Origin of the sequence: Mucilaginibacter galii (genome assembly GCF_014635825.1) — a bacterium.
Classification (GTDB): Bacteria; Bacteroidota; Bacteroidia; order Sphingobacteriales; family Sphingobacteriaceae; genus Mucilaginibacter; species Mucilaginibacter galii.
Genome location: NZ_BMDO01000003.1, coordinates 1 through 57,671, shown reverse-complemented (window position 1 = coordinate 57,671; position 57,671 = coordinate 1). Strand labels below are relative to the sequence as shown.

General features: G+C 42.5%; 42 protein-coding genes. 12 read left to right on the top strand and 30 right to left on the bottom strand.

All coding sequences use genetic code 11. From position 1 onward, the window contains the following. The first annotated feature begins 674 nt into the window (after window positions 1-674). A complete protein-coding gene (locus IEV61_RS07105; protein WP_188415173.1) occupies window positions 675-974 on the top strand; it encodes a hypothetical protein in 300 nt (99 codons plus the stop codon). Between the two features lie 171 nt (window positions 975-1,145). On the opposite strand, the gene IEV61_RS07100 is transcribed toward IEV61_RS07105, so the two are convergent. From IEV61_RS07100 to glmM, 3 genes are read right to left on the bottom strand one after another with little or no spacing between them, the layout of a single operon-like run. Continuing rightward, window positions 1,146-2,279 (bottom strand): cysteine desulfurase family protein, encoded by a 1,134-nt coding sequence (locus tag IEV61_RS07100; protein ID WP_188415171.1) that lies wholly within the window; start codon window positions 2,277-2,279, stop codon window positions 1,146-1,148. Between the two features lie 29 nt (window positions 2,280-2,308). Continuing rightward, complete coding sequence (locus tag IEV61_RS07095; RefSeq protein WP_188415169.1) at window positions 2,309-2,695, bottom strand: four helix bundle protein; 387 nt, start codon at window positions 2,693-2,695, stop codon at window positions 2,309-2,311. Between the two features lie 41 nt (window positions 2,696-2,736). Further along, complete coding sequence (gene glmM / locus IEV61_RS07090) at window positions 2,737-4,128, bottom strand: phosphoglucosamine mutase (protein ID WP_188415167.1); 1,392 nt, start codon at window positions 4,126-4,128, stop codon at window positions 2,737-2,739. Window positions 4,129-4,289: 161 nt separating this feature from the next. Here glmM and IEV61_RS07085 point away from each other — a divergent pair, with 161 nt between their 5' ends. After that, window positions 4,290-4,853 carry a phosphatase PAP2 family protein gene (locus IEV61_RS07085; RefSeq protein ID WP_188415165.1) on the top strand — a complete coding sequence of 188 codons (564 nt, stop codon included), beginning with the start codon at window positions 4,290-4,292 and terminating at the stop codon, window positions 4,851-4,853. Beyond that, the gene (locus IEV61_RS07080) at window positions 4,853-5,566 is read left to right on the top strand and encodes a ZIP family metal transporter (protein ID WP_188415163.1); all 714 of its coding nucleotides are present in this window, start codon (window positions 4,853-4,855) and stop codon (window positions 5,564-5,566) included. Before IEV61_RS07085 ends, IEV61_RS07080 begins: the two co-directional genes overlap by 1 nt. Before the next feature lie 73 nt (window positions 5,567-5,639). Here the strand turns inward: IEV61_RS07080 and dctA are convergent, their stop codons facing one another. Next, window positions 5,640-6,884 carry a C4-dicarboxylate transporter DctA gene (gene dctA / locus IEV61_RS07075; RefSeq protein ID WP_188415161.1) on the bottom strand — a complete coding sequence of 415 codons (1,245 nt, stop codon included), beginning with the start codon at window positions 6,882-6,884 and terminating at the stop codon, window positions 5,640-5,642. 465 nt (window positions 6,885-7,349) lie between these two features. Between dctA and IEV61_RS07070 the strand changes: the two genes are divergently transcribed. The 3 genes from IEV61_RS07070 (at window position 7,350) to IEV61_RS07060 (ending at window position 13,928) form a co-directional block, all read left to right on the top strand. Beyond that, entirely contained in the window at window positions 7,350-7,781 is a 432-nt protein-coding gene (locus tag IEV61_RS07070) for a hypothetical protein (RefSeq protein WP_188415159.1), read from the top strand. Window positions 7,782-7,831: 50 nt separating this feature from the next. Next, complete coding sequence (locus IEV61_RS07065) at window positions 7,832-10,921, top strand: leucine--tRNA ligase (protein WP_188415158.1); 3,090 nt, start codon at window positions 7,832-7,834, stop codon at window positions 10,919-10,921. A gap of 460 nt (window positions 10,922-11,381) precedes the next feature. After that, on the top strand, window positions 11,382-13,928 hold the full coding sequence (locus IEV61_RS07060) for a TonB-dependent receptor (protein ID WP_188415155.1): 2,547 nt from the start codon (window positions 11,382-11,384) through the stop codon (window positions 13,926-13,928). Between the two features lie 170 nt (window positions 13,929-14,098). On the opposite strand, the gene IEV61_RS07055 is transcribed toward IEV61_RS07060, so the two are convergent. Continuing rightward, window positions 14,099-15,916, bottom strand: coding sequence for a MutS-related protein (locus tag IEV61_RS07055; protein WP_188415153.1), 1,818 nt, complete (start codon window positions 15,914-15,916; stop codon window positions 14,099-14,101). Window positions 15,917-15,987: 71 nt separating this feature from the next. On the opposite strand from IEV61_RS07055, the gene rlmH reads away from it, so the two are divergent. Together rlmH and IEV61_RS07045 are read left to right on the top strand one after the other, a co-directional pair. Then, window positions 15,988-16,461 (top strand): 23S rRNA (pseudouridine(1915)-N(3))-methyltransferase RlmH, encoded by a 474-nt coding sequence (gene rlmH / locus IEV61_RS07050; protein WP_188415151.1) that lies wholly within the window; start codon window positions 15,988-15,990, stop codon window positions 16,459-16,461. Between the two features lie 174 nt (window positions 16,462-16,635). After that, window positions 16,636-17,547 carry a cation diffusion facilitator family transporter gene (locus IEV61_RS07045; RefSeq protein ID WP_188415149.1) on the top strand — a complete coding sequence of 304 codons (912 nt, stop codon included), beginning with the start codon at window positions 16,636-16,638 and terminating at the stop codon, window positions 17,545-17,547. A 120-nt stretch (window positions 17,548-17,667) separates the two neighbouring features. On the opposite strand, the gene IEV61_RS07040 is transcribed toward IEV61_RS07045, so the two are convergent. Both IEV61_RS07040 and IEV61_RS07035 read right to left on the bottom strand, forming a co-directional pair. Next, window positions 17,668-18,102 carry a DUF5606 family protein gene (locus tag IEV61_RS07040; RefSeq protein ID WP_188415147.1) on the bottom strand — a complete coding sequence of 145 codons (435 nt, stop codon included), beginning with the start codon at window positions 18,100-18,102 and terminating at the stop codon, window positions 17,668-17,670. A gap of 82 nt (window positions 18,103-18,184) precedes the next feature. After that, window positions 18,185-18,622, bottom strand: a complete 438-nt coding sequence (locus IEV61_RS07035; protein WP_188415145.1) for a peptidylprolyl isomerase — start codon at window positions 18,620-18,622, stop codon at window positions 18,185-18,187. Between the two features lie 160 nt (window positions 18,623-18,782). On the opposite strand from IEV61_RS07035, the gene IEV61_RS07030 reads away from it, so the two are divergent. Further along, window positions 18,783-20,039: an asparagine synthetase B gene (locus IEV61_RS07030; RefSeq protein WP_188415143.1), complete on the top strand. Its 1,257-nt coding sequence runs from the start codon at window positions 18,783-18,785 to the stop codon at window positions 20,037-20,039. A gap of 137 nt (window positions 20,040-20,176) precedes the next feature. On the opposite strand, the gene IEV61_RS07025 is transcribed toward IEV61_RS07030, so the two are convergent. The 19 genes from IEV61_RS07025 to IEV61_RS06935 form a co-directional block, all read right to left on the bottom strand. Next, entirely contained in the window at window positions 20,177-22,084 is a 1,908-nt protein-coding gene (locus IEV61_RS07025) for a DUF294 nucleotidyltransferase-like domain-containing protein (RefSeq protein ID WP_188415141.1), read from the bottom strand. Beyond that, on the bottom strand, window positions 22,081-22,785 hold the full coding sequence (locus IEV61_RS07020) for a 3'-5' exonuclease (RefSeq protein WP_188415134.1): 705 nt from the start codon (window positions 22,783-22,785) through the stop codon (window positions 22,081-22,083). The genes IEV61_RS07025 and IEV61_RS07020 overlap by 4 nt, the downstream gene beginning before the upstream one ends. A gap of 152 nt (window positions 22,786-22,937) precedes the next feature. After that, window positions 22,938-23,648, bottom strand: a complete 711-nt coding sequence (locus IEV61_RS07015) for a hypothetical protein (protein ID WP_188415132.1) — start codon at window positions 23,646-23,648, stop codon at window positions 22,938-22,940. Beyond that, window positions 23,620-24,306: a hypothetical protein gene (locus IEV61_RS07010; RefSeq protein WP_188415131.1), complete on the bottom strand. Its 687-nt coding sequence runs from the start codon at window positions 24,304-24,306 to the stop codon at window positions 23,620-23,622. The genes IEV61_RS07015 and IEV61_RS07010 overlap by 29 nt, the downstream gene beginning before the upstream one ends. A 31-nt stretch (window positions 24,307-24,337) precedes the next feature. Beyond that, window positions 24,338-24,475: a hypothetical protein gene (locus IEV61_RS07005; protein ID WP_188415129.1), complete on the bottom strand. Its 138-nt coding sequence runs from the start codon at window positions 24,473-24,475 to the stop codon at window positions 24,338-24,340. Then, on the bottom strand, window positions 24,472-25,140 hold the full coding sequence (locus IEV61_RS07000; protein ID WP_188415127.1) for a hypothetical protein: 669 nt from the start codon (window positions 25,138-25,140) through the stop codon (window positions 24,472-24,474). The genes IEV61_RS07005 and IEV61_RS07000 overlap by 4 nt, the downstream gene beginning before the upstream one ends. Further along, on the bottom strand, window positions 25,137-25,475 hold the full coding sequence (locus tag IEV61_RS06995) for a PadR family transcriptional regulator (RefSeq protein WP_188415125.1): 339 nt from the start codon (window positions 25,473-25,475) through the stop codon (window positions 25,137-25,139). The genes IEV61_RS07000 and IEV61_RS06995 overlap by 4 nt, the downstream gene beginning before the upstream one ends. A gap of 129 nt (window positions 25,476-25,604) precedes the next feature. After that, window positions 25,605-25,934: an L-rhamnose mutarotase gene (locus tag IEV61_RS06990; RefSeq protein ID WP_188415123.1), complete on the bottom strand. Its 330-nt coding sequence runs from the start codon at window positions 25,932-25,934 to the stop codon at window positions 25,605-25,607. A 74-nt stretch (window positions 25,935-26,008) separates the two neighbouring features. Then, a complete protein-coding gene (gene nagB / locus IEV61_RS06985; protein WP_188415121.1) occupies window positions 26,009-27,928 on the bottom strand; it encodes a glucosamine-6-phosphate deaminase in 1,920 nt (639 codons plus the stop codon). A 79-nt stretch (window positions 27,929-28,007) separates the two neighbouring features. Continuing rightward, entirely contained in the window at window positions 28,008-28,982 is a 975-nt protein-coding gene (locus tag IEV61_RS06980; protein WP_188415119.1) for a purple acid phosphatase family protein, read from the bottom strand. A 2-nt stretch (window positions 28,983-28,984) separates the two neighbouring features. Then, entirely contained in the window at window positions 28,985-29,548 is a 564-nt protein-coding gene (locus tag IEV61_RS06975) for a hypothetical protein (protein WP_188415117.1), read from the bottom strand. Window positions 29,549-29,553: 5 nt separating this feature from the next. Continuing rightward, complete coding sequence (locus IEV61_RS06970) at window positions 29,554-31,848, bottom strand: GH92 family glycosyl hydrolase (protein WP_188415115.1); 2,295 nt, start codon at window positions 31,846-31,848, stop codon at window positions 29,554-29,556. A 6-nt stretch (window positions 31,849-31,854) separates the two neighbouring features. Then, window positions 31,855-33,009, bottom strand: coding sequence for an acyltransferase family protein (locus tag IEV61_RS06965; protein ID WP_188415113.1), 1,155 nt, complete (start codon window positions 33,007-33,009; stop codon window positions 31,855-31,857). Next, window positions 33,006-35,204 carry an alpha-N-acetylglucosaminidase gene (locus tag IEV61_RS06960; RefSeq protein ID WP_188415111.1) on the bottom strand — a complete coding sequence of 733 codons (2,199 nt, stop codon included), beginning with the start codon at window positions 35,202-35,204 and terminating at the stop codon, window positions 33,006-33,008. Before IEV61_RS06960 ends, IEV61_RS06965 begins: the two co-directional genes overlap by 4 nt. 33 nt (window positions 35,205-35,237) lie before the next feature. Continuing rightward, entirely contained in the window at window positions 35,238-36,809 is a 1,572-nt protein-coding gene (locus IEV61_RS06955) for a glycoside hydrolase family 28 protein (RefSeq protein WP_188415109.1), read from the bottom strand. 31 nt (window positions 36,810-36,840) lie between these two features. After that, entirely contained in the window at window positions 36,841-38,472 is a 1,632-nt protein-coding gene (locus IEV61_RS06950) for a sodium:solute symporter family transporter (RefSeq protein WP_188415107.1), read from the bottom strand. A gap of 153 nt (window positions 38,473-38,625) precedes the next feature. Then, a complete protein-coding gene (locus IEV61_RS06945; protein WP_188415105.1) occupies window positions 38,626-40,302 on the bottom strand; it encodes a RagB/SusD family nutrient uptake outer membrane protein in 1,677 nt (558 codons plus the stop codon). An 11-nt stretch (window positions 40,303-40,313) separates the two neighbouring features. Continuing rightward, window positions 40,314-43,349, bottom strand: coding sequence for a SusC/RagA family TonB-linked outer membrane protein (locus IEV61_RS06940; RefSeq protein WP_188415103.1), 3,036 nt, complete (start codon window positions 43,347-43,349; stop codon window positions 40,314-40,316). A gap of 39 nt (window positions 43,350-43,388) precedes the next feature. Further along, window positions 43,389-44,267: an inositol oxygenase family protein gene (locus tag IEV61_RS06935; RefSeq protein ID WP_188415101.1), complete on the bottom strand. Its 879-nt coding sequence runs from the start codon at window positions 44,265-44,267 to the stop codon at window positions 43,389-43,391. Between the two features lie 188 nt (window positions 44,268-44,455). Between IEV61_RS06935 and IEV61_RS06930 the strand changes: the two genes are divergently transcribed. Together IEV61_RS06930 and IEV61_RS06925 are read left to right on the top strand one after the other, a co-directional pair. Next, window positions 44,456-45,460 (top strand): LacI family DNA-binding transcriptional regulator, encoded by a 1,005-nt coding sequence (locus IEV61_RS06930; RefSeq protein ID WP_188415099.1) that lies wholly within the window; start codon window positions 44,456-44,458, stop codon window positions 45,458-45,460. Between the two features lie 300 nt (window positions 45,461-45,760). After that, window positions 45,761-47,806, top strand: a complete 2,046-nt coding sequence (locus IEV61_RS06925; RefSeq protein ID WP_188415097.1) for a sensor histidine kinase — start codon at window positions 45,761-45,763, stop codon at window positions 47,804-47,806. A gap of 50 nt (window positions 47,807-47,856) precedes the next feature. Here IEV61_RS06925 and IEV61_RS06920 read toward each other — a convergent pair whose 3' ends face one another. Beyond that, window positions 47,857-48,504: an AraC family transcriptional regulator gene (locus tag IEV61_RS06920; RefSeq protein WP_188415095.1), complete on the bottom strand. Its 648-nt coding sequence runs from the start codon at window positions 48,502-48,504 to the stop codon at window positions 47,857-47,859. 1,396 nt (window positions 48,505-49,900) lie between these two features. Here IEV61_RS06920 and IEV61_RS06910 point away from each other — a divergent pair. Continuing rightward, the gene (locus tag IEV61_RS06910) at window positions 49,901-53,350 is read left to right on the top strand and encodes a PAS domain-containing hybrid sensor histidine kinase/response regulator (protein ID WP_229747062.1); all 3,450 of its coding nucleotides are present in this window, start codon (window positions 49,901-49,903) and stop codon (window positions 53,348-53,350) included. A 419-nt stretch (window positions 53,351-53,769) separates the two neighbouring features. Here IEV61_RS06910 and IEV61_RS06905 read toward each other — a convergent pair whose 3' ends face one another. From IEV61_RS06905 to IEV61_RS06895, 3 genes are all read right to left on the bottom strand, one after another. Beyond that, window positions 53,770-56,268, bottom strand: a complete 2,499-nt coding sequence (locus IEV61_RS06905; RefSeq protein ID WP_188415089.1) for a PAS domain S-box protein — start codon at window positions 56,266-56,268, stop codon at window positions 53,770-53,772. A gap of 333 nt (window positions 56,269-56,601) precedes the next feature. Continuing rightward, complete coding sequence (locus tag IEV61_RS06900) at window positions 56,602-56,847, bottom strand: hypothetical protein (protein ID WP_188415087.1); 246 nt, start codon at window positions 56,845-56,847, stop codon at window positions 56,602-56,604. Window positions 56,848-56,987: 140 nt separating this feature from the next. Next, on the bottom strand, window positions 56,988-57,464 hold the full coding sequence (locus IEV61_RS06895; RefSeq protein ID WP_188415085.1) for a HEPN domain-containing protein: 477 nt from the start codon (window positions 57,462-57,464) through the stop codon (window positions 56,988-56,990). Window positions 57,465-57,671 lie beyond the last annotated feature (207 nt).

Sequence of the window (57,671 nt, the reverse complement as noted above, 5' to 3'; positions counted from 1 at the left end):
TAACGCTCCAATCAATATCTACCACAACGCATTTTAAGGCCCTCTAAGCAACTTCACATTTCTGCGCAGCTATACACCATTTTATTTTCGAAAGTTCCGCACAAAGAAAATCCAATTTTAGCTTAGTGTACTGATTCTTTTCTACTCTACTTGCCCATATTGTCAAACTGACTTGTATATACTTACAATTTATCTAAAATAAATATATTACTCAAATAATACATATAACTCATTTTCAATTAAATATAAATTTTACATAAAGTTAAATAACACAAAATTAAACCATTACAGAGCTATATATACTAATTATTTTAGTATTCTATTTATTTAACCTAAAATTGTATATTATAGTCACTAATTATGAGTACTTTATATACTTAAACATTAGAATTTATTTGAGATAACAATTTCAGCTTTACTTAAAACTTAAGTGTATTGAAGTAATACTTCATCTAATGTAAAATTTAGGTGTATGTACTTGCCATTTTCTAAATTTGTATACGAATGCAATTAGTTACTGAAAAATTGCCGGTAAATACTAAGGTCAAAATGACTTGCTCCTACCTAAATTGGGTAAGATGAATACCTGACTAAGCCAATCTATCCGTTTAGATTAGCAAGGTTTTGATGATAATTTTTTGCATATTGAGCTGCATTATTCAACCAAAGTAGCCATGAGTTTTAAAACGACGCTTGCCATTATAATTACCCTTGGGCTTACTATTCTCATCATGCAGAATACTGATGAAGCAGTTTTTACTATTTTATTTACATCGATAAAATTGCCCAAATTGGTTATGCTGACTGCCGTTTCGGTTAGTGCATTTATTTTGGGCATACTGGTGAGCCGACCTAAACGACATAGGAAGGACGACCCTTATAACGTTTACGATGATGATGAAGAGGAGCAGGACGAGCGCCCTAAAGGCAGGCGCGATACACTAAGCGACGAAGACCGTGATTACATCAGTTGAAAATTCAGGATGAATTAAGATTTTCAACATAGAAACCGGCAAAGATTTGAGCGTTGGATGGATAGTTCTAGATCCCACTCAAAAAAAATACAAATGCCAAAATAACGTCAAAAAAATGGGGCAATAATACAATTCATGTACTACTGCCCCATCTTCTATTTAGGTGATTGTTTAAGCGTTCACCGAAACTATCTCACGAATTTTGTTGAGCGTGAAATCGATCTCGTCGCGGGTATTGTATTTGGAGAAAGAAAAACGTACGGCCGGCCTGTCGGGGTTGGCGCCAATTCCGTTTAACACGTGCGAGCCAATGTTGGTACCCGAGCTGCAAGCGCTGCCGCCCGATGCCGAAATGCCGGCAATGTCTAAACTGAACAAGAGCATGTCGGCCATTTCCATTTCAGGGAATGATACGTTGAGCACGGTGTACAAACTTTTTTCAGGCGCAGTCTCGCCGTTGAAATGAATCCCCGGAATTTGCTGTAATTGATCGATCATGTAGCTTTTTAAGCCTTGAATATGTTGCTGATGAGCGGCCATATCTTTATAAGCCATTTCCAGGGCTTTAGCGAGCCCCACAATGCCATAGATATTCTCAGTTCCCCCACGCATATTTCGCTCCTGAGAACCGCCGTAAATCATCGGGTTTATCTTCACTTTGTGGTTAATGTACAAAAATCCGGTACCTTTTGGCCCATGAAGCTTGTGTGCAGCACATACCATAAAATGTACTTTCAACTTACCCAGGTCGTGCGGATAGTGTCCAACCGTTTGTACGGTATCGCAATGGAACAGGGCATTGTATTGCTCACACAGCTCACCAACACGCTCAACATTGGTAAGCGTACCCAGCTCGTTATTGGCGTGCATGAGTGACACAAAGGTACGTTCGTTCTCCTGCAGCAGTTGCTCCAGGTGGGCGTAATCTACATTGCCTTTATCGTCAATATTAACAAAGCTTAATTTTATATTGCCGGCTTTTTCCAAAGCTTCGAGCGTATGAACCACAGCGTGGTGCTCAATACGACTGGTGATTGCATGCTTTAAACCATGATCAATAATACCGCAACGGATAGCTGTATTATCGGCCTCGGTACCACCTGAGGTAAAAAAGATCTCGGCCGGCGATGTATGCAATAAACCTGCAATGGTCTTGCGCGCCTTTTCTATTAAAGACCTGGCCTCGCGGCCATGCGCATGTATGGACGATGGATTACCAAACTGGCTTTCCATTACCTGAACCATTTGCTTCATCACCTCCGGATCAATCGGTGTGGTAGCGGCATTATCAAGATAAACTCTCATTACAATGAGTGAATTAGTGAGTGTGTGAATTAGTGAGTTTTATCAATTTTGGATGATATTGTCTTACGTGCAGACGATACCACTTTTAGGATTTCTTTTCCTTCAATCATTAAATTCATGACTGTCGGTTTATCTACAATATTCGATTCTACAAGTATTTCCATCCAAAACAAGCTTTCATCTGCTTCTTCAATTACAATGCAAATCTTCGAATAGAATTCAGCCTGTGAACGTGCTCTACAAGCAGCTCTGTAATTGGCCCCAACTGATGATGCAGAGCGTAATAATTGCTTGCCAATTATCTGCGCTTCTACTGTTCGTGGTAGTTTCCTATAAATTTCTATTACGTCAATAACAAATCTTTTAGTGCGATTCCTGAACTGTTCGGCGAACTCGCTTTTTCCGTAGTCTTCCATCTTAAAAGATGCAAAATTCACTCATTCGCTCATTCATTAAATCACTCATTAATTTGAAGAATTCCTTTTATATCAGCTATTATCTGATGCGCCAATGCGTTTGCGGCATCTTCCGTTTCAGCTTCCGAGTAAATACGAATGATAGGCTCGGTGTTTGATTTACGCAGGTGAACCCATTGCTTGTCGAACTCTATTTTCAGACCATCTATTGTACTGTGCGGTTGGGCCATGTATTTTTCCTCTACCTTAATTAATAAGGCATCGATATCCATACCGGCGGTGAGCTCAATTTTATTCTTAGAGATAAAGTAACTCGGGTAGCTGGCACGCAGAGCAGATACCGGCTTGCCATATTTAGCCAGGTGAGTTAAAAACAAAGCTATACCAGCCAGGGCATCGCGACCGTAGTGGGTATCGGGGTAAATTACACCGCCGTTACCTTCGCCGCCAATAACGGCGTTCACTTCTTTCATTTTAGTAACCACGTTCACCTCACCTACCGCAGCGGCATGGTACTCGCCACCGGCCCGTTCGGTTACATCGCGCAGTGCACGGGTAGACGACAGGTTAGATACCGTGTTACCTTTAGTATGCTGCAACACGTAATCGGCTACAGCTACCAGGGTATACTCTTCGCCAAACATTTTGCCGTCTTCGCATACAAAGCAAAGGCGGTCAACATCAGGGTCAACGGCTATGCCTAAATCGGCCTGGTTGGCTAACACTTGTTTAGATAGTTCGGTCAGGTTCTCAGGCAATGGCTCGGGGTTATGCGGAAAATGACCAGTTGGGTCACAAAATAGTTTGTGAACCGTTTTAACGCCTAACGCCTCCAACAAAGCCGGTACAAAAATACCACCTGTAGAATTTACAGCATCTACTACTACTTTAAAATCAGCTTTAGCAATAGCTTCGGCATCTACCAGCGGCAGTGCTAAAATCTCGTCTATGTGTTTTTGAAGATATGTATCGTTAACAGTTACCATGCCCAGGTCATCAACTTCGGCAAAATCGAAATCACTGCTTTCGGCAATATCCAACACTTCTTTACCATCAACGTCGGTAATAAATTCGCCCGTAGCATTTAACAACTTCAAGGCGTTCCATTGCTTGGGGTTATGGCTGGCGGTTAATATAATTCCACCGGCTGCTTGTTCGGCAGGTACGGCAATTTCTACCGTTGGCGTGGTAGACAAGCCCAGATCTATTACATCAATACCCAAGCCTTGCAAAGTGCCTATCACCAGGTTGTTCACCATTGCGCCAGATAAGCGTGCATCGCGGCCAATTATTATTTTGCGAATGCCGGTCTTCTTAACAGCCCAGGCACCAAAGGCCGCAGTAAATTTTACAATATCCAACGGAGTTAAACCATTGCCTGCTGCACCGCCAATAGTACCGCGTATACCTGATATAGATTTTATAAGCGTCAAACTGTAAATATTAAGCCACAAAAATAAATATTTTATTGATGGATACAGGTATAAAAACCGCTGGGTTATTATAAGATGGTTTATTGGTTATATTTGCACCCCTCCAAACTCCATAAAAAGAGAGTGGGCAAAAGCCCGGAGGGGTTAATAGCAACAAGTAAATGCCTGATTTTTTATTACACCTCGACCGGCAGGTGTTCTATTTCATCAATCACACGTTAACCAACCCATTTTTCGATTGGTTAATGCCCTGGCTGCGCAATCCTAAGTTTTGGATCCCAGTTTATGTTTTCATTATTGGCTTCAGCATTTATCATTATAAAAAGACCGGCGCTTACCTTATCGTGTTCTTGTTGATGGCCGTTGGCGTGTCTGATTTTGTGAGTGCAAGCCTCATAAAATCACAGGTTCAACGTGCCCGCCCCTGCCGCGATGTGGTGTTAGCCCAAAGCATTACCAGCAGGGTGCCTTGCGGTACAGGTTACAGCTTCCCTTCCACCCACGCCAGCGATCACTTTGCCATGTCGGTATTTTTAGGATTGGTGTATCAGCGTAAATGGCGATGGATTTGGCTATGGGTTATTTTGTGGGCAGCACTGGTATGCTTTGCACAGGTGTATGTGGGCGTGCATTTCCCGATAGATGTTACCGGCGGCGCTATTTTTGGCGCATTGGTAGGTTTTATATTTGCCCTACTGTTTAAAAAATTTCAACCTCAGTTCTAATGACCTGGTATTTACTATTATTGTTCTTCTGCGCTTTTTTAGGTGGTATAGCCGTTTTCCTGTTTAAGGGAGGCAACCATAAGCAGCTTAAACTGGTGCTTTCTTTTAGTGGTGCTTACCTTTTTGGCATCACGGTACTGCACCTTATACCCGATGCCTACCATGGGCAAGACCATTTGGTGGGCGTTTTTATTTTAGGTGGATTTTTATTCCAGATAGTGCTTGAGCAATTTTCGGAAGGGATAGAACACGGCCACATGCACGTGCATGAGCACGATAAAGCGGTTTTCCCATTAGGCATTATGGTGAGTCTATGCCTGCATGGCTTTTTAGAAGGCATGCCGTTGGCCAGCGGTTATCAATCGCAATTGGTGTTTGGCATTGCACTGCACCATATTCCGGCTGCTTTTGCTTTGGGTACGGTATTGTTAGCCAATCATCAGTCTAAGGGTAAAACCATTTTCTTCATAGCCTTATTTGCCGTAATGGCGCCAGCCGGTTACTTTTTCAGCAATGCCTTGAGCAGCGGCGGCATTGGCAACCTGCAGCAGTACTTTAACCGCATTATGGGTGTGGTGATCGGGATATTTCTGCATATATCTACCACCATCCTGTTCGAAGCCGGACCCGACCATAAGTTTAACCGCAGAAAGTTAATAGCGGTACTGTTGGGTGTTGGTATAGCCCTTGCGGGTTTCGTGAGTGAATTATAAGTTTCGCGCTTTGAAGTAAGCCGTTACCAGAGATTTTTTAAAGCCAATTATTCCTTGGAGAGTTTGAGAAGGTTTACTGCTTTACCGCCTCTGCATACTTTTCCCGGTCAAAGGCTTTTTCGCTGATTGAAATTGCTATGGTGGCTACGCCGTTGCCTATTACGTTAGTAATGGCCCGGGCTTCGCTCATAAAACGGTCTACACCCAATAACAAAGCCACGCCCTCTACAGGGATGATCTTAATGGCAGCCAGCGTAGAAGTAAGCACAATAAAACCACTGCCCGTTACCCCTGCGGCACCTTTAGAGGTTACCATGAGGATGCCGATGATCGTAATTTCCTGCCCTAACGATAATGGCACATGAAATACCTGCGCCAGGAAAATAGCAGCCATACTTAAATAGATGGTGGTACCATCCAAATTAAAGGAATAACCTGTAGGAATAACCAAACCCACCACAGAACGGGCACAGCCTAATTTTTCCAACTTTTCCATCATACCTGGCAAAGCCGATTCGGACGATGAGGTACCAAATACAATCAGCAGTTCCTGCCTTATAAAACGCAGATACTTCCACAAGCTTACTTTGCACAGGTAACAGATAATGTTAAGCACGACAAAAATAAATAGTGCCATGGTAATATATACCGAGCCCATTAACATGGCTAACGGCTGCAGCGTTTTTATACCATGTGTGCTTACCGTATAGGCAATACCGCCAAAGGCGCCCAGCGGCGCCAGCCGCATTACCATATATAATATATTAAAGAACACCTTCGACAGCTTTTCAAACGTACCAATAAGCGATTGCCCGGCACTGCCCATACGGCTTAGCCCGAAACCAAAGAGCACAGCAATAATAAGGACCTGTAGAATATCACCCTTGGCAAAGGCATCAACAAAATTACCGGGTACAAGGTGGCTGAAGAAGTCTCCCAGGTTCATCTCTGCAGCTTTTTCCTGGTACTGAGCTACCTTGCCTGCATCGGCACCAGTGTTCATAGAAAGTCCGGAGCCGGGTTTAACCACATTGGCCACCGTGATACCTATAATTAAGGCAAAGGTGGTTACGATCTCAAAATACAATAAAGCCTTTCCTCCTACGCGGCCTACTTTCTTCAGATCATTCATGCCGGCAATGCCCAGCACGATGGTGAAAAATATGATAGGCGCAATCAGCATGCTGATCAGGCTAATGAACATTTTACTGATGCGTTGGGCTGTAGGCCCGAAAGCCGGAAAATACAAGCCCACCAGCACACCCAGTACAATAGCTGTAATAACCTGAAAAGTAAGATTAGAAAACAAACGCTTCATGTAAGAGAATTAGCACACAATAATAATATAATTTTTTGCTGCTAATGCATAAAGAAGTTGAAACTGTGCTTAAGGCTGTCCCTGATACTTCGGTTTGGAAACGTAGTAACACTCGAGGCAATTAGCGCAAAAATACCGTTTTACCGGGTACCAGAATAAAAACAACTTAACCCACATTCCACGTTTAACCCGGCGCTTAAATTCAAGGTTGCACACCGGACACAATGGAAGCTTGCTCTTCCTTGCATTCAAATCTTGATTTGTAGAAAGATCATCCATACTATTCCCTCATCATTTTTTAACAATTAACCACAAGGCAAGTTATTATAAACTATTGGTTATATTTAGTGATTAAAATAATTTATGAAGTTTCAATATAACTTAGACTTGGAATAATAAATATTAACCATTAAGTTATTTGTATTATCAGATTTTTATATATTTACCCATATTATGCAAAACCTTATGAAAAAATATTTTTACCTATCACTTTTAGCAATAGCATTTATCTCCTGTTCCAAAGAGGCAAAAACGCCAGAGAATCTGAAGCAACAAATGGTTGACAATTGGTTTTACCGCGGCGCTTACTCAATTAATTATTCTGCAAAAGGCCAACCGCTTGATTCTACAAGGATTTTGACCACAACTAAAGATATTTTTAATTTTAAGAGCGACGGATCTTTTACTACTACTAACAATAACGGAAAAGAGACAACTTCAGGCACTTTTACTACACCTACTACCAGTACCTTTGTTTTACGCGAAACGGGCGTTAGCACTCCTTCTACCTGCCGGGTAATCAGCATTAACCTCGATACCTTTATATTTGCTGTACCGCAGGTACCTAAAGTTACCGGACAGCCATATACCGAAACAAAGGTTACCCTTTTCAGGTAGCATGCTTTTAATCTTTTTCGTAGCTTCGCGATTATTTGTGAATCAGCGAAATGGACTATCAGTTTAAAGACATTGAGAAAAGGTGGCAGCAGTTTTGGGCGAGCCACCAAACTTTTAAAGCCGATAATCAATCGGCAAAACCTAAGTACTATGTGCTCGATATGTTTCCTTACCCATCAGGGGCAGGGCTGCATGTAGGCCACCCGCTGGGTTACATTGCTTCTGATATTTTTTCGCGCTACAAACGCCTCAAAGGGTTTAACGTACTGCACCCCATGGGGTACGATTCGTTTGGCTTACCGGCCGAGCAATACGCCATACAAACCGGGCAGCACCCTGCCATTACCACCGGAGACAACATTGCCACTTACCGTCGCCAGCTGGACCAGCTGGGCTTTTCGTTCGACTGGAGCCGCGAGGTGCGCACCAGTTCGCCCGATTATTATAAATGGACGCAGTGGATATTTATGCAGCTTTTTAACTCCTGGTATAATAAAGCCGATGAGAAAGCCGAAAGCATAGATGAACTCATAGCTCACTTTTCTACAAATGGCTCGCAAGGCATCAACGCCGTTGCCGATGAAGAAGTTGCCACCTTTACTGCCGATGAGTGGAACGCCATGGGCGAAGAAGCCCAACAAGCCGAACTGTTAAAATACCGCCTTACTTACCTGCGCGAAAGCACCGTTAACTGGTGTGCTGCCCTGGGTACCGTATTAGCTAACGACGAGGTAAAAGACGGCGTAAGCGAACGCGGCGGCTACCCCGTTGAACAAAAGAAAATGATGCAGTGGAGCATGCGCATTACCGCCTATGCCGAACGCTTATTACAAGGCCTCGACAATATTGACTGGCCCGACCCCCTCAAAGAAATGCAACGCAACTGGATAGGCAAAAGCGTTGGTGCGAGCGTGAGGTTTGGTTTGGAGCGAGGTGTGAGGAGCGAAGAACCAAGAGCGAAGATTGGGGAGCGAGGAGAAGAGAACGTTCCTGAAACTCCGCACTCCGAAACTCCTCTCCCCGCAACCTTCTTCGAAGTTTTCACCACCCGGGTAGATACCATTTTTGGCGTAACCTTCGTGGTACTTGCACCGGAACATGAGTTGGTAACGGCTTTAACTACGCCTGAGCAAAAGGAAACGGTGGAAGCTTACATAACACAAACCAAAAAGAAATCGGAACTGGACCGGATGGCCGATACCAAAACCGTATCGGGTGCTTTTACGGGCAGCTATGTGCTTAACCCGCTAAATGGCGAAAAAATACAGCTTTGGATTGCCGATTATGTGCTGGCCGGTTACGGTACCGGTGCCGTAATGGCCGTACCCTCAGGCGATCAGCGCGATTACCTGTTTGCCAAGCATTTCGATCTGCCTATTGTCCCTATTATGGACATTCAAAACATTGAGACCGAAGCCGACCCTACCAAAGAAGGTAAATACATTAACTCCGACTTTATTAACGGCTTAACTTATAAAGAAGCTACCGCCGCCGTGGTTGCCAAACTGGAAGCTGTTGGCGCAGGTAAAGCCAAAGTGAACTTCCGTATGCGCGATGCCATTTTTGGCCGTCAGCGTTATTGGGGCGAGCCGGTGCCGGTTTACTTTAAAAATGGTTTACCTTATTTAATTGAGGAAAGTGAATTACCGCTAATCCTCCCCGAAATTGACAAGTACCTGCCTACCGAAAGCGGCGAACCACCATTAGCAAGAGCTGAGGGATGGAAATACAAGCCCCTCCCAAACCCTCCCAGGGAGGGAGGGCTTTTAGAAGACGGCCAATCAAAAATCTCCCCTTCCGGGGGAGATTTAGAGGGGGCTCCTTACGAACTAAGCACCATGCCCGGTTGGGCGGGTAGCAGTTGGTATTGGTACCGTTACATGGACGCGCAAAACAACGAAACCTTTGCGGCTAAAGAAGCGGTGGAGTATTGGAAAGACGTTGATTTGTACATTGGCGGTTCTGAACATGCCACCGGTCACTTGCTGTATAGCCGTTTTTGGAACAAGTTTTTGAAAGACATAGGCTTGGCTATTGAAGAAGAGCCGTTCAAGAAGCTGATTAACCAGGGCATGATCCAGGGTCGGTCAAGCTTTACTTACCGCCTGAACCCATTACTGCTAAACACAGACGATAGTTATGTTAAGCCTGAGGTATACATTTCTAAAGGTGTATACGAGCTTTATAAAGAAGGCGATTTTGATACCATTGAACAAATAGCTTTGTTCTATAAAGAGTTACTGCCAGCGCCTGCCGAGTTAGGCGAAATGGATTTCAGCAAGCTGCATGCAGATGTGAATATGGTGAGTAACGATGCGCTGGATATAGCGGCTTTCCGTAATTGGAGAGCCGAAAATGATAAGGCTATTTTCATTTTAGAAGATGGTTCAGTGATCTATCCAACCGATGAGGCCAACCACGAAAGCAAATTTGTTTGCGATACAGAGGTGGAGAAAATGTCGAAATCAAAATTCAACGTGGTTAATCCCGATGATTTGATTGAGCGTTACGGTGCCGACACTCTGCGTATGTACGAAATGTTCTTAGGTCCGCTGGAGCAAAGCAAACCTTGGAACACCAATGGTATTGAGGGTGTGTTTAAATTTTTGCGCAAGTTCTGGCGTTTGTTCCATAACGATCAGTGGGAATTTAACGTAAACAACGATGCGCCAACCAAAGCGGAGTTTAAATCGCTGCACAAGATCATTCGTAAGGTGGAAGAAGATATCGAGCGTTTCTCGTTCAATACTTCGGTATCGAGCTTTATGATTGCCGTGAATGAGTTAACAGATTTAAAGTGCAACAAAAAAGATATTTTACAAGATCTGGTCGTTATCCTATCGCCTTATGCACCGCACATTTGCGAGGAGCTTTGGGTATTGCTTGGTAACGAGGCTGGTACCTTATCGTACGCTCCCTATCCTGTATTCAATCCATCTTATTTAATTGAAGACGAGTTTGCCTACCCCATTTCGGTTAACGGTAAAACGCGCTTAAATTTAAACATGCCATTAACCCTGGAGCCTAAAGAAGTGGAAGCCCTGGTACTGGCCAACGCCGATGTGCAAAAGTACCTGGATGGTAAAACCCCTAAAAAGGTAATTGTAGTAAAAGGCCGTATTGTAAATATTGTGATATAAGCTAAACCTACGTCATGCTGAGCCTGTCGAAGCATTCGCCGCTTGGCTAAGCTTTCGAAAGCTCAAACTGACATAAGTTAAGAACAGACTTTTAATACCACATTGTGGTCTAAACATTTGAAAGACTTGTTACTCCCTGCATGTAACGTATTGCAAGGAGTAACAAGATTTCTCGTTATCACTCGAAATGACAATTCTTATTATCCTTTAAGCATCTCTTATAAACTTATTCATACCATTCAACCCAATAAAACGGCCACTCACCCAAAATCTTTAAACTATTTCGCAGCCTTAACGCATCTTTGCTGCATGAGAATGACAGTCTTAAACTATCCACTCAACAGCAACAATTTGCAACATTGCTGATACAACCTCGGCATTAGCACTCTTTTTAAAATAATTGCGTTTGAGCGTGTAACAAATCAACCTTTATCCTATCCTACTACCAAAATCATTATAAATGAAACGAATTTTTTTACTTATTGCATTTTTTGGAGCCGTATTGTCTGCACAGGCGCAGATACCCAGTACAGGCTCTACTATAAAAGGCCGCGTCTCTGGAACCATTATAGACTCTATTACTAAAAAGCCTTTAGATTACGCCACCATCAGCCTTTCGCGCAGCGGTGGTAAAGCTATATTGAACGGTACCCTAACCGACGAAAAAGGTAACTTTAAAATTAACGATATAGCCCCTGGTAGCTACAAATTGTCAATTACCTATATTGGTTACCCAACCAAGGTAATTGACCCGGTAACTACCACCCCTGGCAAACCCGACAATAACGTTGGCAGCATTGTAATTTCATCTGGAGCCAAGGCATTGGGTGTGGTAACAGTACAAGGTACAACTCCAATTATTGAGAACCGTATTGATAAAATAGTTTACAATGCCGAAAAAGATGTAACCTCGGCCGGTGGTAATGCTTCTGACGTATTACGTAAAGTACCATTGGTATCTGTCGATTTAGATGGTAAACCGGCATTGCGCGGCGACCAAAATGTACGCGTGTTAATAAACGGTAAGCCATCGGGTGCATTATCGAGCAACCTCGCCGATGTATTGCGCACCATTCCTGCCGATCAGATCAAAAGCATTGAGGTTATCACTTCACCTTCTGCTAAATATGACGCCGAAGGTTCTGGTGGTATCATCAACATTATTACTAAAAGCAAAAATGTGTCGGGTTTAAGCGGATCTATTAGCGGTGGTATTGGTACCCGTCAAAACAATGGTAATGCCAACGTTAATTACAAGCAAAACCGCTTTAGCATTGGTGCTAACTTAGGCAGTAACTTTGCATGGCCTCAAACATCACTGGTTGATTTAAGAAACGTTTCATCAGGTAAATTAGCTGATGGTACTACAGGCCAGATACGCCGCGTTCAAAACTCTTCCGCCGAAACTAAACGTTATGGCACTATTGGTTCGGTAACTACCGGTTACGATTTTAATGATTTTAACAGCATTACTTCAACCATTCGCGTTAATGGTGGTGGTTTTAAAACCGATGGTAATACTTACAATACCAACAACTCACTCCTTGATACTATTTACAACAGCAGGAATTTAAGTAAAGCTACTTTCAGCGGATTTGACTGGAATGCTGATTACACACACAAGTTTAAGAAAGAAGGTGAAGAACTTACCGTAGCCGGTCAGTGGAGCCACAGCAAAATCACTTCTGATTTTGAAAGCAGTTTTACCGACTTGAACAACCTAACCGATATTGCTAAATTCCCTAACCAAAGAGGTAACAACAGCGGTACTAACGACGAGTATACTGCACAGGCCGATTATACCCTGCCTATCAGTAAAATTGTTAAGTTAGAAGCCGGTGGTAAAGGCATTTTCCGTAGAATAAGCAGCGTTTATGCGATTGCTAACCAGGCCAATAACAACACCGGTCCCTTTGTTCAAAACACTAATCTATCTAACGATTACGACTACAGCCAGGATGTATATGCAGGTTACACCGTATTGAGCTTTACTCTACCTAAAAACTACGCATTACAAACAGGTTTACGTGTAGAGAATACCGACATTGTAGGTACCCCTAAAAATTTAAATCAACCAGGTTTACAATCGTTCCCGCAAAATTATACCAATTTTGTACCGAGCTTTGTATTATCTAAAACAGTTAAAGGAACGCAAACCTACAAATTAAGCTATAACAAGCGTATTCAGCGCCCAAGCTTAACTTACTTAAATCCTTTCATTAACAAGGCTAACCCCGATAACCAAACACAGGGTAAGCCAGATTTGAGACCAGAGATTGCACAAACTGTTGAATTAAGCTACAACACGTTTATTAAATCATCGGTAATTAACGTTTCTGCCTATTACAAACGCACCAGCGACCTTATTGAAGGTATTGCCGATACGTTAACGGATCCTGAATTGCAAAGACGTGTTACCCGTACTACTTACCAAAACGTAGGTAAAAACAACTCGTTCGGAGCAAGTTTCTTTGGTTCAATTACCCCATGGAAACCATTAACCATCCGCGCCAGCATTAACGGCTTTACTTACAGCCCTAATGCCAACAGCAGCCAGCAAGCACAACAAACCAGTACCGGCACTTACTTCCAGTACAACGCTTTCGGACAGGCTTCTTTAACCCTAAACCACGGTTTTGTAGCCGAAGCGTTTGGTGTGTTTAACTCACCTCGCCGTACTATTCAAGGTAATAACCCATCGTTCAGCTTAATTGGCTTTGGTTTCAAGAAAGACATCATTGCCAAGAAATTCACTTTGGGCTTGAATGCATTGTCACCTTTCCAGAAATACTTGAAGTTTGATCAGGACATTAGCGGACAAGGCTTTAGCCAAACTCAAAAAATTCGTTACCCTCTACAATCATTCGGTTTAACGTTTAGCTACAATTTTGGTAAAGTAAATTTTGGCGCACAACCGGCTAAAAAGAAAGGCGTTAAAAATGACGACTTACTACAAGGCGGCGATCAAGGCGGCGGCGCACCAGCAGGTGGCGGCGGCCCGAGATAATGAAGATTAGAGTCAAGAGCTAAGACTTTTATATAAACCAAAAATGTCATTTCGATTACTCGAAATGACATTTTTGGTTTAACCACTCTCTGTCTTTAATTAAAGCCTGCACTTATTTCTTGGTTCTTGTTTCTTGGCTCTCTTTTACTGGCTCTTGCCTTTTCTCTCTCCTAAACCGGCTTAGAAAAAATCCCTATTTGTTCCAGCAATAGCGAGGCATTAAAAGTTTTACATTCGCCGGGTTTCATCTTATAATCGAACAGCATTTCGCCGTTTACCACCTGTATGTCGAAATAGAAGTTGCGCACGTAATCAGTATATTGTTTTTCCAGTTCGGCCAATTGCAAATCGTGTGTGGCTACCAAGCCTACTCCCTGCTGGCTGATCAATCGTTCTATGACCGCTTTAGAACCCAGGTATTTATCCACCGAATTAGTACCACGCAGCATTTCATCCACCAAAAAGAAGATGTTTGGCTGTTCAGCTACTGCCTTCAGGAGCATTTGCAAACGATCTAATTCCGCCTTAAAGGTAGAAGTACTTTCGTTAAGCGAGTCTTTAATACGCATGTAACTGAACAACTGCACTACCGACACCTGCATGCTTTGAGCGCAAACAGGTGCACCAGCTAAAGCCAATACGGTATTAATGCCCAGCGTGCGTAGGAACGTGCTTTTACCTGCCATGTTAGAGCCGGTAATAATGTCTATTTTGCGGGTATTATTTAATTCATAACTGTTGGCTACCCGCAGTCTTTCGTTAATTAGTGGGTGAGCAATGGTTCGGGCGGTTAAAGTGAAGCCTTCGCCGTCTGCAATTTGAGGCATGGCCCAATCGGGGTTGTTAATGTGCAAACTTGCCAGGCCCAGGAGAGCTTCATAATCGGCCACTACATCAAAGGCAACTTCTATATTTTCGTGGTTGGCCCGTTTCCACTTTTCAATAGCGATAACGTAACGTACATTCCACACTAAAACAATATTGAGAAAAAAACCCACTACCATATTCAGGCGTGCATTCAAATTATTGATAAGATTTGATAGTTGTTTGATAATTGACGAAGTGCTGTTACCGTTAGTAGCCTTTACTTTATTAGCCAATGCCGAATTATATTCGGCATGCCACTGTTCCTTTTCTATACTATTAAAAACATCGGCATAGCTTTTTAGGGTGTTCCCAATTTTACCGGCTATCAAGTCGGTTTGATTGGTATGTTTTGCGGTAACACCTGTTATAATAAAATTAAGTATTGCAATGCTAATAGCTACAATATTGGCATAAGGCAAATAAAACGATGCTATAAAAGCTGCAATAAATAACGCAGGGCCAACAATTACATATTTACTTAGCCAGGCTTCGCCGGGCAGGTGTAACGGCTTATGTAGGTATTTAAAAAGTTGTGAGAGTTCATTAACATGTTGCTTGTTTGCAAACAGCAACCTGGCCTGCATATCAAGTTTCCATGAATTTTTATCTTTCAGTTCTATAACGGCTTCCTGCCTTCTCAAGACAACCTGTTTAGAGGCGGGAGCATTTAACCAGTCGGCCAGTTTTTGCCTGCCATTTGCAGTGGCAGCCCGGTTAATTAATTGAAATAAAGAAGCATTACCAAAAATATCCAGATCAGATGTGTAATAGTGCTTTTCGTTAACAAATACCTCACCGTTAGGATAAATATTGCTAAATTGTTTTATACTGTCTAATTCATTTTGATTGACTGCTTTAAAATCTTCATAATACTTCTTTTGCTTATCAAACCAGCTTTGCCTCGCTATCAACCATCTAAATGTAGCGCCAATTACAATTGCCCCTAAGGCAAACAGGACAAAACTATCTAACTTAACCGACCAGTAGATGACCGTTAAAAAGCAGCCGAAAGCAACTAACCGCAAAATAGAAAACAGGTTTGCTTTTTTGGAAAAGCGCTTTATCTGCGCATCGGAAAGATTGATATGATGTTCGTATTGTGCAATAATGGTTTGATTCATTAGGTTTTGTTATTTAAAGGCCAAATTAAACCAAATTTTAACAGCTTATAGTTTTCCCGTTTATTTGCACCATGAAAATTACCCTGCTCACCGTAGGTAAAACCGAAGATGCTTATATTAAAGACGGTATAGACAAGTTTGTAAAACGGCTGAAACATTATACCAAACTTGAAATTACAGACCTGCCCGAGCTCAAAAACACCAAAGCCCTCACCCAAGAACAGCAAAAGACCCGCGAAGCCGAGCTGATCCTCAAAAAACTAAGCGTAACCGACCATGTGGTGTTGTTAGATGAAAAAGGCCTGGAGTTTAGTTCTGTACAGTTTGCCGATTACCTGGATAAAAAAGCAATTGGCTCGGTGCAAAGCATGGTGTTTATCATAGGTGGCCCTTACGGCTTTGATGCGTCGGTCTACCAGCGTGCCAATGCGCAACTCGCCCTCTCGCGTATGACGTTTTCGCACCAAATGGTGAGGTTGTTTTTCGTAGAGCAGTTATATCGGGCTTATACCATCATTAAGGGCGAGCCGTATCATCATCAGTAAAAGAGACAAGAAACAAGAGCCAGGAAACAAGACTTTTTGAGCGCCATACCTTTCCTCCTTATGAGGATTGGGGCTTATTTATTTTCAAAATTTTGCTCCCCCTTTAGGGGGTTGGGGGGCTACCGCTTATCTTTGTGCAACTCCAGCTCCCCCTTTAGGGTGCCGGGAGACTTAATGGCACACGACCACTCACATCATCACCACGATCACGCACCTAAGATAGACCACCTTAATACGGCCTTTATTGTAGGTATTATACTTAATTCGGCCTTTGTGGTGATAGAAGCTATTGTTGGCTTTGCTAATCATTCCCTCTCGCTGCTTACCGATGCCGGGCACAACCTGAGCGATGTGGCCAGTTTGGCGCTGGCACTGCTGGCTTTTAAGCTGTCTAAAATGCGGTCTAACCAAGTTTATACCTACGGTTATAAGCGATCTACCATTGTGGTATCGCTGCTGAACGCAATTATACTGGTGGCTGCCGTGGGCATTATTGCTTATGAGGCCATATTGCGCACAGGCCATCCCGAACCCATACCGGGCATTACCGTAGCCTGGGTAGCTTTTGCAGGCATAGCGGTGAACGGGGTTACAGCCTGGCTGTTTATGAAAGACAAGGAGAAAGACCTTAACGTAAAGGGCGCTTACATGCACATGGCGGTAGATGCCATCGTATCGTTAGGGGTAGTGATCTCGGGGATTGTAATGTACTTTACCAAATGGTACTGGATAGACAGCGCCGTAAGCCTCATTATTGTGGTTGTGATTATTGCCGGCACCTGGAATTTATTGATGGACAGCATTCGCCTGGAAATTGATGGCGTACCCAAGAATATGAACCTCGAAGAAATTAAGGCTGAACTATTAAAGGGTAAGGGTGTGAAAGAAGTGCACCATATGCATGTGTGGGCCCTGAGTACCACCGAAAACGCCCTTACTGCCCATTTGGTGATAGACCCTACCGACATGCCCAACTTTGATGCTATTAAGCATGACCTGCGCCATCGGCTGGAACACCTCGAAATACAACACAGCACCTTTGAGCCCGAGTTTGCAGGCGAGGCTTGTAAGGAGCAACAGTGTTAGCCCCTTTAAATTAGAGCTTTGAAACGTTTAAATAAAACGCTTGATAACAACAAAGAAGGCCGATGATTATCATCGGCCTTCTTTGTTGTTATGAGGATTACCTCCTTTTAAGAGTTAGATTTATTCTGCAGCTGTAACTTCGGCTTCTCCCTCAGGTGCCGGAGCTGTAGCAGCTTCCTCATTAAATATGGGCATCTCTTTTAAAAGATGAAACCAGGTTAAAATCTTTTTCATATCCGAAGCGTATACTTTCTCTTCGTCATGATCAGGGGCTACTTCGCGGAAAAACTCACGCATGGCTTTACCATCTGCCTTGGCATCAGGTACCGATTCGGCAGCTTTCATGCGGCCTAAAACGTCGGTTAGTTTAATATCGTCTTCATTGCCAAAAATGGTAATTTCATCTAAGGCAGCCATCTTGGCGGTCGAAAGGTTAACCACCAATTTGGTCTTTTTACCGTCGAGGCTTTCGAGCACAAAACCCGTTTTGTTTTGGGCCAGCGCTCTCCATAAACCAGGTTTTCCGGCTACAGATACAATTCCTTGTAAGTTCATATGTTTCAGTTGTCTGTGATCTGTTGTCTGTCGTCTGTGATTCATTTACCGAAAACAGACAACTGACAACAGACAACACAATTTATCCTTCAATTACGTCTACGCTCAAAATTTTATCGCCCTGGCGGATAGCATCCACTACGTCTACGTTTTCTACCACTTTACCAAATACAGTGTGGTTACGGTCTAAGTGAGCAGTGTTATCGCGGCTGTGGCAAATAAAGAATTGTGAACTGCCGGTGTTACGGCCAGCGTGTGCCATTGACAATACGCCACGGTCGTGATATTGGTTTTCGCCGGTTAATTCGCAATCTATACGGGTACCTGAGCCACCTGCACCGGTACCGGTTGGGTCGCCACCCTGTATAACGAAATTAGGGATTACACGGTGAAAAGTAACACCATTATAAAAGCCTGTTTTAGCCAGGTTTAAAAAGTTAGCTACGGTATTAGGTGCATCTTTATCGTAAAATTCGATAGTCATGTCACCTTTTTCGGTTTTCATTATTGCTTTACTCATCTCTTCAGTTTTTATAAATAGGTGGCAAAGTTAAACATTTTAGCCGTTACCGTAAACTTATAATAGCTTATGTATTTATTCGTTACATTTGGTAACCCTTCCCAAACCCTCCCCGGAAGGGAGGGCTTAAATACAACATTGCATAATGCGGCATTTGAACATGAAGAAACACCTTTTAGCTTTCACCTTTTTCCTTTTACCCCTCCTCTCCCAAGCTGCCTCAATACTGCTGCCTATGGATGAGGTACAAAAAGACCACCTGAAAAGCTATGGTATTGCCTATTGGATATTACGTCAGGGTGAGGAGGTAGACTGGTTGCTCAACTACCGCGGCGGCAGTTTCATGACCAAGTACACTAAAGCCCTCGAGGATGAATGCAAGATACGTGGCGTGAGTTACGAGGTACTGGCCGATGCCAAGGTGAATAACATACTGACCGAAGTTAGCGACCCATCAGTTAATATGGACATTGTCAAGCTCGAAAAAGCGCCTAAAATGGCCGTATATTCACCCAAAACTAAATTACCATGGGATGATGCCGTTACGCTGGTGCTCAAGTATGCCGAAATTCCTTACGATGTGGTGTATGATGAAGAGGTAATTAAAGGCGATCTGCTCAAGTACGACTGGCTGCACATGCACCACGAAGATTTTACCGGCCAGTACAGCAAGTTCTATGGCAGTTTCCGCTTTCAGCCCTGGTACCAGGAAGATGTTAAAGGACAGGAAGCTATGGCGCACAAACTGGGCTTTAAAAAGGTATCGGCAATGAAACTGGCGGTGGCCCAGCATATTCATGAATTTTGTGGCAACGGTGGATTTTTGTTTGCCATGTGCTCCGGTACCGATACTTTCGATATCGCCCTCTCGGCCGCCGGTACCGATTTATGTGAAAGCATGTTCGACGGCGACCCGGCCGATTACCGTGCCCAAAGTAAACTGGACTATAGCCAAACCTTCGCCTTCCAAAATTTTAAGTTGGATATGAACCCCATGTCGCACCAGTTTAGCGATATTGATGTGACTCCCTACCGACAGGTAAGCCGCGACCGGGACTTTTTCACATTGTTCGATTTTTCGGCCAAGTGGGATGTGGTGCCCAGTATGCTTACCCAAAACCACGATAAGGTAATTAAAGGTTTTATGGGTTTAACCACGGCCTACAACAAGAACCGCCTCAAACCCGGCGTAACCATTATGGGCGAAATGAAAACCCAGAACGAAGCCCGCTACATTCACGGCGAATACGGCAAAGGCCAGTGGACCTTTTACGGCGGCCACGACCCCGAAGACTACCAGCACGCCGTAGGCGACCCTCCTACTGACTTAAAGCTACACCCTAACTCTCCGGGCTACAGGTTGATCCTGAATAATGTGTTGTTCCCGGCAGCTAAGAAGAAAAAGCAGAAGACGTGATGTTTTAAAGATAGTCTGCAAGTAGGCTATTAATTTCATTGGAGCGATAGCGACGGTACAACCACACTCGTAAAGGTATAAACGCATGCGGTTGTAATTCAATTTAGATTATTCTGGACTCCTTACTCTCTCTTATCTTACCCCAATACGCTATTGGTAAATTCGATTTTGATCTTGGATTGAAAACTGCCGATCACTTTGAAAATCTCTTTTAAAGTCACCCGTTCTATTTTGGTAAGCGTAGACAGATCGATGTAATTATCGGGCTCCTTTTTATCCTGTATAATTTGTATGGCCTGTTTTTTAAGGCGCATGCTCATTAAGAAATAATAAGATTGATATAGCTCGTGAAAACCCGCCTCTGAAAACACATCCAGCTTGCGCAGGGCTTTCATACGCTCGCCCGTATTCACTTCAAATACGCGGTTCTTAAGCGCATAAACACGCACCAGATCAACAATGGGTGTCATAGCTTTTTTAATATCGAACACCTCGCGGCTATTTTTTGTAAAGGTACGAATGGTATTGAAAAAGGTTAGTGGCGGTTCATATTGCAACGCGTTAATGGCCATGTTATAGAAAAGCTTATCCATAGGCTTTTGCAATTCCTCGTTCAGGAAAGTTTTCAACTCGTCCATGATAGAAGCTTCGCCATAAACAAAGCGGCAATCAAAAAACGTGGAGAAGTTGATCACCGTTTCGGGTAACGATTCGGCCATCCAGCTTACATAATTCCGTTTCCAATGCGATAGGGAGTGTGTCCATTTGGGGTTTTGCGCCATAAAACCTCCGGTACAATAACTGATGCCAATACTGTTTAGCCTGCCCGATACCTCCGTGGCAAATTCGAGGAAGTATTCCCGGACTTCCTCGCGGTGCTCGTTTGCCTTGTCTTCATAAATAATAGCGTTATCCTGATCGGTTTTGAAAGTTTGCTCCTTACGCCCTTCACTACCCAATACCATGAACACAAATTTAGCGGGCGGCGGGCCTACATGTTCAATAGCCCCCTCAATTACCTTTTGGGCAATGGTATCAGCAATGGTAGTTACCACCTGGTTAGCAATCTGCGCGTTCACACCACGCTCCAGCAACTGGTTAACAAAGTGCGGAATCGACTCCCATTTGCGCTTCAGCTCTTCATCGCTAACAGCCGATTTTACCGATTGAATGAACACCAGCGGCGATTGTGCCTGCTCGCTCAGCAGCTTGTTGCGGCTTAAAAAGCCTATGTAGGCACCCTGCTTTTGCACCAAGAGGTAACGTGTTTTGGTGCTAAACATCATCAAAATTGCCTCGTAAACGTAAGCCTCTACATCAATACTAACAATGGGGTTATCCATTACGCTGCTTACCGGCTCCAGCGGGCTTCTTTGCTGCGCAATTACTTTATCGCGCAGGGTTATATCGGTTACGTAACCGGCTATGCGGTTTTGCCCATCGGTTACAAAAAGGCAGCTTACCTTATGTTCGGCCATTTTACGGGCAGCTTCATACACCGGCGTTAAACCGGTACATTGTACAATAGGCCGGTATTCAATGCTTTCTACCTTACGCGAGTATAGTTGATCGGCAGCCAGATAGCTTTCCTCAAAGGCGGCAGGCTGTTTAAAGAAATGTACAAACTCCTCGTTTTGCATACGCTTGCCAAACTCTGCCGTGAAATACACAAAAAAATCGTCGTAAGCCTTACACAACGCCCTAAAATCGCGGCGATGCAGAAAATACACCAAGGTACCTTTCTTAGCAATTACTGTCCGCAACGATTGCCGGCGGTTCAACAGTACCGACACTCCCCCAAAGCAAAAGCCTGGTTCGTGATGTTCTATCAAACGCTTATCCTGGGCACTATCGTAAAAAAATGATTCGTACTCCCCCTTAACAATAATGTCAATACCTTTGAGCTTTGTGGTTTCTTGCTGGTAAATTACTTTGTCTTTATGATAACTTACCTCTTGCAACTGCTCGGCAACACCCTCCAGCACCTCCAATGGTAGCAGGTTAAAAGGCGTTATACTTTGAAGATAGGCTACACGCTCATTCATAAATGGTGTGTTGTAAAGTAAATTAATATCAATATAATTACAGATAATGCTACGGGTACAGTTTTGGCCGATAAAGCCTTCAAACTTTTAATGGCTGGCTGTTCCTGCTGTTGATCTATTACTTTCTCGCTAATCTCGGTACGTTTTAGTAACTCGAAAAAGCACTCGGCGGCGGCATGCGCATCGGTAAGGGCATTGTGCTGATTTTCTAATGGCTTGTAGAACAGGAAAGCGTAGAGATCACCCAGTAAAAGGCTCTTAGGCATAGGGGTCCAGCGTAGTTGGGTAGTGGCCAGCATGGTGCAAAACAGCGGTAGCCTGGCCAGCGGGTTAACCAAGCCTGCGCGGTAAAAATCGGCGCTTAAAATGTGATAATCCAACTGTACAAAATGCCCTATTACCAAGGGTTGATATTGCTCCAGATCATTTGCCAGCAATTGCATAACATCCTTTCGAGCTTCTCCTTTTACAGCCAGCAAACCGGGGTTAATGCCATGAATTTCCATGGCTTTTGGTGTAATTACAAAATCTGAATTGAGGATATAATGATCTTCGCGCTTTACTTCATGCCCATCTTTGGTATACACCAGCCAGCTTATTTGCACGGCCGACGGCCAATTGCCCTCTGTAGAATATGGCAGCTCCCAGTTAATGGGCAGCCCGGAGGCTTCAGTATCAACAAACAGCAGGTAGTCGTTCACGCTTAGGCAATATATAGTTTAATTGGTACACTGCTAAGCTGATGCAGCAGTTGAGTGCAAAGTACAAACTATATACAATTAAAGCTATGATAAGTTGATTAATAACCTCAACGTTTTTACAAGGCCAAAAGCTTATAGAAATTTGTTGATTTTTAAGAAGCTATCTGCAGGTACCGTTCTTCTAATTCGCGGCAAGTGGCTACCGCATGTTGCTGGGTTTTGTTAATGGTATAAAAAGTAATAAGCAGCATGAGCAACACGCCACCAAACAATAAACCTGTAAAATTAGGATTGATGTGCCGATAAAGCTTTAACTGCACCATTAACACGTTGTACAATTGAAAAACTACTATGCTAATAACCAAGTATACGCTACCCATTTTAAAGGTTAGCATTTTTGTATAGCGTTTGTAACGACCAGAGTTGATCATACCGTTTACCATTAAAGCCAGCATAAGGATGATAACTGTGGAAGTAAACACCACCTCCGGTTGGTTAATGGCGCTGAAAGCTATATTAACCAAATAAATAAAAGCAGCCATTAAGGGCAAATTTTTCCAGTTGAAATTAGCTATATAAAGGTTTCTGAAAATTTTGATATAACGCTTTTGTAAATTGTTGCGCATGGCATCTTCAAATACACTGAAACCCATAATGCCAAACTCAGAATGCGCCAAGTGAATAGCATGTGCGAGCGAAAGGTTATAATTATTGCTCATCATATCTTCTACCCGGCAAACCATGTGATCTATGATCTCTATCTGCAAATCGGGCTCGGTAAAGCCGCGTTTGGTAACAAAGGTTTTAATCAGGGCATATCCTGTGCATTTAACTTCATGCGGTTCTGCTACTTTTAAATTCATGCTCGCAGGAACGGATACAGGCAAGGCAATAAATAAGCGTAAAGGCAAAAACCGTAGTCATTGCAGCCGGATGTACCGCAACCAATTTGTACTGGTAATCCTCCCCGTTAAACAGAAAGTTGTAAAGATTTGGCAAATTAATGATGGAGTTGAGTACAACTATTGGAACATAGCCTTGCTTGCTTATAAAGACATCGGATAACGAACGCTTACCTTTTTGTATCCGGTTATTGCGCGTAAGCCAATGCGCATAAAACCACAAGTAAAAAGACAGTATAGCCAAGCCGCCAAATAAGATGGCAGCTACAATTTTTACAGGTGGAAGATAAAACCCAACTATAAACATTATAGTTAAAAAACCAAAGGTTTGCCAGGTAAACATGGCTTTAAAATTTTGCCATATTAAACGCCCAATGTTCTTCTTATAAGCCTTCTCTTGCTCTTTCGCTAATTTTTCTATACCCATAAAGCCACCAAAATGCTCATCAACTACTTGTTGGTACACAATTTTGATGTCTTGCAGGTTACCTTCTTTACGAAGCTCTTCTATACCCGTTAAAATATGGTCGGCTATTTCATCATAAATTTCCTGGAAGGGAATATCGTACCAATTGAGGCGATCTTTAACCCAGTGAGTTTCTTTGGTTGTAAGTATCATGTTATACAGATGGTTTTAAGTTTAATAAGGCCTACAACTGCTCAATAAAAGCCTGTTCTTCCTGCAATTTGCTGGTTACCTCCTGTCCTCCCTGCCCGGTTAAGCGGTAATTGAGCGTATCACGCAAATGCTTCCGTAAAAGCTGGGTTTGTTGTAAAGTTGGTTTCATGAAGCCAGTTGCATCTTAAATTCATCACGGTACACCCTTATAAAGCTAAGGCTGTAAATAAAAAAGAACAATGCTGTTACTGCAATTAACGAGGCATGGGCCTGTTTAAAGAACATATAATTATCATCACTTACAAAAAGCGGCGGCAAAAAAATAAACAAATTAAAAAGGCTCATACTCAAACAACCTATTTGTTCAATTACCTTGTCTTTGATGGATGGCTTTTGGTGCTTACGGTTAAAAAAACGAATCATTCCACGCAAGGCAACAATAATAGTCGGACTAAAACCTACGGACAAAACAATAATTAGTATGGTCTTTCGCGATATAGCATCGGCAGCGTAGTACATACTGCCGGCCAGCAATACAGTAAACAACAGTAATGGAAGTTTAAAATAAGACAATTGGTATTGCCATTGCTTTTTCCTGATGTTACTGCTTACTATTTTAGCGCGTTCTGCTTCCAGCTGTGCTAAAGTACCAATGCCGCCAAAATCGCTATTAATGATAGCGTCAAACGCCTGTGGCTTAGAAACATTAGTATCCGGTTGCTCTTCAATGGCTGTCAAAACATGGTCGTATACTTCGTTGTACGTCTCCTGATATTTAACATTCAACCATAATAAGCTTCTTAAATACTCCTGATCTTCATGAGTCACTTTCATAATGCTTGAGGTTTTAAGTTTAATACGGCCTGTAACTGCTCAATAAAAGCCTGTGCCTCCTGCAATTTGCTGGTTACCTCTTGCCCTCCCTGCTCGGTTAAGCGGTAATACTTGCGCACACGGTTGTCTACAATTTCATTAAAGGTTTCAAGCAAGCCGTCGGCCTCTAACTTGTGCAGGGCGGGGTATAGGGCGCCTTCGGTGAGTTTCATTTCGCCGGCAGTAAGTTCTTTAACCTTTTGCGTGATCTCATAACCATACATTTGATCGTTGTCCTCAAGCAATTTAAGAATAATGGTTTGCAGCGTTCCTTTTAATAACGGGCTTGTGCTCATAGAAGCAAATGTATAATAATTTTACATACATAAGAAAACTATGTATGTAATTTATTAATAAAAAAAGGCTGCTAAGTTAGCCGCCTTATGTTCTGTAGTTCGGAATCTGTAATAAAAACGTTTATCTTTCTACAAAGAAAAGATCACCTTAGCCAGTTGCCATTTCTCCCCAGGTTTTGAGCCAGGTAAAGCTTGTTGGTACTTCCACATCATTTGCTCCCATTTTTGCACGGTTGCATTACTTTCATCGGCTTCTGCTTTTTTTTCCATAGAAAAATCGTCGGTGGCCTCTATAATCATGTTTAACCGGTTGTTATACCGGTATATCTCCATTTTGGTAATGCCCGAGGCTTTTATGCTTTCAATAATCTCAGGCCAAACATTTTGGTGATAGGCTTCATACTCCGCTATCAGCTCAGGATCATCTATCAGATCCAGGAAAAGACAATACTTTTTCATCTTATTTATTTACAGTGACGGGCCACTATTTTAATCATTTGGAAATGTTTAAGCCTGGCTAATGGTTTAATTAGTTAGAACTTATAACGAACGAAAGCTTCCATGGCTGCATACTCGGCCAATCCAAGTTCGTTGTAGCAGTTAGCTGTTTCGCGGTTACGATCTTCGGCCCTTACCCAAAACTCGCGGGCATCATCGCCCGGGAAAACCGGCGTATCTTTTTGTGACTGATGCTTAAATATAGCCTGACGCTTGCGAATAACCTCCTGCGGAGACAGCGGCACAGCCATTTCAATTTCAGATGTTTCAAATTCGTGCCATGCACCGCGATATAGCCATAACCAGCAATCTTCAACCCATTTTTCTGTTGCTTTAAGGCGTTGCAGTGCGGTAAGTATGATGTTAAATGCAACCACGTGGGTGCCATGCGGATCGGCAAAATCGCCGGCGGCAAATATCTGGTGAGGTTTTACTTTTTGCAGCAGTTCCATGGTTAATTGTACATCCTCTTCGCCTACTGCATTTTTTTGAGTTTTACCGGTTTCATAAAATGGCAGTGCCATAAAGTGGATATTGCTATCGGGCAAACCTGCATAACGTGCGCCGGCAATAGCTTCGGCTTTACGAATGAAGCCCTTTACATTACGTATCTCCTGCGAATCTACCTGGTTAGGTCGTTTGTGCTTGATGAACTCGCGCATATTATCATAGATACCTTTGAGTTGAGTAACGTCTTTGCCAATGCTTTCGTCAAAATCAATGGCAAATTCAACATAACGCAGTACTTCATCGTCCCAAACGGCGGTATTGCCCGAGGTTTGGTAAGCCACATGCACTTCGTGCCCCTGATCAACCAAACGAATAAAGGTTCCGCCCATCGAGATAACATCGTCATCAGGGTGCGGGGAAAAGATAACCGAACGTTTTTTTGCAGGTTCGGCGCGTTCGGGGCGCTGGCTGTCATCGGCGTTGGGTTTACCGCCCGGCCAGCCGGTTATGGTATGCTGTATCTTGTTAAAAATATCAATATTGATATTGTAAACAGGCCCTTGCTCCACTGCAAGCTGCGCCATACCGTGATTGTTGTAATCTTCTTCGGTGAGTTTTAACACCGGTTTTTTTACTTCACCGGCCAGCCAGATAACGGCTTTCTTTGTTAATTGCGCACTCCATATACAATCTTTAACCAGCCACGGTGTGTAAAAACGTGTTAGCTCCGATGCGGCACCTTCATCCAGTATAAACTCTACGTGATCTGAAAGTTGCAGGTAAGTTGCCGGCACATCGCCCGATATTTCACCTTCAACCGCCTTTTTAACAATGGGCGCTTTTTTAGCGCTCCAGGCCATGAGTATAATTTCGCGGGCTTTAAAAATGGTACCTATGCCCATGGTGATGGCTTTAGTGGGTACGTTTTCTTTACCACCAAAATCGCGCGAGGCATCACTGCGGGTCAGGTTGTCTAACGTAACCAAACGCGTACCCGAATTGGGTGCAGAGCCCGGCTCGTTAAAACCAATGTGGCCGGTACGGCCAATACCTAATAATTGAAAATCCAATCCACCTAAATCTTCTATCTGCTTTTCGTAATTAAGGCAAAACGCAGCCACTGCATCCTGGGGCAAGGTGCCATCAGGAATGTGAATGTTTTCAGGAGCAATATCGATATGATCGAACAGGTTTTCGTGCATAAAGGTCACATAACTTTGTGCCGAGCTGGCCTGCATAGGAAAATACTCGTCCAAATTAAACGTGATTACATCCTTAAAACTGAGGCCTTCCTGCTGGTGCATGCGCACCAATTCTTTATAAACCGCAATGGGAGTTACGCCGGTGGCCAGCCCTAAAACCGCCTTACCGCCTTCTGCCTGTTTGCTACGGATTAATTTAGCTATGCGCTGTGCAACAACCACGCTGGCTGTTTTTGCATCGGGGTAAATGGTAACCGGAAGCTTTTCAAAACGTGTTTCTTCAAGGAGATTTAATCGTGCCATTGGTGTTATATAATTATAAGTATTATTCTTTTAATGTAATGGATGTGGCCGGCTTAGCAAAAGCTTTGCGGCAGGCCAGTTATTTGGACAATGTAGTTCCGTACAATACATCTCCTTTAAGGTTAATAACCTTAACAGCAATTTTTTCAGCACTTATCGAGAAATACATGAATCCATTTTCGGAAGCCTGAAACTTACTGTATTGAACACCATCGGTTACCGGGGTTAACTCAGAGCCCGCACCTGTTATAAACTGATGGGTAACACCTGAGGGTTTAAGGTGCTGTAACGAATGGTCATGCCCTGCCAGATAAATATCTACCTTATTCTCTTCAAATATTTTGCTCATAGCCTTACGTATGGCCAGCGTATCATAGTTTTTTATGCGGGGGCCGGCAGTGTAGTAAGGGTGGTGTCCTACTACAATTTTCCATTTCACATCGGCACTGGCTTCCTTTAAAGTTTTGTTGATCCAGGCTAATTGCTTCTCGGGCTGCTGGTCCTTAATATCGTAAATAATGGGCTGAGTATCTATCATCACGAACAGGGCTTTTCCTTTTCCCTCTCCTAATGATACCTCTTTGGTATAGTACCGCGAGGGCATATTCCAGCGACGGCTGATTTTTGAATACCGTATCTGTGCATCAGGGTCGGCTGCATAATCGTGGTTGCCTAAAACCGAAAACCAATCGACCTGTAAGGAATGCGCCGTATAAACATTTTCAAATGAATAATGCCAAGCCGGGTCGTACTCGCTTACTACCCCTTTAGGGTATATGTTATCACCAACCGAAATAATAAAGTTGTTGGGATTTGCCTTACCCCAATTACCCATTTGTTTGGCTACTTCAACCTGGTTGTATTCACCGTTACGGCCCCAATCGCCAATGGCCATAAAATTTAAGGGGTAACCGTTTGCTATACCGTTACTGGCCGAAAGGTCTTCGCTCTCGATGTGAGTTACCGGTGTATCGGCCAATGATTCGAGCGGAGCTATTAGCGACGCACCTAACGCGGTAAGCGTTGTGTTTTTTACGAAATCTCTGCGTTTCATACCTATTTCAGTGAGTTTATTTCCATATCTACCTCCAACGGGTTGCCTGTTATACGGCATATCAGCGGTAAATCGGGGTTATTTAATATCCAGTATTGTGTGGTTTCGTTTCGGGCAACTACATGTAAAAGATTTAGCGTTTTGCCGTCAACCGTCATTGTAGTTGCTTCACCATCGTTTTGAAGGTCGTAAATAGTGTTATCATATGCAAAACTGCGCTTTTGCAGCAAGTTTTGAAGTGCAGTTTTAGAGATAAAGAAAAACGTTTGATCAGGCGGTAAGACCACTTTGGTATCAGGTTCGGGCTGTACAAAGCTTAATCTATTGGCTTTACTTACGGCTTGGGGTAATATAACGTAGGTTCCGGTTGTGGTGTTCCTAACTTTCCAGTCTAAAATAACACTATCAGAAAGGCGCGTAAACGTAAGCGAAAAAGCAACTTGTTGCCCATGCAACCTAAGCGTGTAACCCACAGTACTACCTTGTTTAATGACAGGTGCTTGCTGCTGGGCCATTGAAGCCATGGCCATAAATAACAGGAGCAGGCTAAGTTTAATTTTTTTCATCCCCATTAATTTTTACTTGGTGGTAAAACCTGTGTTCCCCATTCGGTTGGTTTATCGGTCATTTCAAAAACCAGTTCGCCACCGTTTAAAATATCGGCATGCTCAATCCACGATTGGTTAAAATCCTTCCCGTTCAACCTGGCCGATTTGATATAAGTGTTAGTTGCTGAAAGATTTCTTGCCGTTATCCTGAAATCTTTTCCGTTTTCCTGGTGCAGGATCACCTGTTTTAGCATAGGCGAATTAAGCAAATAATAAGACTGACCTGCATTTGGATAAAAGCCCATCATCTGGAAAGCCAGCCATGAAGACATGGCTCCCGAATCATCATTACCCGGCAATCCGGTTGGCGATGTATTAAAATTAGCGGTCACAATTTGCCTGATGCGCTGGCTGCTCAGGTCGGGGCGGCCTATCCAATGATACAAGCTTGGCGTTAAGAACGATGGTTCATTATCAACATTGTAAAAGCGCTTTTCAAACAAGGTGTCCAATCGTCTTTTGAAAGCGTCTTTACCACCCGATTTTTCGATAAGCTGCGGTATCTGATGCGGAATGCTTAAAGAATACTCCCATGAGGTAGCCTCGTAAAAAAATCCGCACCAGTGGCAAACATACCACGGGTACTCGCGGCTTAGCGGTGTATATTTAAAAGTTGGATGCTGGTTTTTAGATGTACCATAAGGAATATCATCAAGCCAGCGGCCGGCCGAATCTTTAGGCATAATAAAGCCGGTAGCGCCGTGGTCTTTATAATTGTCGCGCCATAAGTTGCGCCAGTTACCGGCCAGTTTACTATATTTTTTATACACTTCTGTTTTACCTAAACCTTTGGCAACCATGGCAATGCAGTAATCCTCGTACGCATAATCTGTAGTACGGTTACCGGCGCGCGGTATGTGGTAGGGCACGTAACCCAGGCGGTTGTATTCGGGTATACCTCCCCGCCCCTCTTTTTCTTCTAAGCCCCCGGGCGGAACGGTAGCATCTTTAAGCATAGCCTCTAAAGCAATATTATAATTAACACCCGTCAATCCTTTTGCATAAGCATCGGCAATTAACACCTCGGCGTTAGAGCCACCTTGTGTACGGCCGTTGTAATTACCGCTACGGGCTTCGGGCATATAACCTTCGTGCTTGTAAATATTCAGCAGCGCGTTAACGATCTCTGTTTGCCTTTGAGGCGAAATTAAAGTAATAAGCGGGTTTGACGACCTAAAGGTGTCCCATATGGCATAAAAATCATCGTAGTAGGGCTCGCTACCGCTCCATAACGGATTTTCGCCGGTACGGTTCACGGGCATTAACATGGTATGATACAGTGCCGTGTATAACATCTTTTTTTGATCGATACTTGCATCAGGGTTTACCTCAATACGGCCAAGCAGTTTATCCCATTTTTGCCTTACCTCGCTTAATGCTTTATCAAAGCTCCAGTGAGGAATATCTTGGTCAATATTATCTTTTGCTTTCCCTTCACTTATAAAAGATATACCTATTTTGACTTTTACAGTGTCGTTACCGCCATCTTTAAACGCCAGTAACGCACCCGTTTTTTGGCCGCTATCAAACTGCTGCTTTATGCCAGGAAATAGTTTTGTGCTTTTCCAGGTAGATAAACTTTTAACAGGCGTGTTAAATACGGCGTAGAAATATACGGTATAAGCTGCACCGTTATTCCAACCACCCCTAATGCGGCTATACCCTCGCACTTCGGTATCTGATACTACTTCAATTTCCGAACCTACAAATTGCTGTGCCTCGCGGGCATCAGGAACCGGCTGCTCGCCTAAAAAGAAACCGGCATCAATAGCCAGGGCCTTCGATGCTTTAGCCGGATAAGTAAACTTGTAGAAAGAAACCTTGTCGGCTGTGGTAATTTCGGTTTTAATGTTGTGCTTTTTGAGCTTTACGCTGTAATACCCTAAAGCCATTTTTTCATCCTCACGCATGGATGAATGATCGGTGCTGTTAAGCTGGCCTGTAAATGGCATAATTAAAATGTTGCCATACTTCGGCCCTCCTCCGGTACCACTTACATGCACTTGTCCAAAACCCGTTACGGGTGCTGGTTCGGGCAACCAACCGCTATTGGGTCTTACGGTACAATCGGGACCGGGCTTAACCATACCAAACGGACATGATGGGCCTATAAAAACACGCCCAACACCTTCAGAACCTATGCGTGGATCGACAAACTGGTGCAAATTATTTTGTGCCGATGCGTGCAGCGCGAGCAACGTGGATATGAACAGTAGCAGCAAGCAGCGCACAACAAAAAACGATCTATAAAAATACATAGTTGTTTAAATTTTCAGAAACAGCTTGTTTCGATACAAAAAATAGAGGAGTGTTAATTGCACAACTATTACAGACAATGCCACAAATACAGGCTGCCAATTTGGAGTTGCATACTGTATTGCACCGCCGAAAATATAGTTTGCCGTATGCAAAAGATCTACCATGCCTTCGGCCGCCATATAAATGAGTATGGAGTTGCTGCCTATCAAAACAAAAGGGAATGCCCATTTGCGGTAACCGGCCACATCAATGATCAGGTAAAAAACTGCTAAGAACAACAAGCTGAAACCGCCCACATATAGCACAAATGAACTTGTCCACAAGCGCTTGTTGATAGGGAAATTCAGGTCCCATAGTGATCCTAAGGCAATTAATACCAAGCCTGCGACAAGCAGCAACAGGCCTTTTTTTAACATAGACCAACGCGCATCGGTACTTTTTAGGAATTGGCCGGCAAATACGCCAAGCAATGCCGTACCAATAGCCGGTATGGTAGATAGTATTCCCTCAGGGTCGTGTATGCGGTCATGTAATCTTCCCGGCAGCAACAGGCGGTCAATATACGATTCGAGGCTACCCTCCATGGTTAATACCCCCGCCCCGTAGCCCGGTACAGGTATAAGCATCATAGCGGCCCAGTATCCTAAAAGTAAGCCGGCAAACCAAAAGATCTGTCCTTTGAGGTTAAAATTCAAATAGATGATGCCCGCAAAGAACCATGCTAAACCAATACGCCCTAACACACTGGCAAAACGGGTGTTTTCAACACCGTTGAACTTGAACAGGCCGTTAACTACCACCCCCAAGAATACCAGTATCACAGCACGCCTTAGCATACCTAAATAAATCTCTCGCTTTTTAGAGGACGATAATTGATAGGCGTGTTCACAACCGGCATCGGTAATTTTGCGGTGCATAGAATATGGCATACTTACTCCTGCTATAAATAAGAACAGCGGAAAAATCATGTCATAAAAAGTAATGCCATTCCACTCGGTATGGTGCAACTGCGCCGACATCCACAGAAAGGCAGGCCAGTTGGTTGTCTTGGCCAGCGCATGTATGAGCCCTTCGCCGCTTATGATCCAAAACATATCAAAACCCCGCAAAGCATCTAAGGATATCAATCGTTGGGTTTTAGCGCCCTGGTTGTTACTCATAAGTTAGCAGATATTACAGCGTAGTACTTTTTATACATTTGCAGCACTACCGGTATGCTTTGCCCGGCTGTTTTAGTTGGGTAAGCGTTGTTGGCATTAGCCCATCGCCACTCCCAATCGCTTATGTTTTTATTAAAGAGAGCCATATCAAGGTCCTTATCAGTTTTAAGCGCGGTTTCTGCTGCTGTAAAGAATTTCTCCCAGCGTACTTTATAAAATCCATTAAGCAAGCCGCTCCACTGGCGGCATGAATATTCATGCAGCGGACTATTCTTATCACCCCATAAGGTAACCAAATCGCGGGCGTTCAATTCATATAGCGCCTTCTCTGCCGGGGTGGTTCCGCAGTTGCGGGCATCGGCAAGCCAGGTGCCTAATAAAAAGTCTTTACGGGTGGCTAAAAGCATATCCATATCAGTTATCAGCTGCAAATACTCGTTACTGTATTTTTTAAAATCGGCCATGTTTTTTTGCTGATAGGCCTTCACCCATTTCTGCTGCAACGGACCGGCGTAATTTGCAAGTACTTGACGGGTAACATCGACCAAGTCATAATTAAACCCGTCACTTTTACTGCATTCAGGTATAGCGGCAACCATATCGTGCCATGCAGGAAGCAGGTCTTTACGTTTATAGTTCAGCTTGGTTTTGGTCCAAACCGTGGCCGAATCAAAGGTTGGCCTGCCGGTTATAATTGACTCCGCTCCATCACGAATATCTTTACCATTATATACCGTGTGTTTAAGCACCTGCCATGCGCTTAAGGCGTGTTTATCTTTATTGCCATAACGATTCAAAACATATTGCTCCAACCAGTCATCCAAATTAATAGGGTTACTCTGCCAAGTGTTGCTGGTCATCAGTTCATACAAAACAGGGTTTTGCTCAATGGCTTCCATGGTTAAACCAATGCCTTCCATTTTGCCCGAAGCAGGGTCTTTTAAAGCCTCTGCGGGGCCGCTTGCCACTCCCTCAATTCTACCGAACATAGATATATTGCCACCAAAATTATGAAGCATGTTCCATATCCAGGGTTTGCCGTAATAGGCATCGGTACGTTTCCAAACCGGTTCAATCTCGGTGGCCAAATCGAGCATGATCATATGGTCGTTGGGAACGGCTTCGAGTAAGGCTTTGATCTGTGGTGTTTTCCAAAACTTGCGGTCGCTGTAAAATAACCAGCCCTGCATAACCCAAATGGCTTTAGGATCGGCCTTGCTCATGGCTTGGTAAACGCGCGAACTTAAAGACGATAAATAAGCCGGATCATCTGTTGGCGGTTCATTTTCGTTAAAAGTATCGGCCGAATAAAGATGATCGGTGCCGTAAAGCCGTGTTTGTACATTTAAAAACTTACGTCCTATTTGCTCAAACATCGGGTCTTCGGTGTCTAAGATATAGGTATCGTTAAAGCCATTGGTCCAGTTGGTTTGCTTTAACTTTGATGATGGAAAACGTGCCTTAAATGACGCCGGTACATGGCCTGTAAACGATTGAAGAACAGGCTTCATGCCCAAAGCCCTTTCACGCTTTAAAATTTGTTGTTGTAAATTGCGGTGGCTGGTCATCCAGCTTAAAGGCAGCGGGCCTCCCCATCCGTCTAAATTTCCCATCCAAAACCAAGAGAAATATGCAGGGCCGCAAAAAAATCCTTGCAGGTCTTTATCGGTAAAGCCCATGCTTTTATAAACCTCGTACCATGTGTATTCTTGCCCGGTTAAGGCAAGCGGCATATTGATGCCATGCAGCGCCATCCAGTCTATCTCTTTTTCCCAGCGCTTCCAGTCCCACCAGCTCATGCTATAATTGTAAGTGCAGTAGTTGAGGTAATAACGATAATTGTAGGGCGTATTTTTAACCACCTTTTTTGACACCCGAGGCGCTTTAACAGGCAGGTTTAAATTAGTACCATTCCAGGTGATCTGGCAATGGCAATACTCGGTCACGTAATAATATAAAGCCGATGCTACCGCCACACTATTATTACCGCGAAGAACGATCTTATTATTTTTGCTTTCAATTTCAAAATGATCTTTCCCGGCTTTTGAAGGGATATAATGAACCTCAAACCAAGCGGCTTTAGCAGGAATTACCCTTTTAATTAGTGCATAAGACGCATCCTCGGGCCTTTGAGCCCAGGATGGCGCGGAGATCATCACTACTGCAAGGATTAATAATATTTTATACACTCTCATGTTTTGTTGTTATGGTATAAAAGGAACAATCCCTTACTTAATTACCGCTACGCTTTTGCTGGCTTTACCGGCAATTTTAATACTGCCAACCTTAGGAGCAGGTGAATTATTAATTACGATAGCCGGAGTTGCCTGAGTTTTATTAATACTTAAGCTACCGATGTTGAGATTTTTAACATCATCGAAAACGCAGGCTTTGCGCAAATCATTTTTCAGGTAGCTGAGCTTAACGTTTTTAAATACCACACCGTTTACATGCCTTGCGTAAAAGCCCCAGGCAGGCAAATCACCAAACATTGAAAATTCGGGATAATTTTCGATAGCTTCAGGAATCTCTTTGAGACCACTGCTATCAAATTTTGGATAATCTTTAGAAGTAGTACCCTCGTAGGTTATGTCAATATTTTCGAGCGTTACGTCTTCCACATCGTGGCCCGGTATACCGGCTATTGATGAGGGGAACACGTTATGCTTAGCTTTTACAACAGGACCCTCCATATTATAACCGGCATCCGGCTTACCTGCCGGAACCTGCACTTTTACATTACCAATGTACACCCTGCGCAGTGTACCCGGCTCGGAGTTTTTATTGCGCTTTCCTATCCGCAAAAATATAGCGTTACCAGTGTTTCGGGCATTAATGTTTCTTACATCAATATCCTCAATCAGCCCGCCATCAACCGTTTCAATGGCTATTGCCGAGCGGTAGGTGTCATATACTTCAATATCATGTATTTTTATTTTTTTAAATCCGCCGAACGATGCCGTACCCATTTTTACAGCACTGGCGCTCGAGCGCACACGGCAATTATATATTTCTATATTTTCGCAAGCGCTTTTAGGATCGTGAGATTTAAGGCAAATGCCATCATCGGCTACGTTAAAAAAGCTATTAGATAGTTTTACGTTTTTGCAGTCTACCAGGTCAATGCCGTCGTTATTCCAAAAGGTATTGCTTTCAACATTAATGCTATCGATCACCATATCCTGGCAATTGCGGTAATCCTGTATCCAGCACAAACCATTTTTTATAGTAATATTTTTGATATTCACATCACGGCAGTTCTTAAAATCTATGAGGTGCGGCCTGTTATCTTCTTCGGGGCGCATTTGATGCCAGGGATTGTACGTTTGCCATTCGCTGTCTTTCAATTTACCGGCACGCAACATAACATATATATCATCAAGCAACGCCACTCCTCTTCCATCAATGGTTCCCGCACCGGTAATGGCTACGTGCTGTACATCAGTAGCCACTATTAAGGCCGATGCTTTTTGCGGACCATAATCAATACGTTTGGTGGTGGCCAGCAGGGCGGCACCTTTCTCGAAATGCAGATCAACGTTCGACCGTAAGTAGATGACACAGGTGACAAAATCACCTTTAGGCACCACTACCATTCCTCCGCCGCTTTCGGATGCGGTGTTCATTGCTTTTTGTATGGCTTGGGTATTATCGGTTTTACCATCGGCAATGGCGCCGTAACTGGTTATGCTATATACTTTGTCTTTGCCAAAAGCGGTAGCAGCAAATGCCAGCTGTGCGAGGCAGGCGCTAATACAAGCAATAGACAGCAGTTTTAAATTTAATTTTATGTTCATCATTATAAAGGCTGAATGAAGTAGTTGTAAATGATTACCAGTAAACAGTGTACAGCGCTGTAAGTACACCCATGATGATAACTGCCATGATCAAGAATGCAGTAGTTACCTTAAAATCGCTACGTTGAGGAAGCAGTATGGGCGAGGTATATTGCTTTGGATTTACCAAGCTTATTACTACCATTAAAATTACGATCAGTACAAAAGTTATGCTCATCCGGTCCAAAAACGGAAAGTTAGGAAAAGCACCGTTTGTCCAGTACGGCAAAAACTTTAATATGGTTGATGTAGGTACAGTTAATACAGCGGCAGCCATAGCTGCAGTAGCTGTAGTTCGTTTCCAGAAAAGTCCGAGCATAAAAATAGCCAGTACTCCGGGCGAAAAGAAGCCCACATATTCCTGAATAAACTGGTATACTTGGTCTAACGACCGTAATGCCGGTGTTACCAAACCGGCAATAAGCATACAGATAATGACCGCCCACCTACCGGTTAATACCAGTTTGCGTTCAGAGGCGGTCTTATTAAAATACTTTTGATAGATATCTAACGAGAATATGGTAGATATACTATTTGCCTTACCCGCAAGTGATGCCACTATAGCGGCGGTTAAAGCTGCAAAGGCCACACCCTTTAAACCGGCAGGCAACAGGTTCATTAAGGTTGGGTAAGCCTGGTCGGGCTTTACTACCCCGGTCGCTCCCATCATTTCATGCTGAAAAAGACCCTTATTATGTAACACATACATAATAATACCCGGCAAAACTGCAATTACCGGCACCAGCAGTTTTAAAAACGCAGCAAATAAGATCCCGGTTCGGGCGGTTTTTAAGTTAGCGCCTAAGGCGCGTTGTACAATGTATTGGTTGCAACCCCAATAGGCCAGGTTGTTAACCAGCATGCCACCGATGATAACCGATGAGCCGGGCAGCTCCATATAATGAGGGCTCGACTTATCAAATATCATATGCAAATGGTCGGGTGCCTGTTGTTTTAATACCGACAGTGCCTTGATGATATCACTGCCGAAACCATACTCATGGGCCAGAAGGGAAAGAGCTAAATAAGTGGTTACCAAACCGCCGGCTATTAACACCACAACCTGTATAACATCGGTATAGCCAATAACTTTCATACCTCCAAGGGTAACTATTACCGAAAATACGCACAGCGCAATAACGCAAAAACCAAATGACAAGCCCGATATTGCCGACACCGCCAACGCACCTAAATAGATAATAGAGGTTAGGTTAACGAATACATAAACCAGCAGCCAAAATACGGCCATGATGGTGCTCACCTTATCGTTATACCTGCGCGCCAGGAACTGCGGCATGGTAAAGATCTTATTTTTAAGATAAAGCGGGATGATGAACCAGGCTACAAGGATAAGCGTTGCCGCCGACATCCATTCATAGCTGGCTATGGCCAAGCCCATGGCAAAGCCCGAACCCGACATGCCTATAAAATGTTCGGCCGAAATATTGGAAGCAATGAGCGATGCTCCTATTGCCCACCAGGTAAGCGAGCCTTCGGCAAGGAAAAAGTCTTGAGAGTTATCGGTGCTTCTTTTCTTTTGGTAGATGTAGTACCCGTAAGCCGACACGATGACGAAGTATACAAAAAATACAAAGATATCGGCCGTTTGGAGATGGTTATTACTCATAATTAGGTTTTAGTGCGTAATCTGTAATTGCGCACCTAAATTATAGTATAATTTTTAAGGCGTATAAAGTAATGATACTTTATATCATGTTGCCGAATTCAAGAAAAGCTAACTCCGTCAAAATGAACGGAGTTAGCTTTATAGGCAAATAGCTTAATATCCTGGGTTTTGAACCAATTTGGTATTGGTTTGGAAACCTGAACTTGGAATTGGGAATATACGGCGATAGGCATCGGCATTGGTTTTACCTAAGCCGTAGGTATTTTCAAATTTACCGAACCTGATCATATCGTTACGGTGCCATCCTTCAAAAGCCATCTCTCTTACGCGTTCAGCATAAAGACCTTCAAGATCTAAAGAAGTCAAGGCAGCAGAAGTTGTGCGGTTAGCCCTGATTTGGTTAACTAAAGATAATGCTGTTGCACCTAAAGTAGGCGTACCGCCACGCAAAATGGCTTCGGCTTTCATTAACAGGATGTCTGAATAACGGAACACTGGAAAATCGTTACTCTGGTTACGGTTGATGGTGTTAGTATAATCGGCCAGGAATTTATTGTTACGGTAACCCGTATTCCAGGCAATTTCATCGCGTCCTAAATCATAATCAGAATTGGTTCCAGTGCGAGGTCTAAATGTTAATTGGCTTAACACTAACGGGTAAACAATTTTAGCATCAGGAGCCGATCCTTTGTAGAACTGATCGTAACCAATATTAGTAGTACTTACCATAATCGGGCTACCATCCTGCCAATATTGCTGACCGGTTAACCATTGTTTATTACGGATATCGTTGGGATCGTTAAAATAAGCATAGTACTCAGCTGTAGTCATTGATGGGCCGCTTGGTCTGTTATTAGCTAAACCGTTACCAGTGCTTTGATTGATTACAGGATTAACATATCCGCCAGCGCTGGAACCTGAATAACTGTATCGTATACCTAAGTTACGGTTAAGATTATACCGCGCAAAAATCAAATTTCCTGAACTGGTTGATGCATCATAAGGTATTGCAAAAACAAATTCTTTTTGAGATGTAGGTCCGTTTATTGGATAGAACATTTGCAGGTAAGAAGCCATAGGTTCTACAGCGTATTTACCAGAGCTGATCATTTGATCACAAGCGGCTATACAATCGTTGTAACGTTGCGTTCCGGTGTATACTGCAGCATTCAAATACATTTTAGCCAATAAAGAGTAAGCAAAATGCTGATTTACCAAACCATAAGTTGCCGGAGTTACGTCAGATTTTAAGTAAGGGATAGAAGCCTTTAGCTCGCTCTCTATAAAATTGAAAACCTGGGCACGGGTAGCCTGCGGTTGAGACTCCTTGGTACCGTATAAGGTATCCAAAGGAATACTTCCAAAGCTATCCATACCTATATAATAGGCAAATGCACGAAGGGTTTTTAATTCGGCAATACTACTTGATTTTGCCGAGCTTGCCGGGGCTGATTTAAAAATAGACAGGGTTTGGTTAGTAACACCTATCATATTGGTGTAATAGTACCAAACAGCGTTAATACCGGAGTTATCCTTTGTCCAGGTATGGCGGTGTAATTCCTGATATCTGTTGCCGTCAATCCAGTCAGGACCGAATACAGCCAACAGGTTCTCGTCTGTTGTATGGCTTTGTGAAAAAAAGTATGCGCCGGTATAATCAGACCTTAATGCCACATATACGGCACCGGTTACAGCCTGGTATTGGGCTGGTGTTTGAGGAAAAATATCTGGTGTAAGCTGAGTATTTACCTGAATATCTGTTTTATGACAAGAGGATAAAACTACGGCTATGCATACAGCAGATGCGATAGTTAAAAATATATTTTTCATGTCTGTTATAATTATAATGATACGTTAACGCCCAATAAGAATGTACGTGTTTTTGGATAAAAGTTATTGTAATCTATGCCTGGCGACTGGCCACCCTGGTTAATTTCAGGATCAACACCTTTGTAACCTGTAATGACAAATAAGTTGTTGCCGGTTACGTAAACGCGTATGTTACTGATAGACTTAATAGGTTGTTTAATGTTATACCCGATGGTAGAGTTATCTAATCTTACGTAAGACCCACTCTCAATATACCTGTCTGAATAAAAGTAATTGCGGGTGTCGGTAACTTTGTCATCAGCGGCAGAACGCAAAATGTTGTTAGCGCTTGTAGCAGCTGTATTTGATAAATCTGCACGGGTTGCATTAAATATTTTATTACCAAATGTACCTCTCAAAAATATGTTAAGGTCGAAGTTTTTGTAGCGGAACGAGTTATTCCAACCCATCAGTACTTTTGGCTGTGGACTGCCCGCATAGAAGTAGTCTACACCGGTAAGTGGCTGAGTGGTGGTAGATCCATCGCGTTTGTAAAATAACGAGTTACCATTAGCGTCTTTTCCTGCATATTTAAAGGTGAAGTACTGTCCTAAAGGAGAGCCTACTTTTAATATTTGCAAGGTAGAGCCCGATTGGCCCGGACCTTCGGGTGAAGTGTACACAACTGAATCTCCGTTGGCATAAGGGCTAAGTAAACTGGTGATCTTATTTTTGTTATAAGCCGCGTTTATAGTGCTTGACCAGTTGAAGTCTTTAGTTGATACTGCATTTGCAGTTAAGCTTAACTCAATACCTTTGTTGTTTATACTACCACCATTAGCAACTATATTACCTCCGGGTACCAAAGATGAAGATACGCGGTAAGCAAATAACATATCGCGGGTGTTTTTATTATAAACATCTACCGAACCGGTAATTTTGTTATTTAGGATTGCAAAATCAATACCGATGTTGGATGATGCGGTACGTTCCCATTTCAAATCAGGGTTTTGTCCTTGTAACGGCGCTAAAGCCTGGGCCAATACTCCGTTGTTATAATATCTATCAACGGCTCCGTAAAGTAACTGAGCAGAGAAGGCACCTACACCAAACGCGTTACCTGTAACACCATAACTTGCACGTAACTTTAATTCGTTAATGAAAGTCTGATTTTTCATAAAATCTTCCTGAGTAATACGCCACGCAACGCTTCCTGAAGGGAAATATCCCCAACGGTTGTTTACACCAAATACCGAGCTACCATCTCTTCTTACCGATCCTTGCACCAAGTATTTATCTTTATAGCTGTAATTAAACCTAAAGAAATCAGAAAGTAACAACGTTTTACCATAAGCCCTAGTGTCACCGAAATTGATAATATAAGAGCTAGTTTGATAAGGGTTAGACAGTGTTAAGTTATTGTAGCCAACATTATCAGTTGGGAAGTTGATACTTGATGCCGAAAGGCCATCACCCACTACGTTGTCTTGATAAGAATAACCTAACACGGTAGTTAATGAGTGCTCACCAAACTTCTTGCTCCAGGTAAGGAAGGTTTCAAGTGTTTTAACTGTATTTGAATATTCGCTGCGGTATGCAGTTCCGTTTCTACCAAGGTTAATTAAGGAGTGTGATACACCAATAGCAGGGTCAGGATTATTGTAAAAACCATTTCCCAGGTAAGCATTATAATATGAACCATAATATTCACCATGTGAAGAGCTTGTTTTTTGATATGACAGGTTTACATTGTAAGTAAGTCCAAAAGGTAATTTAACTTCGGTAACAAATGAACCTAATAACACATTGTATTTGGTATTATCTTGTGCGTTATTGGCAATTGCCAAAGGATTAAAATAACCTGTATTACCGAAGTTCTCATAATACGATCCATCAGCGTTATAAATTGGGTTAACAGGTAAGTGCTTGGCTGCCTGCAATAAAACTACATTTTGTAATGGTACGTTTTTAGAATTGCTGTTAGAATTTGACAGGTTTAAGCTAAACTTTAATTTATCATTTAAAGCATACTGATCAACTGCTAAACGGCCAATTACACGTTGTAAAGAACTACCTTGCAAAATACCATCCTTTTTAAAGTAATTAACACTGGCGCTGTATGTGCCATGTTCAGAACCACCACTCAAAGAAATATTATGATTTTGAGCAAATGCAGTAGAGCGCTCAATTGCTTTCATCCAATCAGTATTAGCACCTAAATCATTATTTGCAGAAAAACCAACATTGTTTTTTGCTAAAAATGCACGTATCTCATCGGCGTTCATCAAATCTAATCGGCTGCTTACCTTTTCAACACCTGCGTAACCGCTATAAGAAACTGACGAAGAATTTCTCTTACCTCTTTTGGTAGTAACCATAATTACACCAGCCGAAGCACGGTTACCGTAAATAGCGGTAGCAGCTGCATCTTTAAGTACGTCTATAGTTACAATATCATTAGGAGCTATGGCAGCGATATCTGCACCCGGAATACCATCAATTACATAAAATGGCGAACCAGGGCTGTTTACTGTAGAGGCACCACGTAAAATGACAGATGCCGGTTTGTTTGGATCACCACTTGCAGTAATGTTTAGGCCCGGTACCTTACCTTGTAGTAACTGGCCTACGTCAGAAATAGCACCACGGTTGAGGTCTTCTTGCTTTACCTGGGTTATAGCGCTTGATATAGCTTTACGTGTTGAAGTACCGTAACCTATTACTACTACGTCTTTTAATGAACTGCTCGATTCAAGTAGCTCAATTTTGTACGTAGTTTCGCCGGTAACTGCTACTTCTTTGGTAGTAAAGCCTATTGAGGTAAGCACAAGTGTTTCGCCATCTTTAGCGTTTAAGCTAAATTTACCTTCCGCATCTGTTTGTGATGCCCTTGCTACCCCTTTTACGGTAACGGTAACACTTGGAATTGGATAACCTTTATTGTCTACAACCGTTCCTGTTATGCGACGGTCGGCCTGTGCAAATAATTGCTGGGAACCTAACATAAAGGCAAAGAACAGCAGTAAAGGCAGAAAACTACCTTTGTAAAATAGTAAATTTAATCTCATAATTGGTTAATTAATTTTTGTGTTCGGCAAGTATAGTTGTTAAAATTTAAGCATTGAAGGTAGGTATTTTGCTATAATACCCTCGTAATATCCTTTTATTTCCTGCCAGTTTGGGGGCACAGGACTCTTAGAATACAAATCGTACGGATTAAAAAGGTTAACCCATTTCAGCATTTCGCGGTCGTGATCGTCGAGCAGGTAACTGTATTCGCCCTCGCGGTGCCATGAATAGAATGAATGATAACGCAGCATATATAATGCAGGTTCGGGCAGGTAATCTTTAAGCATTTGGTAAACATACTCATCATGCCCCCAAGACATATGCACATTGCGCAAGCCGCAGCCCTCTTCATAAACGCCCAGCTTTGTATTGTAAGCCGGGTTATTGTAATCGGGGTTGTTAACAAAGAACTCGGGATAAACAATTTTTTGCGAGTAAGCACATCCTACCGGGAAGGTATCGCCCACTACGGCCCACTGCGGTTCACCAAAAAGGCAAAGAGTTTTTCCCATATCGTGCATCAACCCGGTTAAAACCATCCAGTCCGGGTGACCGTCGGCGCGTATAGCTTCTGAGGTTTGCAACAAATGCTGAAACTGATCCAGATCGGTATCGGGGTCAGAGTCATCTACCAATTGATTTAAAAAATCAAAAGCATCCCATATCGACATTTCTTTGCGTTTAAAGGCTAAAAAGTCGGCTCTTTTTTCCTGCACAAAGTCATACGTTTGATAGGTATGGTTTAAACGGTAAAACTCTTTTACCGTATCGCGGGCGGGGTCGTCATACTGCCGGTACTCTTCAGCGTTTCGGGTTGTGGCAATTGCTTCCGGATCGGGGTAGCGGGTAAGCACATCATCTTCCCAAACATCAAGGCTGGGAAGCGGGTTCAATTCAGAATCTTTCAACTCTTTCATAATTTTCGGAAATATGCAGGCGTTTAATGAGAGCCAACGGTTTATAATGGTACTATCTTATCTAAAAGACGATGCTAATATAGGGGCAGATGTAATTTGCAATCATGTTATTGTAAAGATTTATTTACGAAACCGTTTTCGGAAAGCAAGTACTATACTATCTTAGCCAAACTTAATTTTCAAAGCCGATGTCTACTACTATTAAAATGATTGCCCATAAACTGTCGCTTTCGGTAGCTACAGTGTCAAAAGCACTTGCCGACAGTCATGAAATTAGTAAAGAGACAAAGCTTTTGGTATCAAATGCAGCACAGGAGATGGGTTATGTGCGTAACCCTTACGCTAGCAGCCTTCGTAAAGGGCGAAGCAAAACCATAGCCATTGTTATACCCGAAATAGCTGATAGTTTTTTTGCAGAAGCCATTAATGGTATTGAAGAGGTAGCCTTATTGCAAGGCTACCATGTTTTGATATACCTTACACATGAAAGCCTGCTGAGAGAGCAAGCCATTCTGCAAGATTTCAGGAGTGGCAGGGTCGATGGTATACTCATGTCGGTATCAGAAGAAACCAACGACACCGAACACATTAAAACGCTTATGGAAAGCCAGGTACCAGTAGTATTTTTCGATCGTGTTTGCGAAGAATTAAATACCACCTGTGTAGTTACCGACGATTTTGAAAGCAGCTTTATTGCAACTAATCACCTCATTAGCAAAGGATGCAGTAAAATAGCTTTCATGGGCAATTCGATAAACCTTGCTATTAACCGTAACCGGGTAAACGGCTATATAGAGGCTTTAAAGCAGAACGGGCTGAGTGATTATCAGAATGTTGTTATTTGTGGCAAAGATAAAGAGATTAGCCAACAGATATTTGCAGACCTACTGAGTGGGCCGGAACGGCCCGACGGTATGATATTGAGTGTTGAGAAACTTTCGGCTATGCTTTATCAAATTTGTGAAGATATGATGATTGACATACCCAGCCAACTTAAAGTGCTAACTTTTACAAATTTCAATATGGCTCAGTTCCTTAGCCCATCATTAACTACGGTGAAACAACCCGCCTTTCAAATGGGTAAAGTTGCAGCAACTGCGCTATTGCGTAAACTATCGTTTAACAACACACTTGCCGAACCAGAAACCGTTATTTTACCTTCGGTAATAACATTTAGAAAATCAACTTCTTAAGATATCTGCATCTGCCAAATCATTTTTGTGCCCAGATCAGACCTTCAGACGTGCTGACACCTTCTGAATTTTGGCTAATTCAGATAGATTTGATTAAGAATAAAAAGAATAAAGTTTAGAGTATTCCAGAAGACGTATCTGAAAATTAATTTGGTGAACATATCCTTGTAATTACGAATCCCTATTCAATTGTCATTATAGTCTTCGCTCTTAACCTGGTAAAATAGTAAAGTTGATTGGTAACTAACCTTGGTTAACTTTCAATCAGTACTTTAGCCTTTTAATGCTCAATTATAAAATATGCTATTTCTTGTTAAGCTTTCCACAAAAATTCGTGCGCTAACTGTAATACTAAGCTTGGGCACGCTTATTTGTAGCTGCAACAATTCTGCTTCGAATTCCAATGATCAATCCGGATATATTATTCAAAAACAATTGCGATTAGCCGATAGCTTAATAGCTGGCGGAAAAGTGCATGAAGGAACATTGATATGTACTAAAGTCAGGAAAGAAATTGACGTGTCTGATAGCCGCATAGTCAATTATTATTGTCTGATGGCTAAATGGAGTAATCAATGGGGCACTGAAAACAAATATGCCGATAGTGCTTTATCGTTTTTCAATTCGGCTGAACGTAAAAAGGAGTATCAGTCAGAATACTATAAAGCTTTATTAGCTAACGGCGAAGCTTGTATATATCTTAAACAGTATAATAAGGCACTCAAGTTTTATTACGAAGCCAAGAATATTTTCAGTGTTGGAAATTGTGAAGATGGTTTTTTGGGTGCCAAAATTGCCCGTATCTATTTCAATCAGCATAAATATAGAGTGGCCGCCCAACTTTGGGCTGAAGGTGTAAATTTGATGGGGCATTGCAAAAATGGAATGTCATACCCAAATTATTTTTACAGTATGCAATCCTTCTTAAATGGTGCAGGCCTCTCGTATGAAAAAGCAGGCATGTTAGATAGTGCAGGTTATTATTATTTGCAGGATGTTGAATTGATTAATACGGCCGGGCAAAGGCGCATCAATGTAAGTGCAGCAAAAATTTCTGTTTACGATAACCTTGGAAACCTGAATTTGAAATTAGGTAACGTAAGTAAAGCACTTGAATACCTGGAACAATGTGTGGCCATACCGATAACGGAGATTGATGGTATCAAGATCCCACCTCATATGAAGCTGGCACAGGCTTATCTGCAAATAAAAAACCATCCAAAAGCGTTGGCTAACCTGCGGCAAGCCAGAAACCGCCTCGACCGTTTTGATAATAACCTTAATGAGGAAGTGTTATGGTATAAAATTAATGCTCAGTATTTGTACCAAATAAAGCAAGGTGAGCGGGCTTACGAATCGATTCTGCATTCTAATCGGTTAAAAGACTCACTTGAAAATAGTTTATTTGCTGTATATGGGATGGATGTTGACCATGAATTTCGGTCCCTCGTTCAACAGCAGGAACTTCATAATCTTTCTGGTCAGAATAAGCTGAAGCAGTTTTATCTGATAGGTAGTGTTGTTACAATCTTAATGGCCATTATTATTGTGGGCTTAATTTATCGTAATCTAAAGAGAATCAGAATAATGCATCGGGAATCAGATTTACATAACCAGCAGTTGCAACATGCCATGGCTGAGATAGAGCGCGCGAATGAAAATTACATCCGCATCATGCGGGTTATGGCGCATGATTTGCGCAATCCAATATCCGGAATGACAGGGCTCGCAGCTGTATTGTTAGCCGAAGAAGATTTTACAGAGGATAACCGGCATATGTTGCAACTCATCGAATCGACAGGAATTCACTCCATGGAAATGATCAGTGAACTATTAAAAACTGGCCTTGCTGATGAAAATGAGCTACTGGTCACTGAAATGGTGGACGTAAAGAATTTGCTATATGATTCTGTGGAATTATTACAATTTAAAGCAGGCGAAAAACAACAGCTTCTAATTTTTGATGGACCCGTACAGCCGGTAATGTGCCGCGTGAGCCAGGAAAAGATATGGCGTGTGTTTAATAACTTAATAGTAAATGCTATCAAGTTCAGCTATGAAGGCACTCAAATAAAAGTAGGCATACTGCAAGAACAGCATAAAATTATAGTTTCAGTAGCCGACAGCGGTATTGGTATACCTGATAAGAACAAGGATGCAATTTTCGAAATGTTCTCTCCGGCCAAGAAAGTGGGCACAAAAGGCGAACAGCCATTTGGGTTGGGCTTATCTATTTCGAAGCGGATTATTGAAAAGCATCGTGGAAAGATCTGGTTTGACAGCACGCCAGAAATAGGCACAACTTTCTATGTTGAAATACCTTGTAACGAGCATATAGATATCTAAGCGTTTTAAATATTTTTTACTGTATAGACTGATAAGGGAAAGGCAAACCGCTAAATGTTGACACGCGCAGCGCAGGAACCATTGAGTGGTCGCCCGTCTTGAGCTGTTCGCAACTGAAGCGGTTCCCCGGTATGCTCTATAGGGAACTGCCGTTCCAACAGGTCCAGGAATAAATGAGCCATCCGGGTCGCGCCGTTTTGATAGGTAGGTTCGTCGGGTGGCTGCAGCAGCAAGGCTTCATGAATAACGAGTTCGATGCAGCTTTTGATCAGATCACTCTTATACGCGTAATCTCCATCTCGTACTGCTAACATTTTCCGGAAAATACCGGTCATAAAAGCTGCATGTTCATTATTCAGCCGGATGAGCGGATTTTGAGACGAGTTAAATAAAGGCGATTTTTTGACGATTACAGGCATGAAATCTTCCGTGAAAATACACGCATAGCCTGTTGTCTCCTTTGAACGGCGCAGCAATGAGCGCGGCACTCGCGGGTTGACAAAAAAGAGCACGGTATCCTGCAATTCCAGGACTTGGTCGCCATAGCCGATGGTCATTTCTCCCGTGATCAGCCCCATCTTATAAAAGTCCCGCCGCCCATGCACTGCAGGCACATCAACGTAGGCCGGCAGCTGGTGCACCTTGAAGCCCTGCAGACGCAGATCATCCATGTTCAAGCCCGGAATTTGGTTTGCCATTCCGCAAAGTTAATTAAATCAAACCTGAATTAATAGGCATGAACCCCAACTAAGAATAAGTATGATCAATTATAGACGAATTATCCAACACGCTAAAGCCAATAATGAATTACCAAACATCATGATATCGCTCCATAACTTAAACAGATAGTTGAAATAAGCTACTGCAGGTTTTATATTTCAAAGTGAAGTACCTTGGCAACATCTGCAGCCAGTAAACGTGCGATCTCTTAAACTAACCGGCATTGGAACCGCAAACTCATGGCACTCTATTCTGATATCCCTAATTATAGCAACTTGACTATCAATATAATCGTTCTGTAAAAAATTTGTAAAACAAAAGCATAAAGGAGTGCCGTGTTAATTAATCCAATATAGTAATTTACAGCCTATCTAAGGTTGGTTAACAAGCTTATTTCTATAGGAAATATTGTCCTTAAATTGCCTATTAAATTTATAACATATAATTATTCTGCATTGGGATGCTGCACTGGTGTTTAATTGCCCGAAAAGCTTGTCTTCGCTACCCAAAATTGGTACTGAAACTCTACGGCAACAACGACGCCAATTCCAAACGGGTTATGTTCTAAACCTGCTAGCATGCCTCTGACAACCTCGCTGCCTGGAATACAATGCTCCTATCCGCCTGTTTCTTTGGAGACCTCCGTGTTCACGGTTGGCGGAATTAACTCATGCTGGTACCCTACGCAAGGTAAGACACAATAATTAAGGTGTAAGAGTTTATCGCTGCTTTGCTATTGGAGTAGCATGTTATTGCAGAAGCCGGCGGGAAAGCCACTTTCAATGCTATATTCACAAGTGCTCCTTCATGCTGTTTTTTTAGCATCGGTAACAATTTCCCGATTGAAAGGCATCAGCGAAAAATAACTGGTCGCCATTTCCTGTTTCGCTTTACCCTCTGCACCAGTGGTTTTTGAATGGGCTATACTAAGTTTTTTCCATGATTTTGATAAGCACGCTTAACTCAGGGTAGTTGCTATTAATTGTCCCCAACAGACTTTTAATGTTTCCACGGTGGTGCTATTACAAAAGGCAGCAATCGTATTTTCAAGCTGGTAGCCGCATTGTTAAGCTTGTCCGCCATTCGGCCTAAGGTTAGCGAAGTAAATGTTTTTTTTAATTAATGACTAAACATGCCAATAAAATCGTTGATCTGATTTCATCTCCCTCGCTTTCGGGAGAGTATATACGCTTTTAATGGGCATAACCGGATGCAGGTGAATAATGATTTAGTTGTTGTAATGACGAGAGGCCCATGGTTTATAGTTCGGCCGAAATTATGTAACAAGCTTAGACTAAATTCGTATAATGTGTATCCCTGTCTACAAAGCTCTTAAACAACTGATTTTACCCAAACAGAATGCATAATATTATATTGTCTGAACAGTTTCATTTTGAAAAGCTGTATCAGTATTCAAATGACCTGATTTGTGTAGCATCTACAGATGGATATTTTAAGCGTGTAAATCCGGCTTTTGAGAAAGTACTGGGCTGGGAAAACGAATATTTACTTCAAACTTCTTTTAATGAGCTTCTGCACCCTGATGATCTTACTGCCGCCGCAACACAGTTAGAAGAGTTTGCAAAAGGTACTCCTGCCGAAAACCTTATTATCCGAACACGATGCAAAGATGGAACTTACAAGTCCATACAGTGGGCAACCACACCCGAACCTACCACCGGCTTGTTATTTGCCATTGGCAGAGACATCACCAGGGAAAAAGAAAGAGAAGCCCTCTTACGTAGTTCCGAAAACAGGTTTCGCGCCTTTTTTGAAAACTCACAGGGTTTAATGTGTACGCATGATCTGACCGGTAAGTTGCTCATGGTCAATTCGGCAGGTGCAGCTTTGCTGGGCTACTCTCCTGACGACTTGGTTGGCCGTAACTTAGGAGAAATTATCGCCCCTGAATACCGGAGCAATTTAGCAGGGTACATACAATCGCTAATGCAAGAGGGTAAAGCCACCGGCTTAATGCACACATTGCATCGTGACGGCTCGATGCTTATTTGGCTCTATAATAACGTTTTAGAAGAAGATGCCCACGGCAACCGTTACGTTATTGGCAATGCCGTAGATATTACAGAACGGCACAGGCTGGAAACAGATTTGAAGCGCACTCAACAAATGCTGGAAGAAACCAATAAGGTGGCAAAAATTGGTGCCTGGGAAATGGATGTTGTACGGCAGGTTGTTTACTGGTCAAGTGTTACCAAAGAAATTCATGGTGTTCCGGAAGATTTCACGCCGGATCTTCAAAAGGGAATTAATTTTTATGAGGGTGAAAACAAAGACAAGATTTCTGCGGCTATAACTTTGGCCATTGAGCAGGGCAAGCCTTTTGATCTTGAAGTAGAAATAACCACCGCCAAGGGAAATACGATTTGGGTAAGAACTATTGGTACTCCTGAATTAGAAGAGGGTGTTTGTACTAAATTGTATGGAACCTTTCAGGATATTGACGAGAAGAAGAAAGCAGAGCAGGAATTAATTAACGAAAAGCTACGCCTTACTGCCTTTGTAGAACACTCCCCCGCTGCCGTAGTAATGATGGACCGGGAATTTTGTTATATGGCGGTTAGCCAGCGCTGGAGAGATGACTATCATATTCAGGGGGATGTATTTGGCAAATCGCAGTACGAAATATTTCCGCACCTATCTGAAAAGTGGCGGCAAATTTGCGACCAGTGCCTGGAAGGTCACACTGAAAAAGGTGATGAAGTTAGCTACCGGCAGGATGGTTTTGAGCATGACATGTACCTGCGATGGGAAATTTTACCCTGGTACAAATACGACGGTTCTATAGGTGGCATTATGGTGTTTACGCAGGATATCACGCAAAGTTGCTTACAGCGCGAAGAGCTTAAAAGGGCTAAATTGCACGCCGAGCAGGCAAGTGTGGCGAAATCAGAGTTTTTAGCTAATATGAGCCATGAGATTCGTACACCGCTAAACGGTGTGATCGGCTTTACTGACCTTGTGCTAAAAACTGCTTTAAATAGTACGCAGCACCAGTATTTATCAATTGTCAATCAATCGGCCAATGCATTACTAAGCATCATTAATGATATTCTTGACTTTTCCAAAATTGAAGCCGGTAAGCTGGAATTAGATATTGACGGTTGTGATTTATTTGAAACCAGTAGCCAGGCAGCAGACATCATTACTTTTCAGGCGCAAAAGAAGGGATTGGAGATGTTGCTGAATATACCAGCCGGTTTACCGAGGTTTATACAAGCAGATTCCGTTCGCTTAAAGCAAATTCTGGTAAATTTATTAGGGAATGCCGTTAAATTCACCGAAAATGGAGAAGTTGAACTCAAAATAAGCCCCCTGACCCAATTGGTCCAGGGACGTATGACCTTGCGGTTTGAAGTCCGCGACACCGGAATAGGTATCCAAAAAGAGAAGCAAGGAAAAATATTTGAAGCATTTTCCCAAGAAGATGCTTCAACCACAAAAAAGTACGGAGGTACTGGTTTGGGCCTGACTATTTCTAACAAGTTGCTGGGCCTTATGGGCAGTAAGCTACAGTTAGAAAGTTCTCCCAATAGAGGAAGTCGTTTCTTTTTTGATATTACGGTGGAAGCCGAGATTGGTGAGCCTATTCAATGGAAAGAAATTGTTGATATCCATAAAGCTTTGATTGTTGATGACAATGAGAATAATCGGCTTATTTTAAGGCAAATGCTGAAATTAAAAAATATTGAAGTGGAAGAAGCCTCAAACGGCTTCGAAGCATTGCAACTGCTAGCTAAACAAAACCATTACGATGTTATTTTAATGGATTATCATATGCCGTATATGGACGGCATTGAAACCATAAAAAAGATCAGGGAGAGCTTCGCTGCCAGCCCTGAACAGTTGCCTTTAGTGCTTTTACATAGTTCTTCAGATGATGAAAAGATTCAGCAAGCTTGTGAAGAACTCTCAATTAACCAACGCCTGGTAAAGCCGGTTAAAATGGAAGATCTTTTTGATAGCCTATACCGTCTGAACAAAGTACAAGTTACCGGTGAAAAAGATGACAAGACACAATCCGAACCATTCAGGATCAACTCTCCTGCTTTAAGCATATTAGTGGTAGAAGATAATATGGTAAACATGTTATTGGCTAAAACAATTATTAGCCGCATCGCCCCTGATGCGCTGCTTTTGGAAGCAGAAAACGGTGAAGAAGCGCTGTTGCTTTACGAAAAAGCCGACTTGATTTTAATGGACATCCAGATGCCGGTGATGAATGGCTATGAAGCAACAAAAGCCATTAGAATGAAGGAAACAGATTGCCATGTGCCAATTATTGCACTAACTGCTGGTAATGTAAAAGGTGAAAAAGAAAAGTGTTTAGAAGCAGGTATGGATGATTTCGTAACTAAGCCGTTTGTAGAAGAATCTATCATCCATTTGTTTAAAGTTTGGCTCAATCCGTCAGTTGACAAACAGGAACAGAATCATATCAAAACCGAGACATCAATAAAGAACGGATTTGACCTAGACGTCATTAAAAAATTCGTAGGCGACGATAAGGAAATTATAAACGAAATTCTTACAGTAACACGTCAGGAATTACAAAAGTCGTTAGAAGTGATCAGAGATCATGCCCTACATTTAAATATCACCGGACTTAATGATTCAGGACATAAGCTTTATGGCACAGCAGTCAGTGCGGGAATGCTTAGCCTAGCAGAAATTGCCAAGCAATTGGAGCAATTACAAAATGAGGCGGCATACACTATACCCGATCTGCTTAAAAAAGTAGAAGGCGAAATTGTATTAGGGCAGCGTTCAATCAACTATCATCTTCAGGCAGGAATAAAATCTTAATTGTTAAAATGAACAGCTAAATTATTTTCAATAGGGCTATCAAAGCCGCTTACTGTAGTGTATTATCAAGATGCGTATTTGAAAGGATTTCTGTAACGGATCTCGTGGAGAGCGCGGCTTATGCTATTACAGCTGTTGGGCAGTTGAAAGGAATACACATGCTAAGTTCTGCCTTAAAGTTTGACGAAAGTGGCAGAAATTTTCATATTCAGCCGGCTTAATAAATCAGGTTGTCCGTCGGACGAGCGGGAAATGATGATTCTCGCCATAAAAATTAACGAGTTGCAGTGCTGGTAGTTCACATTTCCCCCTTTAAAATTCATGGTGAATTCACAAACGTTTACCATCTAATATTATCAGTCCTCTAGGATTTTTAATAACTCCGCTGAGGACAACTTATAGATAACCGAATGAATCTGTCAATTCTCCACAGGAACGCTGAAGAAAAACGACGAGCCCACCTGTGCAGTGCTCTCCACCCAAATCTTTCCATTATGCCGCTGGATAATTTCCGAACACAGGTACAAACCTATACCAAACCCGGCTACCCCTTTAAGCTCATGACCTTCGACACGGTAATAACGATCGAATAATTTACTGAGGTCTTTTTCGGCAATACCCATTCCTTCATCTCTTACGCTAACCACAGAACAACCATTCCCGGCTACGCACGCGATCTGAACAGTTGTTCCCGGTGCAGAATATTTTAATGCATTACTGATAAAATTAGTGATGACCTGGCCGATCTTGTCACGATCACCTATAACCCAGGTCGTAATGACCGGGGCAAAAATAATATGATGAGAGGTGTTGGCAGGAACGGTTTCTTCTTCGATTTCTTTTACCAATTCCTTCATATCAAAGCGTTGCTTCTCGATATGAATTTTGCCTGACTCCAAACGGGAAACATTTAAAAAACCGTTTATCAGCGTTGTCATCTTACCTATCTGTTTCCTCGCTTTATCAAGGATCATCGCGGATTGCTCATCTTGAGTTTTTTTAGCCTTAAATTCCATTACCTGCATAAAGCCACTTAAGGATGTTAAGGGTGTTTTTAACTCATGGCTAACCATGGCGATAAAGTCACTTTTGCGCAGATCGTCTTCTTTCTGCTCAGTGATATCTAATATAGTTCCTGAGAATTGACCTTTCGCGTCCGATTCGGAGCGGTAAAGTTTGCCGGTCGCTTTGACCCAGCGCTTGATCCCGTCAGAACGTCCAATGACGGCATATTCCATATGGAAGTCAACCCGGTTATTAAAAACATCGGCTACACCTAGCTTAACCTGCTGACGAAACTCAGGAATGATCTGATCTAATGCTGCCTCGTAGGACATCTCTTCTTCGGGCAAGTATCCAAAGATCTCTCTGAGCCGGGGGGACGATGATAGAACACCGGTTGAGCCATCAATGCTAAACGTTCCCAATTTCGCCTGGGAAATAGCAATACTTTGTTTTTGCTCAATTTCTTCTAACCTTTGGAATGAAGCTCTTAACTCTTTTTGCGCAGCTTCGAGTTTTTCACGGGCTTTAATCTGCTCCGTTATTTCAGTATTCGTACCAAACCAGTTGGTAATCTCGCCTTCCTCGTTTCTTATCGGGACAGCCCTGGATAAAAACCATTGATAATTACCCTCGTAGTCACGTAAGGGGAAGGTGTCCTCCCATATTTCGCCACTTTCAAAATGCCGTTTAATTTTTTCTTTGACAGCCTCAACATATTCCGGGTGATGAACATTCTGCCATCCCCATCCTTTCATTTTCTCCAATGTTGTACCGGTGTAATCATACCAGCGTTTGTTATACCAGTATATATTGCCATCCGGTGATGCCATCCAGGCGAGTTGAGAGATATTATCGGCCATTTGCCGAAATCTTAATTCGCTTATCAAAAGTTCATCCTGAAAGGCCACCAACTGTTCATTACTTGATGTTATTTCTTTGTTGGCAGCTTCAAGGTCATTGTTCAGATCGGCAAGGTCATCAAATAATCTTTTCGAAACATCGCGTGCTTTGACTTGCTCCGTTACATTGACCGCCATGTCGATCACGCCGGTGATCTCACCATTTTCGATCAAAGGACTGTAAGTGAAATTATAATAACCAAGTTCTTCCAGTCCGTTTCGGATCAGGGTTACCGGCTTATCATATCCATAAATAGTTTTACCTGTTTTGAAAACTTTAAATAACAGGTGGTACGGCTCCTGTCCTTCCAGTTCAGGAATAGCAACAAGCAAAGGCTTACCAATAATTTGCTCATTCTGGCCCAGTAACTCCAGCATTTGGGAATTGGCCTCTTCAATGACCAGGTCTTTTCCCCGGAATAAAATAATTGCGACCGGTGCCTGTTCGATAAGGACACGGCTTTTCGAATAACTTGTTAAAGATAAATTTACAAGTTGGTTGCTTTTTTTTTCAGCAGCCTGAAGTAATGCGATCTTTCGCCTTAACTCCATCTTATCCATCACCTGGTGCGCAATGGTAGTAAGGGATTTTCTTTGTTGCGAAGTTAATTTCTTAGTTACAGAATCGATAACGCAAAGGGAGCCTAACGCAAAACCATCCTCGTTAATCAACGGTACACCGGCGTAGAAAGCTATCTTCGGATCACCTGTTACTAAAGGATTGTCCTTAAAACGATCATCTAATTTGGCGTCTTCTATTTCCATGATCTCATCCGGATTGATGATCGCATGAGAACAAAATGAATAGGCTGTTTCTGTGGCTGATAGTCCCTTTTTTGATTTGAACCACTGCCTGTCCTTATCCACTAAACTGATCAGGGCGATCGGCGATTCGCAAATGACAGAGGCCAGCTCGGTCAATTCATCATATTCCAGCTCAGACAGGGTATCAAGGATCTCATACGACCGGAGTGCTTCAAGTCGTTTGTTTTCTGATGAAGGCAAAACTAACATCAATAATCATAAATTTTAGGGGAAATTAAAGATAATAAAATTAACAGAAACGCTATTATATGATAAACTTTGTTTTTATTAAAAATCTGCCCCTAGGGCATAAAAAAAGCCCTTTTACTACTGTAAAAAGGCTTTTTAGAAATGGGTGGAAAGACCTACTGTTGTCTACGGATTTTATGTACGATTTGACGCGCCTAGCGAATATGAGAGGGAAAATGATGGAGATCGACCCACAACTTCCAGCTTCAAGTTTAGCATCTTAGTGCGTTTTTTTCGCATGCATTTATTTCAATCAATTTAATCCCTAGTAGAGAGTTTAATCTCGACTGGGGATTATTCTTTAACGGCAATTTTAGCACGAAGACCGATTAGCTCCTGAGTGTTGTTATCAACGTCATACATATACTCATAATTTTCTGGTTTCCTGTTCCCTGACAGGTGAATTTCAAAGACGAATTCATTACCGTCTTTATTTAGAAAAGTAGCTTCACCAATGTTAAACTCATGGTTTTCTATAATAACGTACTTTTTTCCTTCTTCAGCAGTTGCATCCGAGGATATTAAACTTTGGTGTTTCATAGCTACAAAATTAAGGATTAACCAAGTTCTTTACTATGTAATTTTTTATTACCATAATCTCTACTAAGTATTATATAAAACACTTATCACTGATATCGGAAATACCGAATCGGATGGACGATGCGGGGATCGGGTTTTTATTATTTAAAATTAAGTATTCCGTAGTAGATCAGTTGAATATTTAAATTTTTGAGCCCCCAGTAAAGCTTAATGATCAGAAGCTTGTCTTGCAGCTCATTTTGCTTTTTGGGTACATAATCATATAATCTATAATTAGTTCCGCCATGCGCCACTTCATTCCTGATTCTGAAACAATAAGTCAACAATTCCTGGATTTTCTTTACATCGGCCTTGCTTTCTGCAACAATAACCGACGATACCAATTTCATGATTTCTGTAGAGGTATTATTATCATAGAAACTCTCCAGGGTAAACATCAGGTCAAGAAAATTATCAATTGTAATATAATCTGAACGAACGCCCTTCAGAAACCGGTAAAAAGACCAGATATTTTTATGCCAGACTTTGGCGATTTGAGGCAAAACGGTTGTTAACGCCGGCAGCCTATCTTCTTCGATCAATAAAGGATAGGAAAAAATATCGGAGTGTTCGTCCATAATGTATTCGCCATTGCCGGAAAACGATAATAATCCGCTCGATTGAGGTTTGAAAGACTCGTGCGAGTTATTATGCGTAGGGTGGATATACCGCTGATATTGACCACCTGATTCCGGCGGAATGTGACCATTGATTCCGCGTCAAATTGACCACCCCATTCCGGGGCAAACTGACCAGGCATTCCGGGCCAAATTGACCACCCCGAA

Bases quoted from the DNA above. Each gene is read 5' to 3' on its own strand.
- IEV61_RS07105 (WP_188415173.1), top strand. From the start codon at position 675: ATGAGTTTTAAAACGACGCTTGCCATTATAATTACCCTTGGGCTTACT.
- IEV61_RS07100 (WP_188415171.1), bottom strand. From the start codon at position 2,279: ATGAGAGTTTATCTTGATAATGCCGCTACCACACCGATTGATCCGGAG.
- IEV61_RS07095 (WP_188415169.1), bottom strand. From the start codon at position 2,695: ATGGAAGACTACGGAAAAAGCGAGTTCGCCGAACAGTTCAGGAATCGC.
- IEV61_RS07085 (WP_188415165.1), top strand. From the start codon at position 4,290: ATGCCTGATTTTTTATTACACCTCGACCGGCAGGTGTTCTATTTCATC.
- IEV61_RS07080 (WP_188415163.1), top strand. From the start codon at position 4,853: ATGACCTGGTATTTACTATTATTGTTCTTCTGCGCTTTTTTAGGTGGT.
- dctA (WP_188415161.1), bottom strand. From the start codon at position 6,884: ATGAAGCGTTTGTTTTCTAATCTTACTTTTCAGGTTATTACAGCTATT.
- IEV61_RS07070 (WP_188415159.1), top strand. From the start codon at position 7,350: ATGAAAAAATATTTTTACCTATCACTTTTAGCAATAGCATTTATCTCC.
- IEV61_RS07065 (WP_188415158.1), top strand. From the start codon at position 7,832: ATGGACTATCAGTTTAAAGACATTGAGAAAAGGTGGCAGCAGTTTTGG.
- IEV61_RS07060 (WP_188415155.1), top strand. From the start codon at position 11,382: ATGAAACGAATTTTTTTACTTATTGCATTTTTTGGAGCCGTATTGTCT.
- IEV61_RS07055 (WP_188415153.1), bottom strand. From the start codon at position 15,916: ATGAATCAAACCATTATTGCACAATACGAACATCATATCAATCTTTCC.
- rlmH (WP_188415151.1), top strand. From the start codon at position 15,988: ATGAAAATTACCCTGCTCACCGTAGGTAAAACCGAAGATGCTTATATT.
- IEV61_RS07045 (WP_188415149.1), top strand. From the start codon at position 16,636: ATGGCACACGACCACTCACATCATCACCACGATCACGCACCTAAGATA.
- IEV61_RS07040 (WP_188415147.1), bottom strand. From the start codon at position 18,102: ATGAACTTACAAGGAATTGTATCTGTAGCCGGAAAACCTGGTTTATGG.
- IEV61_RS07035 (WP_188415145.1), bottom strand. From the start codon at position 18,622: ATGAGTAAAGCAATAATGAAAACCGAAAAAGGTGACATGACTATCGAA.
- IEV61_RS07030 (WP_188415143.1), top strand. From the start codon at position 18,783: ATGAAGAAACACCTTTTAGCTTTCACCTTTTTCCTTTTACCCCTCCTC.
- IEV61_RS07025 (WP_188415141.1), bottom strand. From the start codon at position 22,084: ATGAATGAGCGTGTAGCCTATCTTCAAAGTATAACGCCTTTTAACCTG.
- IEV61_RS07015 (WP_188415132.1), bottom strand. From the start codon at position 23,648: ATGAATTTAAAAGTAGCAGAACCGCATGAAGTTAAATGCACAGGATAT.
- IEV61_RS07010 (WP_188415131.1), bottom strand. From the start codon at position 24,306: ATGATACTTACAACCAAAGAAACTCACTGGGTTAAAGATCGCCTCAAT.
- IEV61_RS07005 (WP_188415129.1), bottom strand. From the start codon at position 24,475: ATGAAACCAACTTTACAACAAACCCAGCTTTTACGGAAGCATTTGCGT.
- IEV61_RS07000 (WP_188415127.1), bottom strand. From the start codon at position 25,140: ATGAAAGTGACTCATGAAGATCAGGAGTATTTAAGAAGCTTATTATGG.
- IEV61_RS06995 (WP_188415125.1), bottom strand. From the start codon at position 25,475: ATGAGCACAAGCCCGTTATTAAAAGGAACGCTGCAAACCATTATTCTT.
- IEV61_RS06990 (WP_188415123.1), bottom strand. From the start codon at position 25,934: ATGAAAAAGTATTGTCTTTTCCTGGATCTGATAGATGATCCTGAGCTG.
- nagB (WP_188415121.1), bottom strand. From the start codon at position 27,928: ATGGCACGATTAAATCTCCTTGAAGAAACACGTTTTGAAAAGCTTCCG.
- IEV61_RS06980 (WP_188415119.1), bottom strand. From the start codon at position 28,982: ATGAAACGCAGAGATTTCGTAAAAAACACAACGCTTACCGCGTTAGGT.
- IEV61_RS06975 (WP_188415117.1), bottom strand. From the start codon at position 29,548: ATGAAAAAAATTAAACTTAGCCTGCTCCTGTTATTTATGGCCATGGCT.
- IEV61_RS06970 (WP_188415115.1), bottom strand. From the start codon at position 31,848: ATGTATTTTTATAGATCGTTTTTTGTTGTGCGCTGCTTGCTGCTACTG.
- IEV61_RS06965 (WP_188415113.1), bottom strand. From the start codon at position 33,009: ATGAGTAACAACCAGGGCGCTAAAACCCAACGATTGATATCCTTAGAT.
- IEV61_RS06960 (WP_188415111.1), bottom strand. From the start codon at position 35,204: ATGAGAGTGTATAAAATATTATTAATCCTTGCAGTAGTGATGATCTCC.
- IEV61_RS06955 (WP_188415109.1), bottom strand. From the start codon at position 36,809: ATGATGAACATAAAATTAAATTTAAAACTGCTGTCTATTGCTTGTATT.
- IEV61_RS06950 (WP_188415107.1), bottom strand. From the start codon at position 38,472: ATGAGTAATAACCATCTCCAAACGGCCGATATCTTTGTATTTTTTGTA.
- IEV61_RS06945 (WP_188415105.1), bottom strand. From the start codon at position 40,302: ATGAAAAATATATTTTTAACTATCGCATCTGCTGTATGCATAGCCGTA.
- IEV61_RS06940 (WP_188415103.1), bottom strand. From the start codon at position 43,349: ATGAGATTAAATTTACTATTTTACAAAGGTAGTTTTCTGCCTTTACTG.
- IEV61_RS06935 (WP_188415101.1), bottom strand. From the start codon at position 44,267: ATGAAAGAGTTGAAAGATTCTGAATTGAACCCGCTTCCCAGCCTTGAT.
- IEV61_RS06930 (WP_188415099.1), top strand. From the start codon at position 44,456: ATGTCTACTACTATTAAAATGATTGCCCATAAACTGTCGCTTTCGGTA.
- IEV61_RS06925 (WP_188415097.1), top strand. From the start codon at position 45,761: ATGCTATTTCTTGTTAAGCTTTCCACAAAAATTCGTGCGCTAACTGTA.
- IEV61_RS06920 (WP_188415095.1), bottom strand. From the start codon at position 48,504: ATGGCAAACCAAATTCCGGGCTTGAACATGGATGATCTGCGTCTGCAG.
- IEV61_RS06905 (WP_188415089.1), bottom strand. From the start codon at position 56,268: ATGTTAGTTTTGCCTTCATCAGAAAACAAACGACTTGAAGCACTCCGG.
- IEV61_RS06900 (WP_188415087.1), bottom strand. From the start codon at position 56,847: ATGAAACACCAAAGTTTAATATCCTCGGATGCAACTGCTGAAGAAGGA.
- IEV61_RS06895 (WP_188415085.1), bottom strand. From the start codon at position 57,464: ATGGACGAACACTCCGATATTTTTTCCTATCCTTTATTGATCGAAGAA.